General features: G+C 53.8%; 53 protein-coding genes (2 of these 53 running past the window's edge). 31 read left to right on the top strand and 22 right to left on the bottom strand.

The features are described 5' to 3' along the window. On the bottom strand, positions 1-776 hold the 5' portion of the coding sequence (locus F552_RS0117265; RefSeq protein ID WP_018153026.1) for an aldehyde dehydrogenase family protein. Its footprint begins 613 nt before the window's first position; the window shows 776 of its 1,389 coding nt (coding positions 1-776); the start codon lies at positions 774-776; its stop codon lies beyond the left edge, outside the window. Positions 777-849: 73 nt separating this feature from the next. Then, the gene (locus F552_RS0117260; RefSeq protein ID WP_018153025.1) at positions 850-2,232 is read right to left on the bottom strand and encodes a glutamine synthetase family protein; all 1,383 of its coding nucleotides are present in this window, start codon (positions 2,230-2,232) and stop codon (positions 850-852) included. Positions 2,233-3,027: 795 nt separating this feature from the next. On the opposite strand from F552_RS0117260, the gene F552_RS0117255 reads away from it, so the two are divergent. The 4 genes from F552_RS0117255 (at position 3,028) to F552_RS0117240 (ending at position 8,851) form a co-directional block, all read left to right on the top strand. Continuing rightward, positions 3,028-4,449, top strand: a complete 1,422-nt coding sequence (locus tag F552_RS0117255) for an NAD(P)/FAD-dependent oxidoreductase (protein ID WP_018153024.1) — start codon at positions 3,028-3,030, stop codon at positions 4,447-4,449. Then, complete coding sequence (locus F552_RS0117250) at positions 4,446-5,657, top strand: NAD(P)/FAD-dependent oxidoreductase (protein WP_018153023.1); 1,212 nt, start codon at positions 4,446-4,448, stop codon at positions 5,655-5,657. The genes F552_RS0117255 and F552_RS0117250 overlap by 4 nt, the downstream gene beginning before the upstream one ends. 3 nt (positions 5,658-5,660) lie before the next feature. After that, positions 5,661-7,109, top strand: coding sequence for an FGGY family carbohydrate kinase (locus tag F552_RS0117245; RefSeq protein WP_018153022.1), 1,449 nt, complete (start codon positions 5,661-5,663; stop codon positions 7,107-7,109). Between the two features lie 191 nt (positions 7,110-7,300). Then, positions 7,301-8,851 carry an amino acid permease gene (locus tag F552_RS0117240; RefSeq protein WP_018153021.1) on the top strand — a complete coding sequence of 517 codons (1,551 nt, stop codon included), beginning with the start codon at positions 7,301-7,303 and terminating at the stop codon, positions 8,849-8,851. Positions 8,852-9,051: 200 nt separating this feature from the next. Here F552_RS0117240 and F552_RS19755 read toward each other — a convergent pair whose 3' ends face one another. Both F552_RS19755 and F552_RS19750 read right to left on the bottom strand, forming a co-directional pair. Continuing rightward, positions 9,052-11,013 (bottom strand): putative bifunctional diguanylate cyclase/phosphodiesterase, encoded by a 1,962-nt coding sequence (locus F552_RS19755; RefSeq protein WP_018153020.1) that lies wholly within the window; start codon positions 11,011-11,013, stop codon positions 9,052-9,054. A 287-nt stretch (positions 11,014-11,300) separates the two neighbouring features. Continuing rightward, positions 11,301-12,119 (bottom strand): glycosyltransferase family protein, encoded by an 819-nt coding sequence (locus F552_RS19750; protein WP_018153019.1) that lies wholly within the window; start codon positions 12,117-12,119, stop codon positions 11,301-11,303. A gap of 153 nt (positions 12,120-12,272) precedes the next feature. Between F552_RS19750 and F552_RS0117220 the strand changes: the two genes are divergently transcribed. The 3 genes from F552_RS0117220 (at position 12,273) to F552_RS0117210 (ending at position 14,606) form a co-directional block, all read left to right on the top strand. Next, a complete protein-coding gene (locus tag F552_RS0117220; protein ID WP_018153018.1) occupies positions 12,273-12,782 on the top strand; it encodes a cupin domain-containing protein in 510 nt (169 codons plus the stop codon). 2 nt (positions 12,783-12,784) lie between these two features. Beyond that, entirely contained in the window at positions 12,785-13,618 is an 834-nt protein-coding gene (locus tag F552_RS19745; RefSeq protein ID WP_018153017.1) for an aldolase/citrate lyase family protein, read from the top strand. A gap of 76 nt (positions 13,619-13,694) precedes the next feature. After that, entirely contained in the window at positions 13,695-14,606 is a 912-nt protein-coding gene (locus F552_RS0117210) for a LysR substrate-binding domain-containing protein (protein ID WP_018153016.1), read from the top strand. Here the strand turns inward: F552_RS0117210 and F552_RS0117205 are convergent. Then, complete coding sequence (locus F552_RS0117205) at positions 14,595-14,864, bottom strand: CBU_0592 family membrane protein (protein WP_018153015.1); 270 nt, start codon at positions 14,862-14,864, stop codon at positions 14,595-14,597. The two genes, F552_RS0117210 and F552_RS0117205, sit on opposite strands and share 12 nt — an antisense overlap. A 174-nt stretch (positions 14,865-15,038) precedes the next feature. On the opposite strand from F552_RS0117205, the gene F552_RS0117195 reads away from it, so the two are divergent. Continuing rightward, a complete protein-coding gene (locus tag F552_RS0117195) occupies positions 15,039-15,695 on the top strand; it encodes a LysE family translocator (RefSeq protein WP_018153013.1) in 657 nt (218 codons plus the stop codon). A gap of 55 nt (positions 15,696-15,750) precedes the next feature. Further along, complete coding sequence (locus tag F552_RS0117190; RefSeq protein ID WP_018153012.1) at positions 15,751-16,983, top strand: HD-GYP domain-containing protein; 1,233 nt, start codon at positions 15,751-15,753, stop codon at positions 16,981-16,983. A gap of 82 nt (positions 16,984-17,065) precedes the next feature. On the opposite strand, the gene fba is transcribed toward F552_RS0117190, so the two are convergent. Further along, a complete protein-coding gene (gene fba / locus F552_RS0117185; protein ID WP_026182854.1) occupies positions 17,066-18,130 on the bottom strand; it encodes a class II fructose-bisphosphate aldolase in 1,065 nt (354 codons plus the stop codon). 532 nt (positions 18,131-18,662) lie between these two features. Here fba and F552_RS0117175 point away from each other — a divergent pair. After that, the gene (locus tag F552_RS0117175) at positions 18,663-18,872 is read left to right on the top strand and encodes a cold-shock protein (RefSeq protein WP_018153009.1); all 210 of its coding nucleotides are present in this window, start codon (positions 18,663-18,665) and stop codon (positions 18,870-18,872) included. 388 nt (positions 18,873-19,260) lie between these two features. Beyond that, positions 19,261-19,485: a hypothetical protein gene (locus F552_RS0117165; protein ID WP_018153007.1), complete on the top strand. Its 225-nt coding sequence runs from the start codon at positions 19,261-19,263 to the stop codon at positions 19,483-19,485. A 121-nt stretch (positions 19,486-19,606) separates the two neighbouring features. Here F552_RS0117165 and F552_RS0117160 read toward each other — a convergent pair whose 3' ends face one another. Continuing rightward, positions 19,607-20,368 carry a DUF2189 domain-containing protein gene (locus tag F552_RS0117160; protein ID WP_018153006.1) on the bottom strand — a complete coding sequence of 254 codons (762 nt, stop codon included), beginning with the start codon at positions 20,366-20,368 and terminating at the stop codon, positions 19,607-19,609. A gap of 280 nt (positions 20,369-20,648) precedes the next feature. On the opposite strand from F552_RS0117160, the gene coxB reads away from it, so the two are divergent. The 5 genes from coxB (at position 20,649) to F552_RS0117130 (ending at position 25,123) form a co-directional block, all read left to right on the top strand. Then, positions 20,649-21,785: a cytochrome c oxidase subunit II gene (gene coxB, locus F552_RS0117155; protein ID WP_018153005.1), complete on the top strand. Its 1,137-nt coding sequence runs from the start codon at positions 20,649-20,651 to the stop codon at positions 21,783-21,785. Positions 21,786-21,802: 17 nt separating this feature from the next. Then, positions 21,803-23,440: a cytochrome c oxidase subunit I gene (gene ctaD, locus F552_RS0117150; RefSeq protein ID WP_018153004.1), complete on the top strand. Its 1,638-nt coding sequence runs from the start codon at positions 21,803-21,805 to the stop codon at positions 23,438-23,440. 104 nt (positions 23,441-23,544) lie between these two features. Next, entirely contained in the window at positions 23,545-24,063 is a 519-nt protein-coding gene (locus tag F552_RS0117140) for a cytochrome c oxidase assembly protein (RefSeq protein WP_018153002.1), read from the top strand. Beyond that, positions 24,063-24,245: a DUF2970 domain-containing protein gene (locus F552_RS0117135; protein WP_018153001.1), complete on the top strand. Its 183-nt coding sequence runs from the start codon at positions 24,063-24,065 to the stop codon at positions 24,243-24,245. The genes F552_RS0117140 and F552_RS0117135 overlap by 1 nt, the downstream gene beginning before the upstream one ends. Before the next feature lie 11 nt (positions 24,246-24,256). Next, positions 24,257-25,123 carry a cytochrome c oxidase subunit 3 gene (locus tag F552_RS0117130; protein WP_018153000.1) on the top strand — a complete coding sequence of 289 codons (867 nt, stop codon included), beginning with the start codon at positions 24,257-24,259 and terminating at the stop codon, positions 25,121-25,123. Positions 25,124-25,169: 46 nt separating this feature from the next. Here F552_RS0117130 and F552_RS0117125 read toward each other — a convergent pair whose 3' ends face one another. Next, positions 25,170-25,358 carry a DUF2909 domain-containing protein gene (locus F552_RS0117125; protein ID WP_018152999.1) on the bottom strand — a complete coding sequence of 63 codons (189 nt, stop codon included), beginning with the start codon at positions 25,356-25,358 and terminating at the stop codon, positions 25,170-25,172. Here F552_RS0117125 and F552_RS0117120 point away from each other — a divergent pair. The 4 genes from F552_RS0117120 to cyoE are packed head-to-tail and all read left to right on the top strand — an operon-like array spanning position 25,357 to position 28,466. After that, a complete protein-coding gene (locus F552_RS0117120; RefSeq protein ID WP_018152998.1) occupies positions 25,357-26,043 on the top strand; it encodes an SURF1 family protein in 687 nt (228 codons plus the stop codon). The two genes, F552_RS0117125 and F552_RS0117120, sit on opposite strands and share 2 nt — an antisense overlap. Continuing rightward, positions 26,040-26,561 carry a hypothetical protein gene (locus tag F552_RS0117115; protein ID WP_018152997.1) on the top strand — a complete coding sequence of 174 codons (522 nt, stop codon included), beginning with the start codon at positions 26,040-26,042 and terminating at the stop codon, positions 26,559-26,561. The genes F552_RS0117120 and F552_RS0117115 overlap by 4 nt, the downstream gene beginning before the upstream one ends. Before the next feature lie 5 nt (positions 26,562-26,566). Beyond that, positions 26,567-27,556: a COX15/CtaA family protein gene (locus tag F552_RS0117110; protein ID WP_018152996.1), complete on the top strand. Its 990-nt coding sequence runs from the start codon at positions 26,567-26,569 to the stop codon at positions 27,554-27,556. A 16-nt stretch (positions 27,557-27,572) separates the two neighbouring features. Next, positions 27,573-28,466 (top strand): heme o synthase, encoded by an 894-nt coding sequence (gene cyoE / locus F552_RS0117105; RefSeq protein ID WP_018152995.1) that lies wholly within the window; start codon positions 27,573-27,575, stop codon positions 28,464-28,466. A gap of 99 nt (positions 28,467-28,565) precedes the next feature. On the opposite strand, the gene F552_RS0117100 is transcribed toward cyoE, so the two are convergent. From F552_RS0117100 to F552_RS0117035, 14 genes are all read right to left on the bottom strand, one after another. Continuing rightward, positions 28,566-29,120 (bottom strand): hypothetical protein, encoded by a 555-nt coding sequence (locus F552_RS0117100; RefSeq protein ID WP_026182851.1) that lies wholly within the window; start codon positions 29,118-29,120, stop codon positions 28,566-28,568. Continuing rightward, positions 29,098-29,517 (bottom strand): VOC family protein, encoded by a 420-nt coding sequence (locus F552_RS0117095; protein WP_018152993.1) that lies wholly within the window; start codon positions 29,515-29,517, stop codon positions 29,098-29,100. Before F552_RS0117095 ends, F552_RS0117100 begins: the two co-directional genes overlap by 23 nt. Positions 29,518-29,577: 60 nt before the next feature. Next, positions 29,578-29,931: a hypothetical protein gene (locus F552_RS0117090; RefSeq protein ID WP_018152992.1), complete on the bottom strand. Its 354-nt coding sequence runs from the start codon at positions 29,929-29,931 to the stop codon at positions 29,578-29,580. A gap of 169 nt (positions 29,932-30,100) precedes the next feature. Beyond that, entirely contained in the window at positions 30,101-30,805 is a 705-nt protein-coding gene (locus tag F552_RS0117085) for an alanyl-tRNA editing protein (protein WP_018152991.1), read from the bottom strand. An 86-nt stretch (positions 30,806-30,891) separates the two neighbouring features. Then, positions 30,892-31,284 (bottom strand): hypothetical protein, encoded by a 393-nt coding sequence (locus F552_RS0117080; RefSeq protein WP_018152990.1) that lies wholly within the window; start codon positions 31,282-31,284, stop codon positions 30,892-30,894. An 82-nt stretch (positions 31,285-31,366) separates the two neighbouring features. Next, a complete protein-coding gene (locus tag F552_RS19740; protein ID WP_156802361.1) occupies positions 31,367-32,053 on the bottom strand; it encodes a hypothetical protein in 687 nt (228 codons plus the stop codon). A 22-nt stretch (positions 32,054-32,075) separates the two neighbouring features. After that, the gene (locus F552_RS0117070; protein WP_018152988.1) at positions 32,076-32,423 is read right to left on the bottom strand and encodes a GFA family protein; all 348 of its coding nucleotides are present in this window, start codon (positions 32,421-32,423) and stop codon (positions 32,076-32,078) included. 13 nt (positions 32,424-32,436) lie between these two features. Continuing rightward, positions 32,437-32,781, bottom strand: coding sequence for a YbjQ family protein (locus F552_RS0117065; protein WP_018152987.1), 345 nt, complete (start codon positions 32,779-32,781; stop codon positions 32,437-32,439). Between the two features lie 48 nt (positions 32,782-32,829). Next, complete coding sequence (locus F552_RS19735; RefSeq protein ID WP_169333615.1) at positions 32,830-33,411, bottom strand: DUF1294 domain-containing protein; 582 nt, start codon at positions 33,409-33,411, stop codon at positions 32,830-32,832. Between the two features lie 63 nt (positions 33,412-33,474). Further along, positions 33,475-34,251 (bottom strand): SDR family NAD(P)-dependent oxidoreductase, encoded by a 777-nt coding sequence (locus F552_RS0117055; RefSeq protein ID WP_018152985.1) that lies wholly within the window; start codon positions 34,249-34,251, stop codon positions 33,475-33,477. 97 nt (positions 34,252-34,348) lie between these two features. Then, positions 34,349-35,407, bottom strand: a complete 1,059-nt coding sequence (locus F552_RS0117050) for a hypothetical protein (RefSeq protein ID WP_018152984.1) — start codon at positions 35,405-35,407, stop codon at positions 34,349-34,351. A 206-nt stretch (positions 35,408-35,613) separates the two neighbouring features. Further along, complete coding sequence (locus tag F552_RS0117045; RefSeq protein WP_018152983.1) at positions 35,614-36,150, bottom strand: DUF924 family protein; 537 nt, start codon at positions 36,148-36,150, stop codon at positions 35,614-35,616. A 70-nt stretch (positions 36,151-36,220) separates the two neighbouring features. Further along, on the bottom strand, positions 36,221-36,559 hold the full coding sequence (locus F552_RS0117040; protein ID WP_018152982.1) for a zinc ribbon domain-containing protein YjdM: 339 nt from the start codon (positions 36,557-36,559) through the stop codon (positions 36,221-36,223). A 148-nt stretch (positions 36,560-36,707) separates the two neighbouring features. Continuing rightward, complete coding sequence (locus F552_RS0117035) at positions 36,708-37,079, bottom strand: VOC family protein (protein ID WP_018152981.1); 372 nt, start codon at positions 37,077-37,079, stop codon at positions 36,708-36,710. 193 nt (positions 37,080-37,272) lie between these two features. Between F552_RS0117035 and F552_RS0117030 the strand changes: the two genes are divergently transcribed. The 11 genes from F552_RS0117030 to wecC all read left to right on the top strand — a co-directional run. Continuing rightward, positions 37,273-37,887: a class I SAM-dependent methyltransferase gene (locus F552_RS0117030; RefSeq protein WP_018152980.1), complete on the top strand. Its 615-nt coding sequence runs from the start codon at positions 37,273-37,275 to the stop codon at positions 37,885-37,887. 974 nt (positions 37,888-38,861) lie between these two features. Continuing rightward, positions 38,862-46,445: a type I polyketide synthase gene (locus F552_RS0117020; RefSeq protein ID WP_156802360.1), complete on the top strand. Its 7,584-nt coding sequence runs from the start codon at positions 38,862-38,864 to the stop codon at positions 46,443-46,445. Continuing rightward, a complete protein-coding gene (locus F552_RS0117015; RefSeq protein WP_018152978.1) occupies positions 46,442-47,764 on the top strand; it encodes an aminotransferase class I/II-fold pyridoxal phosphate-dependent enzyme in 1,323 nt (440 codons plus the stop codon). Before F552_RS0117020 ends, F552_RS0117015 begins: the two co-directional genes overlap by 4 nt. Before the next feature lie 23 nt (positions 47,765-47,787). Beyond that, positions 47,788-48,975: a polysaccharide biosynthesis/export family protein gene (locus F552_RS0117010; RefSeq protein ID WP_211208307.1), complete on the top strand. Its 1,188-nt coding sequence runs from the start codon at positions 47,788-47,790 to the stop codon at positions 48,973-48,975. A gap of 42 nt (positions 48,976-49,017) precedes the next feature. Continuing rightward, positions 49,018-49,803, top strand: coding sequence for an ABC transporter permease (locus F552_RS0117005; protein ID WP_018152976.1), 786 nt, complete (start codon positions 49,018-49,020; stop codon positions 49,801-49,803). Further along, complete coding sequence (locus F552_RS0117000; protein ID WP_018152975.1) at positions 49,800-50,462, top strand: ABC transporter ATP-binding protein; 663 nt, start codon at positions 49,800-49,802, stop codon at positions 50,460-50,462. The genes F552_RS0117005 and F552_RS0117000 overlap by 4 nt, the downstream gene beginning before the upstream one ends. Positions 50,463-50,503: 41 nt before the next feature. Then, complete coding sequence (locus tag F552_RS0116995) at positions 50,504-51,631, top strand: KpsE/RkpR family capsule polysaccharide export protein (RefSeq protein WP_018152974.1); 1,128 nt, start codon at positions 50,504-50,506, stop codon at positions 51,629-51,631. A gap of 124 nt (positions 51,632-51,755) precedes the next feature. After that, positions 51,756-53,402, top strand: a complete 1,647-nt coding sequence (locus F552_RS0116990) for a coiled-coil domain-containing protein (protein WP_169333614.1) — start codon at positions 51,756-51,758, stop codon at positions 53,400-53,402. After that, on the top strand, positions 53,399-55,192 hold the full coding sequence (locus F552_RS20220) for an O-methyltransferase (RefSeq protein WP_018152972.1): 1,794 nt from the start codon (positions 53,399-53,401) through the stop codon (positions 55,190-55,192). Before F552_RS0116990 ends, F552_RS20220 begins: the two co-directional genes overlap by 4 nt. 1 nt (position 55,193) lies before the next feature. Further along, positions 55,194-56,336, top strand: coding sequence for a non-hydrolyzing UDP-N-acetylglucosamine 2-epimerase (gene wecB / locus F552_RS0116980; RefSeq protein ID WP_018152971.1), 1,143 nt, complete (start codon positions 55,194-55,196; stop codon positions 56,334-56,336). An 83-nt stretch (positions 56,337-56,419) separates the two neighbouring features. After that, positions 56,420-57,671, top strand: the 5' portion of a protein-coding gene (wecC, locus tag F552_RS0116975; RefSeq protein WP_018152970.1) for a UDP-N-acetyl-D-mannosamine dehydrogenase. Its footprint extends 11 nt past the window's final position; 1,252 of the gene's 1,263 nt are visible here — the first part of the coding sequence; its start codon is at positions 56,420-56,422; the stop codon falls past the right edge of the window.

Genomic DNA, 57,671 nt, shown 5'->3' with positions numbered 1-57,671 from the left:
AAGAAGCCGCCGTCCACCAGGGTGTCGACCGCGTGATCCAGATCGGCATCGGCACGCACATAGCCCGGGTCATTGCCGCCCAGTTCCAGACCGACACCGATAAAGCGGCCAGCCGCGGCCTGCTCGACGGCGGCCCCGCCGTTCACCGAGCCGGTAAAGCAGACGGCGTTGATTTCCGGTGCCTGGATCAGTCGCTGGGTGCCGGCATGGTCGGTATGTACAAACTGGAACAACCCGTCTGGCAGGCCGATGCCGCTAAAGGCTTCAACCATGCGCTCGGCGGCCAGCGGGGTTTGCGCAGAGTGTTTCAGGATGACGGCGTTACCGGCCATCAGTGCCGGTACCACGGCGTTCACTGCGGTCAGCAGCGGGTAGTTCCACGGGGCAATTACCAGTACCACCCCGACCGGCTCGCGGCGGATGAAACGGGTAAAGCCTTCAATGGCGGCAGGTACCACGTCGTGCAGCGCGTCGTGGGCGATCGAGATCATGTGTCTTGCGCGTGCCTCAAAACCCGCGACTTCACCGGGGGTGTAGCGGATCGGCCGGCCCATCTGGCGGGTCAGTTCCAGTGCGATCTCGTCTTTCTTGGCAACAAAATTGTCCACCCCCTTGCTGAGGATGCCGGCACGGTCGGCAATGGCGGTGGCTTTCCAGGCGGCTTGTGCCGCCTTGGCTTTTTCCAGCGCGTTGCGGATTGCCGCATCGCCATGGTAAGGGCGGCTGACAACCACGCTACCGTCTACAGGGCTGCGGGTAATGAGTTCTGCGGTCATAGGGGTCTCTCGTCAAAAAACAAATCAGTGATGTGATCAAATGGGTGTCACGTGTTTGCGTGACACCCGTCTATCAGATGATCTCGAAATAGCGCTGCAGTTCCCAGTCAGTCACGTGGCGACGGAACTCGCGCTCTTCCCATTCGCGGGTGGCAGCATAATGATCGACAAACGCATCGCCGAAGAGCGTACGGGCGGCCTCGCTGCCTTTCAGGCGCTGGGCGGCTTCCCACAGGGTATTCGGCAGTTTCAGGTGGTCCGGGAACGTCTGGGTATAGGCATTGCCAACCACCATCGGTTCCGGTTCCAGCTCGCGCTCTACCCCCAGCAGGCCTGCGCCCAGCGCGGCACCCAGGGCGATGTACGGGTTGGCATCGGCAGAACCGATACGGACTTCCATGCGTTGTGATTTGGCCGAGCCCGGGATCAGGCGCAGTGCCGTGGTACGGTTTTCCAGGCCCCAGGTGGCATCCAGCGGCGCCCAGTAACCGGGTACCAGACGCGAGTAGCTGTTGACGGTCTGGGCAAACATCGACATGAATTCCGGCAGGTATTTTTGCACCCCGGCCATGAAGTGGCGCTGGGTCTTGCTCATGTTGTATTTCTGGTCCGGGTCATAGAAGGCGGACTTGCCGGTCTGCTTGTCTTTCAGGGACAGGTGGATGTGGCCGCTTTGTCCCGGGAAGTTATGAGACCATTTGGCCATGAAGGTGGCCATCAGGTTATTCTGCTGCGCCAGTACCTTGGTAAAGGTCTTGAACAGGAAGGCCTTGTCGGCGGCAGCAGCAGCGCCATCTACACCCAGCGCAGCTTCCAGCACGCCCGGGCCGGTTTCGGTATGCAGGCCCTCAATGCCCATGTCCATGGCTTCGCAAAGCCCCAGCAACTGGTGGTAGAAGTCGTTTTCGACCGTGCTGCGCAGGACCGAGTAGCCAAAGTAGCCCGGTGTCCACGGGGTCAGGTTCTGGTAATTCTTTTCTCGTACGGATTCCGGGGTTTCCTTGAACATGAAGAATTCGTATTCCAGTGCGGCGCTGGCATCAAAGCCCAAGCCATCGGCGCGTTTCAGAATCCGGTGCAGCATGTTGCGCGGGCAGATATTGGCGGCGTCTTCGATGAATTCGCACAGGAAGAACAGCATGTCCTGACCGTTGACCTGTTCAAACGGCAGGTCCCGACAGGTCTCGGGCAGAATGCGTACCCAGGCATCCGGGTAGGCGGTATGCCAGCCGGTATATTGCACATTATCGTATAACTGGTCGTTCAGGTCCCAGCCCAGCACGACGTTGCAGAAGCCAAAGCCGGATGTCAGGGCAGAAATGAATTTGTCTTTGGATATGTATTTGCCGCGCATGATACCGTCGATATCGGATAAACCGACCTTGACGTGGGTCAGGCCACGGGCTTCGACTAGGGCAATGGCATCTTCAACTGTTTTTACGTCACGTGCTTGCATGGTTCTCTCTCTCCGATCAACGCCTAATTTCTGGGCTATCTATGCATTCAGGGCGACCCGGCTTTTTGCCGGTGTTTGCCTACCAAAATTCGTGCTGTGTTGAATCAAACCGGTAATACGACACTATGGACGGAATGGGTTCGTTGCTAATAGTGATCAAGTCGGATTCGCTGTGCAATTAGTATCGTTATGGCTAATGACGGATCATTACGGATTGTGATGAATCGGTTTCTGTCTCTTGAAACGCTGCTAAAGATCCGCGATAAAGTGGCCAAATTTTGGTGACATGCGAAGCTGCGCTTTTGGGGTGCTTAATTCAGATGGTATTCAGGCTGTATAGCCTGCCCGGAAATTCCAGGTTTTTATGCATTTGCAACAGGCTTGTATTTGCAAGTCCATGTTAATCATGGATTTTTTGACAGGTATTTCAACAGAAAACTGGCATTGGCATCGCCCGCTTTCTGAATGGATATTCGGACGTCCACGCCTGTATTTTTGTTTGCCAACGCTAACCGGGAAATAGCCAATTCGCGGTATTTAGATCGTTATCGGTTTTACCGAATTCAGCTATTCAAAATACAAGCTGGTTGAATATGCCCCTGTGTCACTACACTAGCGTCATTTGTCAGCGGTGCTTTTGTATGGTGTGCTGCGACAAATATGGACCGTCAGACAATTAAAATCGTTATGCCTAATGAATCAACATTAGTACAAATGATGATTGTTGTCGGCCATTTGCTTTAAACGCAAACTGCGCTCACAAGTCGTACTTGCTATCAGGGGAGATAGTCGGTAATGCAGGCTCACAGTCAGAATGCTCAACGTACAAAAGAAGCCTATGACGTCACGGTGATCGGTGGCGGCGTGGTCGGCTGTGCGGTGTTGCGTGCACTGGCCTGTGCCGGCCTGTCTGCCTGCCTGCTGGAAAAAGGCGGAGACATTCTCTCTGGTGCGTCCAAGGGCAATAGTGCCATCCTTCATACGGCCTTCGATGCGCCGGTGGGCAGCCTGGAATGGCAGTGCATGCAGGCGGGCTATCAGGAATACCTGCAGATCCATGAAGCCCTGAACCTGCCGCTGCTAAAGACCGGCGCCCTGCTGATTGCCTGGTCAGACGAAGAAGCACAGAAACTCCCGGATATCCTCCACAAAGCCCACCAGAACCGTGTCACCGATGTCGCGCCTGTTCCGCTTGAGCAACTGCACGCGCAGGAGCCGCATCTGGCCGCGCATGCCAAGGCGGCCCTGCATGTGCCGGGCGAATACCTGATTGATCCATGGTCAGCGCCGCTGGCCTATACGCTGCAAGCCATCGCCCACGGTGCAGAGGTGATGCGCCGCGCCGAGGTGTTATCCGGCGAACGGGTAGACGGCCACTGGCACTTGCAAACCTCGCAAGGGATGGTCAGAACCCGGCTGGTGGTGAATTGCGCCGGCAATTACGGTGATCTGGTCGAGGCCATCTGCCGGCCCAGTCCGTTTGCCATTACCCCGCGCAAAGGCCAGTTTGTGGTCTATGACAAAACCGCCTCGCGCCTGGCCAGTCATATTTTGCTGCCCGTGCCGAACGACCGTACCAAAGGGGTGGTGATTACCCGTACCATCTTCGGCAACCTGCTGGTAGGCCCCACGGCCGAAGACCAGCAAGACCGGACGACGGCGGCCATCGACGAAGCAGCCTTGCAATCCTTGCATCAGGCGGGCGTGCGCATGCTGCCGGCGCTGGCGCAAGAGCCTGTTACCGCTACCTATGCCGGCTTGCGCCCCGCCAGCCAGTTCAAGGATTACCAGATTGAAGCGTTACCCACGGAACACTGGATTACCGTGGGCGGCATCCGTTCTACCGGCCTGACGGCATCGTTGGGGATTGGCCAGCATGTCTTGGGGCTGGTGAACCAGCATTTCCAGGCCACCGGCGAGACGCGCCCGACACACTGGCCGCACATGCCGGTGCTGAGTGACTACCACCCGCGTGATTTCCAGTGCAAAGGGAGCGGACCACTGGTGTGCCATTGCGAGTCGGTGACCCGGCGCGAGATTGAAGCCGCGCTGGAAGGGCCGTTGCCAGCCGGTGATCTGGGTGGGCTCAAACGTCGTACCCGGGCCGGCATGGGGCGTTGCCAGGGATTTTATTGTCAGGCCAATGTGGTCGAGATGGCCACGCAGGCCGGGCTTCGGGTGGATGGCATCGATGCTATGCCGGGAGGCAATGCATGACCGGCCCTGTCGTCATTATCGGCGCAGGACCGGCAGGCCTGAGCGCGGCCTGGACCCTGCAGCAGCAAGGGCTCAAGAACGTCATTGTTCTGGAACGCGAAGCAGAAGCCGGTGGCTTGCCCCGCCACTGCGGTCATGTCGGATTTGGCGTCTTCGATTTTCACCGTGTCTGGCGCGGCCCCGAGTATGCCCGCCAGCTCAGGGAAAGGCTGGCACCCGGCACCATACGCTGCGGCACGTCTGTGCTGGCCCTCAAACCCGGGGGCGAACTGAGCATTCGGGATGCCGAGGGGGTACATGCATTGCAGGCTAGCCAGGTGTTGCTCACCACCGGCACCCGGGAAACCCCGCGCAGTGCCCGCATGGTTAGCGGGACCCGGCCTTTCGGGGTCATGAATACCGGCAGCCTGCAGCGGTATGCCTATGAAACCGGGCAGCGTCCCTTCCAGCATCCGGTGGTTGTCGGTAGCGAATGGGTGGCTTTTTCCAGCCTGCTGACCCTGCGGCACCTGGGGGTGCGTCCGCTGGCGCTGGTGGAAGCCGGCGATGAAGTCCTGGCCCCTGGCCCCGCGGCGCTGATCAGTGATACGGTATTTGGTGTGCCGGTGCACACCCAGACCCGCTTGCAGTCCATTCATGGCGAGGAACGCGTGGAAGGCGTCACCCTGTTACAACATGGTGAAGAAATTTTTCTGCCATGCGATGGCGTGATCCTGAGCGGGCAGTTTGTGCCGGAAGCTAGTCTGGTCCGGCAAAGCCACCTGCAACTGGATGCGGGTACCGGCGGCCCCGCCATCGACAGTTTCTGGCGTTGTAGCGATCCCAGCTATTTTGCGGCCGGCAATGTCTTGCGTCCGGTGGAGCATAGCGGGGTAGCCGCTGCCGAAGGCGTGGCCGCTGCCCGCGCCATGTTGCAAGCCCGCGACGGTGTGTTGCCCGCGGCAGATGCCGCTATTCCCGTGACGGTCAGCGCCCCGCTGGCGTATCTGTATCCGCAACGTCTGTACGCGCAAAAACCGCTTCATCACAAGCTGCTGCTGCGTGCCCGGGTATCACAACGGACGGAAGGCACCCTGCGCTGGCTGGCCGACGGCGTCACCCTCGGCCGGCAACGGTTATCGGCCCGGCCGTGCCGGCGGGTCCAGCTGCACTGGCCGGCGGGCGACTGGCAAGGTGCCCGGCAACTCGAACTGCGGATGGAGCCTTAAGCCATGACGACCATTCTCGCCATTGACCAAGGCACCACCCTTACCAAAGCTTATCTGCTGGACGACCAGGGACAGTTTACCGAGGTCGGCCGGCTGGCTCACGAGACCTTTCACCCGCACGATGGCTGGGTCGAGCAGGATGCCGAAGCACTGCTGGGCAACATGATCACGCTGATCCGCAAGGCCGGCAAGTTTGATGCCCTGGCCATTGCCCATCAGGGGGAAACCGTGGTGGCGTCAGACGCCATTACCGGCCTGCCCCTCTATAACGCCATCGTCTGGCAAGACCAGCGAACCCAGCCCTGGCTGGATGCGCAACGCCTGCAAGGGCTGGAACAAGACACGCTGCAACGGGCCGGTTTGCCGCTGGATGCGTATTTTTCGGCCAGCAAACTGCGCTGGCTGCTGCAGGAGGTGCCCGCTGCAGCCAAAGCCTACGCAGAAGGACGTCTGCGCCTGTCTACCAGCGACGCATTTTTTGTCTCACGCCTTACCGGCCAGTACCTGACCGATACCAGCAGCGCTTCGCGCACCAGCCTGGCCAATCTACGCTCGGCTGACTGGGACGAACTGCTCTGCGAACGCTTTGGCGTACCTTTCAGTACGCTGCCCAATATCGTGCCGACCACCCATGGCTTTGGCACTTTGCATATCGGTTGCGAGTCCGATGGTGCACCGCTGGTGGTAGACGTAGTTGACCAGCAGGCAGCCCTGTATGGCCATGGCTGCCGCCACGCCGGTGACCTGAAAATCACGTTTGGCACCGGCGCCTTTGCCCTGGCAATCACCGGCACCCAACCGCATCTGCATGCTGGCGACGGCCTGTTGCCCACACTGGCCTGGACCCTGACCGATGCAGCGGGCAACCCGCATACCCAGTATGCCATTGACGGCGGCATGTACACCGCAGGCGCGGCCATCGAGTGGCTGAAGTCGCTGGGGCTGTTTTCCGATTACGACGAGTTATCCCGTTATGAAGGCCCGACCGCACTGGAAACCGGGCTGGTTTTTGTTCCCGCCCTGGCAGGCTTGGCCTGCCCGCACTGGGACCGCCAGGCTGCCGGCCAGTGGATCGGGTTGCGCCAAGGTACTACCCGCGAGGCCTTGTGCCGCGCAGTGGTAGAAGGCATTGCGCTCAGGGCGGCAGAAATCGTCGATACGCTGACTGCCGCCAGTCCGGCGAGCGGCATGCTGTCGGTGGATGGCGGCATTACCCGTAACCCGTATTTCTGCCAGTTTTTTGCCGATGTGTTGCAACGGCCGGTGGCGGTACAACAAAGTGGTGACCTCACCAGTCTGGGTACTGCGCAGCTTGGCATGCTGGCGTTCACTGGTCAGCCGCTATCCATGGCCCTGCAGGCACCCACGGTGTACCAGCCGGGCGCGGCAGGGGTAAATCGGCACCTGTTTACAAAAGCCCTGGACCAGTGCCGGGGATGGTTTTCCAACTAGGGGAGTATCACACGCATGAAAGGAGGCTTGGTTTACCGCTTAATACCTGTTCACCCCGCATAAATAAGGCCGTGGTTTCATGAGCACTTGCAGCACGGGTAAACGCGTATCCGACGCTGGCTTTCCTCGCCAGACGTCACTTTTAGCCGTAACGATCCATGATGTATTAATTCAAGATAAAGAGGGTAGAGATGAGTCAAGATCAGCACACCGGTACGCATGTACCAGATGACGATGAAAAACTCTTGCACAGCATGGGCTACGCCCAGGAGCTGGCAAGACGCATGAGTGGTTTCTCCAACTTTGCGATTTCATTCTCGATTATTTGTATTCTTGCAGGCGGTATTACGGCATTTGCAGGCGGCCTGAGCGCCGGCGGCGGTGCTTCCATCGGCATTGGTTGGCCAATTGGCGCGTTGTTCGCGCTGGTAGTGGCGGCGGCCATGTCACAAATCGCATCCAGCTACCCAACGGCTGGCGGCTTGTATCACTGGGGTTCCATCCTGGGCGGTAAAGGGTTTGGCTGGGCAACGGCCTGGTTTAACCTGCTGGGCCTGATCTTCGTGATCGCCTCGGTCAACTTCGGGGTGTACGATCCGTTCTTCAAAACCCTGATCGCCCCGCTGCTGGGCATTGATCCGGCCTCACTGACCTGGACCCACCAGACGCTGTTCATTGCAGCACTGACCATTAGCCAGGCTTACCTGAACCATATGGGGATCAAGCTCACCAGCAAGCTGACCGACATTTCCGGTTACCTGATCTTCGTGGTGGCAACCGTTCTGACCGTGAGCCTGTGGATCTACTCACCCACCAAGTTTGACTTCTCCCGCCTGGTGACCTTCACCAACTTTACCGGCGCAGAAGGCAGCTGGTGGCCAAAATCCGACAGCATGATCATGGTGTTCATGTCTGGCCTGTTGCTGACCGTATACACCATCACCGGTTTTGATGCGTCAGCCCACACCTCGGAAGAAACCCACAACGCCACTGAAAACGTGCCTAAAGGCATCATGCGCGCCGTGTTCTACTCTGCCGTGTTCGGTTATGTCATGATCGCCACTTTCGTTCTGGTGATGCCAGACCTGAAAGAAGGCGTGAAACAAGGCATGGGCTTCTTTGATGCACTGTTGAATCCGCTGCCACATGGCCTGAAAGTTGCACTGGGCATTGGCATTTTTGTGTCCAACTACCTGTGCGCGCTGGCCGGCATGACCTCTACCTCACGCATGATGTATGCGTTTGCCCGTGATGGCGGCTTGCCGTTCTCGCACCAGCTAAAGCAGGTTAATCACACACATCGTACCCCAGGCTTGTCCATCTGGGTGTGTGCGACCCTGTCTTTCCTGGCCACCCTGTACGGCGATGCGTTTGTGGTGCTGTCTACCGGTTGTGCCGTGTTCCTGTACATCTCTTACGTCATGCCTGTTGCAGCCGGCATTTTTGCCGAAGGCAAAACCTGGACCAAAAAAGGCCCGTTCGACCTGGGTACCTGGTCCAAGCCGATTGCCGTGCTGGCTACCATCGGCGGTTCCCTGCTGGTGTACGTCGGTGTCCAGCCGCCAAACGACAAAGTGTTGTACCTGACACTGGGTCTGGCCGCCGTGATGCTGGTGTTCTGGTGGGTACTGGGCGAGCGTAACCGCTTCCAGGGACCTCCACTGGGTGACCGTATCCAGAAACGCCAGGACCGCATCCACAAAATCGAAGATTCATTCGAAGATGCAGAGGCTGACGCATAACATGTCATGCCTGCCCCCGGGTCTCTGACACCGGGGATGCACGTACAAAAGCCCCGATCATGTCCGCATGATCGGGGCTTTTGTCTGGAGTTATGGTTTCATTCTGTGTCTGCTGCAAGGCAGGATGCGGCAGGTCCTAGGCCGCCCGGAGTATGTGCAGACGCTCGCCGTATCGTCTGCTAACGACGTTCTTTACATGTTTACTTGTTGGCGTACAGGGTCAGCAATTGCAAGGCCTGAGCCGCAGGCAGCGGTCTGGAGAAGTAATAACCTTGCAGGATGTCACAACCCATTTTGCCCAGAATCTCGGCCTGCAATTCGGTCTCCACCCCTTCTGCCACTGTTTGTAGCCCCAGGCTTTTGGCCATGTGGATGGTCGTCACGCAAATCACATTGCTCTGGTTGCCTTCCGTCAGGTCCTTGACGAAGGTACGGTCAATCTTGATCACGTCTACCGGTAGCTGGTTCACGTACCCCAAAGACGAATAACCGGTACCAAAATCATCCACCGCCAGCTTGATGCCAATCTCTTTCAGCAACCCAAGCTGACGAATGCATTTTTCCGGTTCCGACATCACGGCAGATTCGGTGATCTCCAGTTCGATCTGCCCGGGTGTCAGACGATATTTCTCGATGACCTGGGCGACCTCGGTGGTGAAGTGTTCCTGCATCAGCTGCTGGACGGCCATGTTGATCGCCATCCGTATTTCCGGAAATCCTGCCTCATGAAACTCCACCAGTTTTCTGCATGCTTCCTCAATGACCCACTTGCCAATCGGAATGATCAGGTTCATTTCCTCGGCCACCGGAATAAAGCGGTTCGGCGCAATCAGGCCATCGTCGGGACTGTTCCAGCGGATCAGTGCTTCAAAGCAGTCAATCTGGCGAGTAACCGCATTCACCTGGGGCTGGAAATACAGTTCAAACTCGCCCGCCAGCAAGGCGTGCCGCAACTTGTTGCCAATCCTCAGTCGTTCGTTAATGGCCTCATGAAAATCATCATGATAGAGCTCGATCCGGCTATGGCTGGATTTCTTGGCCTCACGGATGGCCAGATCGGCTGCCGTCAGCAGATCAACCGACCGCTCCTGCGAATGACGGGCGATACCGATGCTGAACGTCACATTGACCGGGTGCCCCTGGACTTCATAGGGCTTGCTGAGAAAGCTTTGCAGGCTTTCGGTATAAGACAGAATGCCGAAGGGCAATTCGATATCATTCTTCAGTATCACAAATTCATCGCCACCCAGGCGCGCAGCAAAGTCCCCGGATTGGATTACCTCGGTCAGCCGGGCCGCAATCTGCTTTAGCAGTTCGTTACCGGTGGCATGGCCCAGCGTGTCATTAATCACATCAAACCGGTCTACATTCAGTAACAGCAGATATTCATAAGGTGTGTCCACCAGACTGGCGGCATTGACCCGGTCCAGCTCGTTCATGGTCGCGGTACGGTTGGGCAGGCCGGTCAGCAGGTCATGCTTTAGCATGTATTCCATGTGGTTCAGGGCTTCATAGAAATCCCGGCTGACCATCACCGACATCAGGATATTGAATGCCAGAATGCCATAGCCACCCACGTAGATAAAATCAACCCGGTTCGTTTCAAGCAGGCCAGACAGAAAAACCGCTGTCAGCAGTATCAGGTAGCCGCAACCAAACAAGGCGGCCGTCAGCCTTTGTCCATTTTTGAGCAGCTGGTGGGTGCAGTAAAAACCCCAGGCATATACCACCACGTAGGCCAGCCTGACGATATTGCTGATTCTGGAGGAGGTGCCGCGAAGCTGGTTTAACTGCTCCCCCCACGGAAAATGCATCGGGGTGATGTCGGGCTGACTGGCGAAGCGGATGCCATATGGCATGAGAAAGTTGATCAGGATGAACACCGAGAAGATACTGCCCAGCGCAATGACCAGTTCTTTGGCGTATCGTTGTCGCGAGTACACCGCCGTAAAGGAAAAGACCAGCACAATGGCAACAAAGGCAGCCGTATTTTGGCCACTTTGCCACAGCAGCATGTCGTGGAGGTTGTCTGAATTGTGAAAATTGGCAATGCAAATCTGCAGGGCCATGGTCGCCAGGCACAGCAGGAAATAGATTCCATAGGGCTGACGGTGCTGCCGGATCATTTTCCCCAGAATCACCGCTTGCAATGCGCCGGCCATGGAAATGCCTGCCGAGGCATAACACAGAAAAATGAGGAACCCAGGGTGCGTGCTATTCGGCATAAGTGACCACGATGAGAAAAGGTTGAACCTGGTTAATCAAGTGGCGGCTTACATCTCTGTACGAATCAGACATCCCGTCGGATGACCTTATGATTATAGTAATAAGCAGGGCGGCGAGATGGATAATTTAAATGGTTTATTGTTTTGTGTAAATAAACAAATGAATCACCGGTTTGTCTGGTGACACACCGGCCGTCAGTGGCCATGCCAATGCAAACATCCGGCTAAATGGCAGGTTTCACAAACCGCTGTTGCCACCAGCGACGATAGAAAGGCTGCGCATGATGGTCACGGGGATAATGCTTCCACCATAAGCGTTTGCTAGCTTTCTGCCAGGGCCACCAGCGATGTCTGAGTACGTTGGTGGCTTTGCGATGCAGCAGGTCCCATGTGGCTTTTAATTTGGCATCCGACCATGAATATTGGCCTCCCCAGCCCATGGCCAGATCCTGTGGACGCTGTCGGGTCAGATATTGCTTGTGACGCTCGCACAAGCGGTCAAAGTCGATGTGCTTGAAGTGCAATAATTTGAGTTCGTCTTTGGCGGGTAACAGCACATGCCCTGTCGGGGCAGCCGTATGACGACCGGGTTCATAGCCGGTGGTTTCGATCAGATTCGGCGAGAAGATATTCAGCTTGCTGTAAAATGGTGACGGAACACCACGCACCAGCAGGTCACATAATCGGCCGTCCGTATCTGGAAATGCATCCGCAATCATCTCGTAGCCCAGTGCTGGAATCATGCTGACGCCAGCCTTTACCATGCGCCGTAGATAATTATGGATATCCGGATGGTACAAGTGCTCATCAATATCCGTCACGATGACCCAGTCCGCCTTGCCCCGGCTGGCATGCCAGCAGCTATCCTGCAAAATGCGTCCAGATTCGATACGTGACTCAGGGCAGGCATAACTTGGCATGGGGAGCAGGGTCACTTTGGGGTGCGCGTGCAACAACGCCAGTGACTGATCCGTTGAGCCGTCATCATAGATAAAATATTGGTCGACCAGCGGATCATAGTGCCGGAAAAACCATGGCAACATATCAGCATCGTTCCAGCAACGGGTATAAAGGTGAATGTTCACAAATGGCTTAATGGTCAGTTGAGTAAGTGCGTCATCTATCTTGCCGAATAAAGCCTTCCCGTGCAAACTGTATTGATGACAATTCAATACTACATATAACAAAGGAAACACATGTCCCCGATTGGTATGTCAGACCCGCAAACCGTGGTCGCCGGTGGTAGCCGATTTCATCCGCCCGCGATTACCGGGGTTCAGATTGTGGAGCTGGGCAATGTCATGACCAAAAGCGGTTACATGACCGAGCTTTTTAGGGCCGACTGGTCAGAGATCGGCATCACGGCCAAACAGGTCAACTGGGTGCAGCTTAATGCAAACGCGGTGACCGACTGGCATTGCCATGCGCAGCAGACCGACCACCTGGTAGGGGTTGGCGGCAATATCAAGCTGGCCCTGTGGGATGGCCGGGAGGATTCTGCAACCAAAGGGGCAAGCGAGATTATCCGTTTTGGTGCGGCACGTCCGGTGCTGGTGATTGTGCCGCCGGGCGTGTGGCACGCACTGCGGAACGAAAGCGGCATGGCCGCTGGTTATATCAATGTGTTTAATGAGCCTTATGATTATGCCAAGCCCGATAATTTCCGGTTGGTACCCGGGACACATGAAATCCCGGACATTCTCTGACCATGGGCATGCGAGATTTTGGGCAGGATTTTCGGCTCACGCTGGTGACCAAGGATCCGCTACTGGCAGCGCAGGCCGATCAGTGCGGTGTCAACCGGATCGGCCTGGATCTGGAAAAACTGAATAAAGTACCACGGCAAACCGGGCTGGATACGCGCATGTCCGAGCACGCCTATCAGGACTTCCCCGCTTTGACGTCTGCCGTACGTCGTGCCCAACTGTTTGTCAGGGTGAACCCCCTGAATCCGGATAGTGGTGCTGAGATCGAGCAGGTTTTGCAGCATGGCGCGCAGGTGATCATGCTGCCGTTTTTCCGTACTGCCAGCGAAGTCGATGCGTTTGTCCGGCTGGTGAGGGGCCGTGCGCGTGTGGTCATGCTGGTCGAAACGGCTTCCGCCGTGGTCCGCATTCGAGAAATCCTGGCCGTGCCTGGCATTGCGGAAATCATGATCGGGTTGAACGACTTGCGGCTGGAACTGCAGGTACATAACCATTTTGAATTGTTGGCGTCTCCGCTTATTGACATGCTTGCTGCAGAAGTTCGTGCGGTCGGGCTGGATTTTTCCATCGGTGGCGTGGGGTATCCGGACGATACGTCGCTACCGGTGCCTCCCGATCTGATACTGGCGCAATATCCCAGGCTGGGGGCAACCGGCGCCTGGCTATCACGGTCGTTTCTCCAGCACCCGGCGGTGATCGACGACATGCCGCAGGGTATCGGTACGCTTCGGACGCGTTTAAGCGATTGGTCCCGCCAGCCGGCGGCTGCCTTGGAAGCCGCAAGGCAATCCCTCATGGCGGCTGCGCAATCCATTCGCCACGCCAGTCGTATCTAGCGGGTCTGGCTGCTACACTGTGCGCAAATAGGGATGACCCGCCGCAAGCGGCAATTGCCCTGCCGGACATATTTTGATGATGCAAGCGGAAACCATGCGATCCATCCAGCCCCTGCCACCTCTGAGTACCCTGATCAGTTTTGAGTGTGTCGCCCGCTTGTGCAGTTTTTCGCGGGCGGCAGAAGAACTGAGTCTGACCCAAAGTGCCATCAGCCGGCAGATACAGCAGCTGGAAACCGCCTTGGGCTGCAAGCTGTTTCTCCGGCATACGCACCGCATGTCGCTGACGCCGAGTGGCGAGGCTTTTGCAAGGCAGGTCCGGCAGCATCTGTTAAGCCTGTCGCTGGCCACGGCGGATGTCATGGGCTGGAATGGCAGCCCGCAGGTGACGATTGCCTGCTCCAGTGCGACCGGCACCATGCTGCTGACCGAAAAATTGCCGATGATTCGCCAGTTATTACCCAACCTGCAACTCAAGGTGAAAGTGACCGACAGTTTTACGGGGCTTCGGCCGGCCGAATTCGATCTGGGCATTTTTTATCTGAAGTTTGTCCCGGCAGGCTTCAATGCGGTTCCTCATCACGATGAAGTCTGTTTTCCGGCAGTGTCGCCAGATTATTTTGCCAGCCAGCAGAGGCCGGAAAAGGCCCAGGACCTGCTGTCGCATACCTTGCTGATCCAGGAAGACCCGCAGCATGAATGGACCGGCTGGTCTGACTGGTTCCATGCGCAGGGGGTAGAGAGCTTCCGGCCTGAACGCGTCTGGCGGGCCAACAACTATGATTTTCTGGTGCAGGCGGCGGAAAAGAGCTGTGGGGTATTGCTCGGCTGGGAAAGCCTGATCGACAAACAGATACACAGCGGCACCTTGGTCCCTGCGCTACCCGGCAAGCTGGCCAGCCACTGGAAATGCTATCTGATCACGTCGGCAGAACGCCACGTCAAACCCGAAGTGCAACAGATTATCGACTGTCTGTTAGCGCATTGAGGCTGCCATGGCCATCGACCTGCGCCGCTGGTAGCCGCGGTACATGCCCACCAGCGTAAGCATCAGCCACATGCCTTGCGACAAAAATGACGACAGGTTGAAGTCGTGCGCCAGCGAGAACATGCCACAGCCGCACGCCACAATGTTGATTAGCCCATAACCCGGGTCTTCCAGAGACAATCGTCCCAGCTGTACCATGCCATAGGCAAACAGGTACAAAATCACACCGAAGATACCCACATAGTCATGTAATTGCATCACAACCCTTACAAATTTCATTGAATTCACACGATGGTCAGGATAATGTATCCGCCAGATTGTTGCTTTGCAAAAAATGCATGCCGATATGCAATTTGTGCATGATGAAATCAATCCCCCCCGCCATGTCCCTGCGGTCTGGCGGGTGTTTGGATATCAACCCGGAAGGTTTTTATGTTCAGTACCGCCAGCAACGGATTTTTGCTCTCTCTGTCCTTGTGCATGGATATCGGCATCGTCAATATTGCCATGCTGACCCTGGCCATGCAGCGAGGCTACTGGTCGGGCGTCTGGCTGGGATTCGGCTCATGTGTGGGGGATATCATCTATGCCATGCTGGCCCTGTTCGGCATGACCACGCTACTGCAATTCGAGGCCGTCCGCTGGACCATGTGGGTGGTGGGCAGTCTGGTGATGGTGTTTCTGGCGGGCAAAATGCTGTACCTTGCCATCAAGGTGCCTCCCGCCTCTGGCGAGCGGCTGACAGTGGATGCGCCCGATCACCACAAACAGTTCTTCAAGGGCATTGCCCTGGCCATGTCCTCGCCCTCGGCAATTTTGTGGTTTGCCGTGGTGGGCGGTGCACTGATTGCCAAGTCAGGCAATCATGGCCTGATGAGCCAGCTCGGGTTTCTGGGCGGTTTCCTGAGTGCAGGGCTGATCTGGACGGTTGCCTTGTGCGCGCTGGCCCATAAAGGCGGAGAAGTGCTGGGGCATCGGCTACTGCAGGTATTCCATGTGTTCTCTGCCCTGCTGTTTGCCTGGTTTGCCTGGCAGGTCATGACGGATGGCTACCTGCATCTGATCCTCAAACAACCCGTGCTGGCCTGAGCAACCCGCTCAAGCCAGTGACCACCCGCATGAACCCCTTGTCAGGAGTGTGAAGATGACCATCAATGTAGACCTGAGGCATGCCGTGTATGCCCTGTCCGATGCGCTGGACCTGGTGGGGGTGGACGATGTGGCCCATGGCAAGCGGGTGGGTCTGATGGCCGCCGAATGCGCACGTGCGCTGGGACTGTCCAGTGATGAAGTCGCCTTTTTGTTTGATCTGGGGCTGCTGCATGATATTGGCGTTTCGTCTACCCAGACACACCAGCATCTGGTCAGCGAGTTTGACTGGTCGAGTTCGCAAGTGCATGCCGAAGTCGGCCACAAGCTGCTGGCGGGGTTTGCCCCTTTGGCCGACATGGCGCTGCCGGTCAAGTACCACCATACGCCATGGGACAAGCTGGTCACGCTTTGCAGTGATCCGGACCTGTGCCGTAAAGCCAACCTGATTTTTCTGGTCGACCGGGTTGATGCCCTGACTGCGCCCTACTATGCCAGCAATAGTGTGCTGCTGCACACCGAAGAAATCCGTGCCGCGATTGCCCAGCATGCTGGCAGCTATTTTGATCCGGCGCTGGTCTCGGTGTTCATGGATGTTTCCCGTACCGAAGCATTCTGGTTGCTGCTAGAGCCACGATCGGTACAGGCCTATCAGCAAGACATGCTGGCCACGAGCCGGGCAACCCCGATATCCCGACAGGCATTGCGGCAACTGGCCGAGATATTTTCCCGTATTGTCGATGCCAAAAGCCCGTTTACCGCTACTCATTCCTTGGGCGTGGCGCACCTGGCCCGCTACCTGGCCCGGCAGATGCAGGTCAGCGAAGAACGTTGTGACCAGCTGGAAATAGCTGGTTTGCTGCACGATCTTGGCAAACTGAGGGTGCCGGACGAGATACTGGAAAAACCGGCCAAACTGGATAAAACCGAGCGGGCGATCATCAACGCACATAGCTTTGAAACCTTCCAGATACTGCGGAATATTGAAGGATTCCAAGAGATTGCGCACTGGGCCGCTTACCATCACGAAGAGCCGGACGGGACGGGTTATCCCTTCCACCTGCTGGAAAAAGACATGCCGCTGGAAGCGAGAATCCTGCGGGTAGCCGACATTTTTCAGGCCATGGTCCAGAACCGTCCCTATCGCAAAGGGCTGAACGAGACCGAGGTCATGCAGTTCATGTGGCACCTGGTGTCAGAAGGGCGGATACAGGAGGATATCGTGCAGGTACTGGCACAGCATATCCATGAGGCCATTCGGGTCGCTACCCCGGAGATTCCGGCATAGCGGGAGGCTAAAAACAAATATGGCGCATCACCGGATGCGCCATATTGTTGACTGCCATCATTGCCCCTGGCGGGGCAATGGCTTAACGAACCACCTGGGTCAGTTCGCCCTTGCTGTAACGGACAGACATGTTATCCAGAGAGATAGCCTTGATTTTGCTGGCTTGTCCGGCAGCCCCAAAAGCCTCATAGCGCGCAATGCAGATGTCGCGCATGGCGGTAATGGTTTCTTTCAGGTACTTGCGCGGATCGAATTCAGACTTGTTGTTGGCCAGGAAGCGACGGATCGCCCCGGTAGATGCCAGACGCAAGTCGGTATCGATATTGACCTTGCGCACCCCGTGCTTGATGCCTTCCACGATTTCTTCAACCGGTACGCCGTAGGTTTCAGGGATTTCACCACCAAACTCGTTGATGATCTTCAGCCATTCCTGAGGCACGCTGGAGCTGCCATGCATCACCAGATGGGTGTTAGGGATGCGGGCATGGATTTCCTTGATGCGGTTGATGGCCAGAATGTCACCGGTCGGCGGACGGGAGAACTTGTACGCACCATGGCTGGTGCCGATGGCAATGGCCAGCGCATCCACACCGGTATCACGTACAAAACGGGCCGCTTCTTCCGGGTCGGTCAGCAGCTGGCTATGGTCCAGAATGCCTTCTGCACCCACACCGTCTTCTTCGCCGGCCTGACCGGTTTCCAGCGAGCCCAGACAACCGATTTCGCCTTCTACCGAGACGCCACATGCGTGTGCCAGTTCTACCACGTTCTTGGTGACGCGCACGTTGTAGTCATAGTCGGTAGGGGTTTTGCCGTCTTCACCCAGCGAACCATCCATCATCACGGACGAGAAGCCCAGCTGGATGGAGCGCTGGCAAATGGCCGGGCTGGTACCATGATCCTGGTGCATCACGACCGGAATGTGCGGAAATTCTTCAATGGCGGCCAGAATCAGGTGGCGCAGGAAAGGGGCACCCGCATATTTGCGGGCGCCAGCAGAGGCCTGCACAATGACCGGACTATCGGTCTTGTCAGCGGCTTCCATGATGGCGCGCATCTGTTCCAGGTTATTGACGTTAAATGCTGGCAGGCCGTAGCTGAACTCGGCTGCATGGTCCAGTAGCTGGCGCATTGAAACTAAAGACATGGCTCACTCCGAAAGGGGTCGTGGTCAAACAAGAGATGAAAAACAACAATACATGATGCTGAAAGCGGGCCGGTGGCAGGTCAGAACCACGCCAGGCGATTGTCACAATTGTAACATTGTCCAAGGGGGCTCTGCATTAACGTATTGTCTTTACAACACATTGTATTGAAATTACGTGCAGATCATGCCGGAATCACCGCATATCCCAGCATGGGTGCGGCCTGCGTCGATGATCAAAACCGGGTTGAAATTGCACTACATGGCAGATTCGGCGTCCTGCAGCAGCAGGGGGTAGAAATATACGTTGCTATTTGCAGACTTAGCCGGTATAGTCAGTTCACAAGTCTGTTTGTAGACCGAAATATATATAACGTTAGTTGCAAGTTTCCAAGTTACACCGCACTTCTTACCGAAGCCTCGTTGTTCCTTTTTTGCCTTCATTATTATCTGTTTTGCAATCTAGATCTGACTTATAGCGCATCGGTTTGCGCATGGTTTTTATTACATTTAATAGTGAATTCAAGGAGACATCATGTCTAGCACAACAGGTAAAGTAAAATGGTTCAACGAAACCAAAGGTTTTGGTTTCATTGCCCAGGATAACGGCGGCGACGACGTATTTGTGCATTTCCGCGCTATCGTTAGCACCGGTTTCAAAACACTGGCTGAAGGCCAGCCAGTGACATTTGACGTTGAGCGCGGTGCCAAAGGCCTGCAAGCTGCCAACGTTAAAGTAGCTTAATCGCGTTATAGCGGTGTAATTGTCAGCCGGATGCATGCATCCGGCGGCAATGTCTGTTTTGTTGCAAATCCGGATGTAGACGGATTTGCCAGTAGCAAAGGTTGTGCCCTTCTTTTTCAGGCTGAAAGCCGTATTTCACCAGCCTGTCATTGTCATGATGTTGCCCATCATGCACACCCCCTACTCCAACAGACCATTCTCTGGCCAGCAATGGCGAGCTTCTGCACAGTCACATGTCGTGGCCTTGCAAGACCTCCTGAACACCCACTGCAATACCGTAATGTTTGCCCGAACGGGCTATAAAAAATAGCGACCGGCGACATGTCCATGTTGCGCACTTCTGCGCACGGACGCGTCTGGACGCTGATAATAATGATAAGAGTAAAATATGTTGATCAATATCACCCAGGACATTTGTGTGTCCAAACACAGCAACGCCCATAATGACCAGTGGATCTGTTATTCCCCGGCCAGTGGCAGCGAACTTCGCAAACGCCCAGTCTGGCAGCGTACCAGTGGCCTGATGTCCACCAGTGCCATGCATTCCTGGTTGCGTACCCAATACCCGGAAACCAACACGGCCAGCGTGTTTGGCAAGATTGCCAATGTCTGATGTCCTGACGGATTGTCAGGCATATGCGCATAAAAACATGAAAAACGGATGGTGCAGCATTGTGTGCCAGTCACCATCCGTGAACGCAGAGTAACCGTGTCGCTATGTAATACCGGTCAGCTTATCTGACCAGATCTTTATAAGCGACCCAGGTAGCTTGTGCCAGTAGCGGGAAAATCAGGATCATCCCCAAGAGCTTGGTGGCAAAACCAATCGCAGTCAGTACCACGATGATGCTGCCCCAGATGGCCATGGCCGGAATGTTGTCTGCCACGGTGCGCATGCTCACCATGCAGGCAGTAATCACATCGACCTCCCGGTCTGCCAGCATCGGAATCGAAAACGCGGTCAGCATGAATACCAGTACCGCCAGCATGAACCCGGCAACGAGCCAGATGATGGAAAATGTGGCGTACTCCCCGGTTAATGCAGTCATCATGCTGTCAACCGACAAAACGGATTCCTGATAAAACAATGCAAACAGGATCGCAGAAATCCGCTCCCAGATAATTGCAATTACCCCCAGAAATACCCCCAATAAAGCCAATTGACCAAAATTCTTTCTCAGGCCATCCAAGGATTGCCAGAAAGAGATTTTATTGCCTTTTTCGGTTTCACTGGTCAGCACATACAAGCCTGCTGCACAAATCGGTGCGACCAGCAAAAAGCCGGTAATCATGGTGGTGGTGAGATAAGGGTATGCACTGCCGATGGACAACAGAACCCAGCCGACAATAGAGACCAGGATGCCCCAGGTAATGCTGGGAACGGGGTGCTGGAACATGTCTTTCCAGGCTCGTTTGACCCAGGTGAATGGTCTGGATGCTTCGACCGTGTTGGTCTCAGGCATCGAAAAGTGCGCGTTAAGGTGTTCGAAATGCATGGTGTGTCTCCTTCCTTGTTATAGGGAAAACGACTCTGCCTAGATCATCCTTTTTTTGCTTTGACAATGGTATCTTAGAACAAATTGGTTGAAATTCGTCAAAAGACTTGCAAATAATAACTCAATGTGCGACAAATTGTCGCGCTAATATGCACCTATAATGGGTGCATATGTGTTTTAACCGGAAGTGAGTGAATGGATGTAATTGGGGTGATTTAATCTAACAACAAAAATAAAAAAGCGACGAAGACCACTTCGTCCGTTTCACAGGAGACGTGAAATGCTCAAGATTTGCACAGGCAATGTCCATGTGTCCCGAGGCTTGTTGGCACTGATGCTATTTGGTGCGCCGGGATTAGGGATGGCAGACACAAGAATGACGTTTCAGCCACCCGTCACAGAAATAGCGTCACGCGTATCGGATCTCCACTCATTCCTGATGGGGATCATCATTGTCATCTTTGTGGCGGTTTTTGGCATGATGTTCTGGGCCATATTCCGACACAGAAAAAATCTGGGCCATCAGGCCAAACCGTTTCACGAAAGCACCACGGTCGAGATCATCTGGACCATCATTCCGGCCCTGATCCTGATCGCCATGGCATGGCCGGCTGCAAAACTGGTCATTTCCCAGCGCAATTCCGCGCAACCCGACATCACCATCAAAGTCACCGGTTACCAATGGTACTGGGGGTATGACTATCTGGACCAGTCGTTTGGCTTTAAAAGCAAACTGCTGACACCACAAGACCAGATCCAGAACTACGGTCCGAACGCACCGGCCAAGGATGCCCACTACCTGCTGGAAGTGGACGAGCCGCTGGTGGTGCCGGTAGACAAGAAAGTCCGTTTGCTGGTGACGTCTAACGACGTCATCCACTCTTGGGGTATGCCCGCCTTTGCCGTGAAACAGGATGCCATTCCCGGGTTTATCCGTGATACCTGGTTCAAGGCCAACAAGATCGGTATCTACCGTGGGCAATGCGTTGAATTGTGCGGTCGTAGCCACGGATTCATGCCGACGGTGGTCAAGGTTGTGAGCCAGAAAGACTTTGATACCTGGGTAGCGGCCAAGCAGCTGGCAGCCAAAGCGACGCTGTTTGAGCCTGGCAAGCCGATTACCAAAGAGGCGCTCATTGAGGCCGGTGCCAAGGTGTACGCCAACAACTGTGCCGCGTGTCACCAGCCGGATGGCAAAGGGGCCGGACCGTTCCCTGCATTGGCAGGCTCCAAGATTGCGACGGGTCCAAAAGCCGGTCATATCCATATCGTGCTGAATGGCAAAAACGCCATGCCGTCCTGGAAAGCGGCCTTGTCAGACGCAGAGCTTGCGGCTGTCATTACGTATGAGCGTAATTCGTTTGGTAACCATACTGGCGACTTTGTCATGCCAGATGAAGTCAAAGCTGCCCGATAAGGCCAGGGGGATAAAAGATGACGACACTTGCACACGAAGCACATCACGCCGGGCACGATGGCCATCACGCACCCGCAGGCTGGCGCAGATGGGTATTTGCCACCAACCACAAGGACATCGGAACACTGTACCTGTGGTTCAGTTTCGCCATGTTTCTGACTGGCGGCTTGATGGCATTGGGGATTCGGGCCGAACTGTTCAAGCCTGGCTTGCAGTTCTGGCAACCCGAGTTTTTTAACCAGTTAACGACACTTCACGGCGTGATCATGGTGTTTGGTGCCATCATGCCGGCCTTTACCGGGCTGGCAAACTGGCAACTGCCGCTGATGCTGGGGGCGCCCGACATGGCGTTTGCGCGGATGAACAACTGGAGTTTCTGGTTGTTGCCGCCTGCAGCCCTGTTGCTGCTGATCTCGTTCTTTGTGCCGGGCGGGGCGGCAGCCGGTGGCTGGACGTTGTATCCGCCCTTGTCGGTGAAAGCTGGCATGGGGATGGACCTGGCCATTTTTGCCATTCACTTGCTGGGTCTGTCTTCCATCATGGGGTCAATCAACATTGTGACCACCATCCTCAACATGCGTGCACCTGGCATGACCTTGCTGAAAATGCCGATGTTTGCCTGGACCACGCTGATTACCGCCTATCTGCTGATTGCCGTCGCACCCGTGCTGGCTGGCGCAGTCACCATGCTGCTGACCGACCGTCACTTTGGCACACACTTCTTCAGCGCGGCAGGTGGGGGTGACCCGGTATTGTTCCAGCACATTTTCTGGTTCTTCGGGCATCCGGAAGTGTACATCATGGCCTTGCCGGCCTTTGGAGTGGTAAGCCAGATCATCCCGACCTTCAGCCGCAAGCCGCTGTTTGGCTATGTGTCCATGGTGTATGCCACTTGTTCGATTGCCGTACTGTCGTTCATGGTGTGGGCGCACCACATGTTCATGGTAGGCCTGCCACTGGATGCCCAGCTGATCTTCATGTTCATCACCATGCTGATCTCGGTGCCGACCGGGGTCAAAGTGTTCAACTGGGTGGCCACCATGTGGCAAGGGTCGTTGACGTTCGAGACCCCGATGCTGTTTGCCATCGGCTTTGTGTGCCTGTTTACAGTGGGTGGTTTCTCTGGCCTGGTGTTGTCGATTGCCCCGATTGATACCCAGATGCACGACGGCTATTACGTGGTGGCGCACTTCCACTATGTATTGGTGGCCGGTGCACTGTTCAGCCTGTTTGGCGCGACCTACTACTGGTTGCCCAAATGGACCGGCTACATGTACCACGAAGGTCGCGGCAAGTTCCACTTCTGGTGGTCGATGATTTTCTTTAACGTGACTTTCTTCCCGATGCACTTTCTGGGTTTGGCCGGCATGCCACGCCGGATTCCGGACTATGCGTTGCAGTTTACCGACTTCAACATGATTGCCTCGATCGGGGCCTTCTGCTTCGGGTTTGGCCAGCTGCTGTTCCTGTACAACGTCATCCATACCATCAAGGGTGGCGTGGGCAAGGCACCGGCCAACCCATGGGAAGGCGCGCATACGCTGGAGTGGGAAGTGCCATCACCAGCACCGCACCATACCTGGGAAACACCACCGGATGAGGCACTGGTACGCAAAGGCTTGCGTGCCCAGTATCTGGAAGGCCACGACGACTAAGGGGGCATCATGCAACGCAAACATGTAACCGCACTGGTATTGGCTGCGCTGGCACTCGGGTTTTATGTGGCCATCTTTTTCCGCCAGATGGGCAAGGGGTAAGCATGAGAAGCCTGACGCTGTTTCCGGGCATGGATGCCAACAAGCGGCTGGCCGTGAAGCTGGGGCTGGCCGCTACACTGATGTTCGGGTTTGGTTATGCCTTGTCACCGTTCTATAACGCCTTTTGTGATGCCTTGGGCGTAGACCGGGCTCGCGAAGAAATCGGCACAGGTTCGCATTTTTTGCGGCTGGAGCTGGCGTCCAGTGTGCAGGGGAACCTGCCGGTGACGTTTGAGGCGGATCAGAATGTGCATATGGCAGAACTGGGCAAGTACATCCACTTTACCTATCACCTGAAAAACCTGGGTGACCAGGACTTGCAGCTCAGGGCCATTCCGCAATATGCCCCGATGCGGGCGGCGGCGAGTCTGCAAAAGATCAAGTGTTTTTGCATGGATGTGATCAAGTTGCCGGCCCGGTCACAGAAAGATGTGGAAGTCGTGATTCATGTGGCCAAGGAAATGCCGGACGCACTGGATGCCGCCACCCTGAATTACACCTTGTACAAGGTGGAGGGTTGATGATGTTGTGGCACACGGTCAAAACCGTTGCAGCCGCGTTCTTTGGCGTACGTAGCCGCAGTAACGCAGAAAGTAAAAAACTGAGCCCGATCATGGTGATTGCAACCGGCTTCATGCTGGCGTTTGTGTTGCTGATCGTGGTTTGGGCCGTCGTTAAATTATTGCTTGCACAGCAGGGATAGGAGACGAGGAAATGAACGTCGAAAATGGCATTCATGATGCACATTATTTTGTACCACATCCGTCGCGCTGGCCTATTGTCGGGTCGATCGGACTGTTCTCTCTGGCCATGGGTGCGGCGTTCTCGATGAATGGCTTTGTGGCCGGACAATGGGGATTGCTGTTCGGTGCACTGGTCATCATCTGGATGTTGTTTGGCTGGTTTGGTGATGTGGTGAGGGAATCTGTTGCCGGGTCATATGGCCAGCAGGTGGATCACTCGTTCCGCTGGGGAATGAGCTGGTTCATTTTCTCTGAGGTGATGTTCTTTGCCGCGTTCTTTGGCGCACTGTTTTATACCCGCGTGCTGTCGGTACCGGAAATCGGTGGCACCGGTTTCACCAACCGGCTGCTGTGGGAAGGCTTCTCCGCGCACTGGCCATTTGCCACCGGACCTGAAACCACGGCTTACCACACCATGGAGGCGGATGGCATTCCGGCCATTAACACCATGATTCTGCTGACATCCGGTGCCACCCTGACCCTGGCCCACTGGGGGCTGGTGGCTGGTAACCGGACCAAGCTGACGCTGGGCCTGCTGGCAACAGTCTTGCTGGGGACCTTGTTCCTGTGCTTCCAGGCATATGAATACCACCATGCCTGGACCGAGATGGCCCTGACGCTGAACTCAGGTGCATATGGCGCAACCTTCTACATGCTGACCGGTTTTCACGGCATGCATGTGCTGGTGGGTACCATCATGCTGACGGTCATGCTGGTGCGGGTGTTGCGCGGGCATTTTTCGGCCGAACACCATTTCGGCTTTGAAGCGGCCGCCTGGTACTGGCACTTTGTGGATGTGGTCTGGTTGCTGCTGTTTGTGTTTGTCTACGTGCTGTAAGAGATAGATATGGGCGAAGCTACGGCTTCGCCCATTTTGTTGTCGGTCAGTGGTGCAACCAGCCTAGCGATTGACCCACGATCAGTGACAGAAACAGAAAGATCGACAACCCGACCCGTATCGTCAACCGTTTAACCAGTTTGCCAGAAGCCGATGGCTCTCTGACCAGTGCCAGCATGGCGCTGCCCATGGTAAACAGGATGGCGATGATAAGAATGATGGTGACAAGTTTCATGCATTTATCCTCTGGCAAACGTGGGGAACGCACCCATTGTGGCAGGTTTTTTAAGGGTTTGCTCGGGATATCGCTACTGGCCGCACTGGTGCTGCTGACCCTGCTGCTAGGTATCTGGCAGTTCGGCCGCATGCAGCAAAAAGAGCAGCTGCTGGCGTATCAGGCCAGCCAGCGGGCCTTGCCGGTACAACCCTGGGATGGGTCGGGCCAGCCTGCTGCCGGGCGTCGCGTGGCCTTGCAGGGCACCCCCTTGACCGAGCAGCGTTTCTACCTGGACAAGCGGACCGAGAACGGCCTGCTGGGGGTCGTCGAGGTCATGCCCTGGCGGCTGCAGCGCGGGCAAGTGGTGCTGGTGGAAACCGGTTGGGTGGCGTCTGCCACCCATGCACCACTGGCCGCTAGCCCGTGGGTATTGATGGCACCCTGGCCGCGTTATCTGGAGCTGGGGCCAACCCCGCCGGTCGGGCGCGTATTCCAGAATGTCGACCCGGCCAAGTTTGCCCATTGGGCAGGCCTGCCGCTACCGGTAGCTTATGCGGTTAGCCCGGCGAGGCGCGATGCCCTGCAGGCGACCGCCGTGACGCCGGCCAGGCATCTGGGCTATGCTGTGACCTGGTGGTGCATGAGCGTGATTGGTTGTTTTTTGTGTCTGAAGTTTTATCGGCAATCGAAAGGCAAAGCATGAACCCTACCTTGAATACCCCGCCTGTATTGCCAAGCAAACGCCGCAAACTCGACGGGCGGCACATGTTGCTGATCATGCTGGGGATTTGTCTGTTGCCCTGGCTGGCAGCCGAGCTGGCATTCCGCTTTTTTCCGCCACAGGGCGGCCAGAGCTATGGCGAACTGTTGGCTGAACCCCTGTTAAAACCGGATCCGCAGTGGCGGTTGCTTGCCCATGACCCGGCCGGGTGCAGCCAGGCCTTGGCGGGCTTTGCCCTGGTGGCGCGTCAGGTAAGTCTGGCACAAGGCCGGGAGATGGACCGTATCCGGCCAGAACAAACCGGCGGTTGCGAGAAACCGCTGGTGGCCAGCAAGGATTACACGGCGCTGCAATCCCGCGGGGCAGGGCTGTATCTGATCGATACCCATGGCAATGCCGTGGTGCGCTATTCCGCCAGCCAGCTGGCGGATGATGAAGGCCGCAAGCAGGTCATCAAGGAAGTCGGCCTGTTGCTCAAGAATAATCCAGCGTTGGGGTAAGGCGCATGATGTCGATCCGGAACCCGCAAAACACGCTGAAAACCTTATTGAAAATCCTGATTGGCTGGACTTTGCTGCTGATCATGCTGGGGGCGTACGTACGTCTGTCGGACGCCGGTCTGGGCTGTCCGGACTGGCCAGGCTGCTACGGCAAGCTGACCGTACCGAACGAGGCGCACGAAATCCACGCCGCGACCCAAGCGTATGGCGGCACGGTGGATGGCAGCCGCGCCTGGAAAGAAATGATTCATCGCTATGTGGCCGGCCTGTATGTGCTGACCATCATGGGCATGAGCTGGCTGGCCTGGCGCAGCAAGACATTGCCGCGTCTCCTGGTGCTGGCACCGCCGGTACTGGTGTTGTTGCAGGCGGCATTCGGCATGTGGACGGTGACGCTGAAACTGATGCCGATTGTGGTCACCGGGCACTTGCTGGGCGGGCTGAGCATGCTGGCTACCCTGATGTTCATGCACACCATGCTGAGCCGGGCCGATGCCTCTATCCGGCTGGGAACCAACTGGCGCCGGCTGGGCTGGGGCGTGCTGCTGGCCACTTTGCTGCAGCTGTTTCTGGGCGGGTGGGTATCGACCAATTATGCCGGTCTGGCCTGTAACGGCTTTCCGGCGTGCCAGGGGCAGTTTACGCCGCCTGCCGGCATGGCGGAGGCGATGTATCCGCTACGGCAGCTGGGCGAGACGGCCGCTGGCGTGTCGCTATCGGTGACGCATCTGGCGGCCATTCACTGGTTGCACCGGCTGGGTGCACTGGTATTGCTGCTGACCGGGGTGTGTTGGGTCATCGGTTTGCTGAAACATCGGCTGGCCTTGCCCGCCGGGTTGCTGATCGGCGCCTTGGGCGTGCAGTTGACGCTGGGGATTGCGAATGTAGTGTGGTCCATGCCATTGGCACTGGCGGTGGCCCATACAGGGGGGGCAGCCGTGTTGTTGTCTACGGTGGTTGCCGTATTGGGATGGTCTTACGGAAAACGGTATTAATCAGGAGTTCACCATTATGCTGGCACTAAACCGAATCGATACAGACCATTGGCGAGCCTTGTGGTTGCTGGGCAAGCCCAAAGTAGTCAGCCTGATTGTCTTTTGCGCGGCCGCCGGCATGTTGCTGGCCATGCCGCCGCTGGCGGAGAGCGGCCGTTTGCTGGTGGCCCTGACCGGCATCGGGCTGGTGGCCATGGGGGCCGCGGCAGCCAACTGCCTGTTTGAACGCAAGCGGGACGGCCAGATGCGCCGTACAGCCGGTCGCGGGGTGGCGGACGGGTCCGTCAGCCCGGTAGAGGCAACTGCTTATGCCGCCACACTGACCGTGCTGGGCTTGTGGTTGCTGCTGATCAGCAGCAACCCGCTGACTACAGTCCTTACCCTGGCAACCTTTTTCGGCTACGCTGTGGTCTATACCCGCTGGCTGAAACCGGCGACGCCACAGAATATCGTCATCGGCGGGGCTGCCGGTGCCATGCCGCCGGTACTGGGCTGGGCGGCCGTCAGCAATACCATTTCGCCCGAAGCAGCGGTACTGTTCCTGATTATCTACACCTGGACACCACCGCATTTCTGGGCGCTGGCGCTGTACCACCGGCAAGATTATGCCAAGGCAGGCCTGCCGATGCTGCCGGTGACCCATGGCCCGGCCTACACCTGTCTGAGCATTGTGCTGTATAGCGTCATGCTGCTGGCGGTGAGCCTGATTCCCGTTACCATCAAAATGAGTGGCCTGGTCTATGCGGTAGCGGCGGTAGGGCTGGGGGCGCGCTTTTTGCAACTGGCCTGGCGCCTGTACAGAACACAGGACGACAAAATTGCCCGCCAGCTGTTTTTCTATTCCATCAAATACCTGTTTGCCCTGTTTGCCGCGCTGGCGGTAGATAAAGTGGTGATGTACTTCTGGTAATACGTTGCTTAGCGATACACCACGGGTCTGTAAACGATGGATGACCATTTGGCGCAGACCCGAGGTATATCGGCAGGGTGACAAGACCGGCTAGACGTATCAAGGTCGTGCGCAGCGAGCCCAGGCCGGAACCGGAGCAACCGGTACGTTGTGCTCGTCTTCATCGTATTCAAAGCTGGCCAGCAGTTTGCCATCGCGGATGCGGTTCTTCTGGTAAAACAGGACATTGCTGCCATGCAAGACCCCTTGCCGGTACACCACGGCTGTTCCGCGGTCTGCAAAGCACCAGCCGTAGATCGGCAATCCATTCCCTGAGAACGTGTGATGGGCTTGCCGCCCATTGACGACGACCAGACGCAGCGCGATCGGGTAGGAGGTGCAGCAATTGGGCTCCATCACCAGCCAGCCGGCATAGTAACCACCTGGTGACAAGCGAGGCTGGGAAAAGCCGGTTTGTCCGTCTTGCACTGGCGCGGCAATCCGCTTGCCGACCGAGGTGTATAGCGTCAGCGTCTGATCCTGCCCGGATAATCTGGCCGCGGTGAACCCTTGGGCCATGGCCGATGCAGAGACGACCAGCAGGCCAGTGACCCCCAACCGTACCCCGCACCAGAATACCCGGCCAAACGGATTAGTGTGTCTCCGCTGTGGCATCGCCCGGGGTCCCTTCCATGTACACCAGTTCCCACAAGTGTCCGTCCAGATCCTGATAGCCATGCTGGTACATGAAACCATAGTCTTTGGATGGATTGGGGGTGGTGCCGCCCGCCTGGATCGCCTTGCTGACCAGATCATTGACGTGGTTCCGGCTCTCGCACGACAGACAGATCAGGACTTCGGTGCTTTGCATGGCATCGCTGACCGGTTTTGGCGTGAATCCCTGAAAGAACGGCTCGGTCAGCAGCATAACAAAGATATTCTCGTCGATGATCATGCAAGTACCGCTTTCATTGGTAAATTGCGGATCAAAGCGGTAACCCAGTCGGGTAAAGAAATCAATGGACCGCGGCAGGTCCTTGACGGGCAGATTGACAAAGATTTGCGTGCTCATGATGCCTCCTTGCGAAAAAGGTACATCGGTTGGGAACGTGTGCCGTCTGGCGTGTGTGGGTCAGGTGGCTGGCGGAATGTCTTCCAGTGAGTTGAAAACCGCTTTGCCATGGGTGTGGGCGAGAGCCACCATCTCGTCTGCGCCGGTAGACGGCCCGCCGATGCGCAGAACCGCATCGCACTTGCTAACCAGACGCCTGGCGACAGGGTGAAAAATGTCGTCAAAGATCGGGTCGCCAATACCGGCAGAACCGGCATGCTCGATCAGCGGCAAGGCATACCACTCGCCCATGACCGGCAAATGACCTGCCCGGAAAATCGCCAGGGCAGCCGTTAACATGGCGTCGACATTACGCTGGATCAGTACCGGATCATCATGGGTACCCGAACGGTAAGGACCCGCGACCAGAATCATCAAGACCACTATAACTTACCTTCCTGCAGACAGAGGTGAAGTGTCTATCTTACAAGAAGGTGCATGCCATGGGGATAATTTTACACATCCTGCATCATGCCCACCCGGGATGAGGCGGCCCGGAATATACGGACAGATTTGATCTGACAAAGACTCAACCCGGATTGCCTCAGAAACCGATGGTTACCCGGCGGTTTCTGGCGCCTTTGTTTTCCAGTTTCAGTACCTTGATCGGGCCGATTTCCCGGGTATTGGCAACATGGGTGCCGCCACAGGGTTGCAGGTCGGTGCCGGCAATGTCTACCAGCCTGACTTGCGGCAAGCCCATGGGCGGCTTGACCGACATGGTCTTGATCAGCTCGGGGCGGGCCGCCAGTTCGTCGCCGCTGACCCAGCGAGTCTCAACCGGGATGGCCTGTTCGATCAGCTGGTTAAGCGCGGCTTCGATGGCGTCTTTGTCCAGTACCGCATCGCCGGCATCAAAATCCAGCCGGCCGCTCTGACTGGCCACCGAACCGCCGGTGACGCCGTATGGCAGCACGGCGGTCAGCAAGTGCAGCGCCGTGTGGATGCGCATGTGGGCGTAACGGCGTTCCCAGTCCAGATGTACGGTGATTTCTTCATCGGTGTGCGGCATACGGCCTTCCGGGGCCAGATGATGCTGAATCTCGCGTGTGCCGGCAGCACGACGGGTATCGATAATGGCAGTGCGTTCACCATCGGCAAACTCGATATACCCGGTATCACCAGGCTGGCCGCCGCCCATGGCGTAAAAGACGGTCTCCGCCAGGCTCAGCAGCTGTCCGTCTATCGCCGTGACACGCGTCTGGCAATGAGTCTGGTAGGGCGCAGTGGCAAAACGTTCAATGGTCATGGCTACACGTTCCTTGCGAGGGTTTGTTCACAGGGTGAGTCTAGGGGGATGCGTCAGGCGGCGCTTGTACAATCTTGCGCGTGACGTTAGCTGTGGGTGATGCTACCGATCAGCGTACTGGCAAATTCTGCCTGGTCGGCATCCAGGTACGAGAGGCAGCATGCCAGGGTGACGTACCCTGCATCCAGCCAGCCGGCCAATCGGTATACTTTGCGGCCGGCATCTTCCCCTTCTTGCTGACCGGTCTGGCCTTGCCAGCCACGGCCGCTGGTATTCATCATGCCGGTATAGCCATCCAGCCACTCATGCGCAGCGTCTACCGACTGGGGAACTTCATGAATCTGGACTTCCAGCACCCAGTCTCGCCCCCAGGCGCTCCAGGATTCATCGTCATTTTGCTGGTGACGACAAGGCGGCAGTGCAACTTCCCAGCCAGCCCACAGGGTTACAATGCCGCCCGCAGGCAACGCTTCAGACATATGCAGATTCTCCGAGGATCAAGACAAACACGGGTACAGGGGCGTTACTCTACCGCAGATCACCCCGGCCGCAGAGAAAAACTTAGCCGCGTTCCTGTTCGGCGGTGACCTGCCGGGTCCACAGTTGCCATCCTGACCACAGCATCCAGGCCATCAGTAGCAGGTTGGCCGGCATGTTGATCATCATCACGGTTTCAGAGAAGCCCTGGTGCGCCATGATCCACCCGGCGTAGGCGGTAGCCAGCCCGGCACTAATCGCCAGCAGGCCCAGCCCGCGCGGGCTGCCGGCATGCCGGCTTTGTGCCAGGCCAAACAGGGCGGCCGTGATCCCCAGGGTGATACAGAACAGGCTGGCCAGACCGACCTCGATCTGCCGGACGGCAAAAGTGGCTGTAAACCATGCCGGCTTTTGGGCGACGGGTGCATCGGCCCACACGTGGACCATGCGATGCAGTGCAATGCCGTCTACGGCTTGCAAGGCAGCCGCCAGCGCAAGGCTGGTAATGGCACCGGCTACAGCCGTGCGGATGAGCAAGCGTCCGCCGGCTACTGACAGGTGATGTGCGAGAGCCAGCAGGGCCACCAGCATGCAGCCAACGCCGACAAGCTGCAGCAGGTGACTACCCACCCAGTGGTGGTCTGCCGCGTACTCCGTAAACGCAGCGATGGGCTGGTTCGGGTCGGCAGACATCGGGTGCAGCAGCGTGCCGGTAAACAGCAGCGCTACCCCCAGCCAGGCGCAGAGGGCACCGCTTTGATTGGTATTCAACGCCTTCATGTCATGCCGTGGGTCAGATGCTTTTACCGTCAAAGTGACTCACGGGCAGACTGTCGATATCGACATCGTCCAGGCAGCGTACATTGATGGCCGCCATGTGGCCACCATTCGGGACGGTACCCTCACCGAAGGGGTGGATGCCGCACACCGGGCAAAAATGGTGCGAGATGACATGTTTGTTGAAGGTGTAGGTGGCCATGTCGTGTTCCGGGGTAAGCAGCTTGAGTGATGTCCGGGGGACAAACCACATCAGCGTACCCTTGCGCCGGCAGATGGAGCAATTGCAAGCGGTGACTTTTTCCAGCTCGCCTTCGGCTTCGAATGCAATCCGGCCACAATGACAACTACCTGTATATTTCATGAGCAACTCCTGATCAGGGTTGGGTATCGGTGTCTTTCTGCACAATCACGGCGGTGCCATAGCACAGCACTTCGGTCAGGCCGGCCATCAGTTCGGTGGCATCGTAATGCATGGCAATGATGGCGTTGGCGCCCAGCTCCCGGGCGTGTTCGCACATCAGGTGATAGGTTTCTTCGCGGGCCTGTTCGCACAGGCTGGTATAGATGCTGATATTGCCGCCAAACAGGCTTTGCAGGCCGCCAAAGAAGTTGCCGACAATGGAGCGTGAGCGGACGGTAATGCCGCGCACCACGCCCAGGTTGCGGGTGATGGTATAACCGGGCAGGGTGAGCGCAGTGGTTACCATGGTTTGGTGCATGACAGTCTCCAAAGTGGGGTCCGGCCGAATGCGGCGGTCACCCGCTCATTAGCGATAAAGAAAGTACCAGCCCGTGACGCCGGTATTGACGAACAGGCACAGGTAGAACATCACCAGAAACGCGGTTTTGCGGGTTTTGTGCCGGAACAGCCGCTGCGCGAGCGATGCGCCCGGCCAGCCGCCCAGCAGTGCCAGCAGGTGCAGGGTATTTTCTGGCACCCGGTACATCTGGCGCAGTGCGGCCGACTTGTCTACGCCGTAAACGATAAAGGTCAGCAGGCTGAGCAGTACATCGCCCACCACCAGCCAGAACGGTACATGACCGGTGAAAAACAGTACCGCCAGTGCCACCAGAAAACCGCCCCCGGCAGCGACCGCCAGGGTATTGTGCAACGTGTGTGCAACCTGCGTATCTGCCGCTTCTACAAAGCGAATCTGTGCTGCCCGCAAGCGGTTCTGCTTGTCTCTGGTGACTTCATAGGTGATCAGGTCGCCTTCGACCGGGCGCCTGCCCCGGACGGCAAACGCACTGATATGCACAAATGCCTGTTGTCCGGTGCCGTTCTGTTCCACAAAGCCGTAGCCTTGGTCTTCTTTCCAGCGGGTAATCTTGCCTTGCAGTCTCATCATTGCCCTGCGTGAATACGGTTTATGCAAAGCATGAGTATGCATGACGAGGGCATGGATGTACAGCTACTGGATGGTCCAGCCGCCATCTACCATTAGCGTCTCGCCGGTGATCATCGCCGCAGCTGGCGAGGCCAGAAACACCACCGGGCCGGCCACGTCGATCGGCTCGCCCACACGGCCGAGCGGAATGCGCGCCTTGACCGTCTCCAGAAACGCAGCATCATCCAGCCATTTGCGGGTACCCGGTGTGGCAATAAAGGTAGGTGCCACGGCGTTCACATTGATGTGATACGGCGCCCATTCCAGCGCCAGGCATTTGGTCAGGTGCGAGACGGCCGCCTTGGTCATGCAATAGACCGACTCGGTCGGCAGTGCCACAAACCCCGCCTGGGAACTGATGTTGATGATCCGCCCGCCACCCTGGGTCATCATGATTTTGCCGACGGCCTGCGAGGTAAAGAAAGTCCCTTTGAGGTTCACATTCAGTGTTTCATCAAAATCCTGCTCGGTGACGTGCTCTGCCGGGTTGGGGGCCCCAATACCGGCGTTGTTGACCAGAATGTCGATGCGCTGGAAATGCGCCAGTCCGGCAGCCACCGCAGATTCGATCTCGGCGCGTTTGGCGACATCCATCTGCACCGGGAAGATGTCCCGGCCGGTAGCTTGCCGCAGTTCATTGACCAGCGCATCACTGCCGGCCAGATCCCGCAAACCCAGAATGATGTCGGCACCAGCCTGGGCCAGCGCCAGGGCACAGGCTTTACCGATGCCTTTGCCCGCCGCTGTGACCAGCGCGACCTGGCCGTCGAGAGAAAAAGAAGGAGATGGTGAATGACGCATGAGAAATCGCTCCTGTAATCCACGATGGAGGGTGGGGTGACAAAGCGGGGGGATGCGTCAGTATAGCGCTGCGTTCCATTAATTGCCTACCGCCAAGTTATCTCAAAAGTGTATTCATATAAAATGCATTGTCTTTTTTGGGATCAATCACGGTTTTAAATACCGTTTTTTCTGAATTGACAGGAATGAGAACTTTATCTACAAACATAACATCTGGGATCGGAAGTTTGTTGAGGGGTTTGATGCCTTGATACATCCGTTCTCCGTAATAATATCTAGGACAATCTCCCGCTCCATTTTGCCATCCAACATTACCATCATCCCAGAGCGCACGTCTAAATCCGCGTTTAACTGCTAGGACTTCATTAGTCTTTAGGTCTTTAATGATAATTTCTCCTCCCGCAATCATATAATACCTATCCAATTTGCGATGAATCCCCCGCCATGTAAATCCATATCGGCTTTTGAAAGTGCTTGATTGATCACGTCTTATATAATCAAGGTCTTTATAATTTTTTTCTTTGATTGGAGAATAAATGAAGTAATTGGTTTTTGGATTGATTGGCTCTTTATATGAAATATCCCTTGAGCTTAATGAAGGCTCAGAGAAACTGTCACCAGGCAAAGGTTGCTCAATGTATTGATATTCAGTCTTCCAAACAAAGTGAGATGAATTCACTGTGTTTTGAATGTCATATCCAAATGGGTCTTCTATCTCATAAAGCTTTCCCAATTCTTGGTCCGTCAACATAGGTCTTGTCCGCATTTGCAATAGTCCCTCTACATTCTGAACTTTCTTCAGAATGTATTCATTGGCCTCAGTTTTGCATAAGTGCCTGAAATATTGGGTGGAGACACTGGGCTGGCCTGGTATGGCAGCACGTAGCCGTGCCAGAGCAAAATTGAAGGGGACCGGTTTGGGAATGCTGTCAGGCAGCACAATCGCCTGTGCTTCGTCATACTGTCGCTTGAGACGTGGATCCGTCGGGATGCGCCATTCCTGCCGCTGTTCCAGGTAGGGTGGCAGCAAGCTGCCTGTGTGAAACTGCAGCATGTCAAAAATGCCGCTCATGTCCAGGAGCAGGAAGATGCCCAGGCCAATCAGCTTGCGTTTATGTCGCTCGATAAAACCAGGTTGAGCCGATTCTGTTGTCATTGATCTTCCAGTATTCATACACGGGTGTTTGGATCAGCACTGGGTGTAGTTTGCCCCATGATTAATCAGCACCAACCCGTATGCAATATTCCAATTGAATACTATAGATGCAGGCGTTTATCTTGCAAGGTCTGTTTGCAAACAAGTGTGACCCCAGATAGCCGGCTGGTTATGGGGAAGGATGAATTACCCGAAGAGAGTAGTGCTTAAAACGATGACCCCGGCTGTTTCAGGAAGAGGATTTCTTCCGGTGTGGATTCGCGCCCGAGCAGCGTATTGCGGTGCGGGTAGCGGCCAAAGCGGTCGATGATGGCTTTGTGCTGGTGCTCGAAGTCGAGGTTGAATTCCAGGCCGGGCTGGTCGTAGAGGGTGACGGCGGTCTGGTGGATCAGCGGGGATTCGCTGTGCATGAAGGGCAGGTAGAGGAAGCTGCGTTCTACCGGTGTCAGGGGCTGGTCTGCGCCGGCGGCAATGGCTTCTTGCGCCAGTGCCAAAGCGAGGGGGTCCTGCGCGAAGGCGCGCGGGGAGTCGCGGAACAGGTTTCTGGAGAACTGGTCCAGAATCAGGATTTCGGCCAGGCGGCCTCGGGGTTGGTTGCGCCAGGCAAATAACTCGCAGCGGCAGGCTTGCTGGTGCAGATCGGCAAAGCGGGTGGCAATCAGCTGGTCGAAGGTTTCATTTTTGGCCCACCATAGCGACGGGTCAGTTTCCTTGAACCAGAAATCCAGGACAGACGTAAACATGGGGGGCTCCGGGCGGTCGGGCTAACATGCTGTCAGCTTACGCGCCCGGGGCATGGTCAGACAATGGCTGTCAGGCTTTTTTCACGAATTCGGATTTCAGCTGCATGGCGCCAATGCCGTCGATTTTGCAGTCGATGTCGTGGTCGCCATCTACCAGGCGGATGCTTTTGACCTTGGTACCCATTTTGACTACCAGCGACGAGCCTTTGACCTTCAGGTCTTTGATGACGGTCACGGCATCGCCGTCTTTCAGTTCGTTACCGAATGCATCACGGATCACTTTTTGCTGCTCGGTGCTGTCTGCAGCGTCTTTGGACCATTCGTGGGCACATTCCGGACACACAAACATGTTGCCATCTTCGTAGGTGTATTCAGAACTGCATTGCGGGCACTTCGGTAGACTGCTCATGCTAAACCTTCATCGGGAAATAGAAAGACGCGCAGCGGCAAAAACCAGACTGCGAACAGGGTTAATCAAGTGCAATGATACCGCTTTACCGGGGGGTAATGCACCTTCATCGTGCAAGATACCCGCATATCATGGCTAAAATGAGTGTTTACGCCATGGAGTGCATGCCGAACATGTTGCCTTCGGTATCGATGGCCAGCGCGATAAATCCGTAATTGCCGATGGCCATTTTCTCGCGGTGAATCTGCCCGCCCGCCGGCACCACGCGGGCCGCTTCTACGCCGCAGTCGGCACAGCTGAAATACACCAGCGTGCTGTTGCCGCCAGATGGACAACCGGGAATATGCACCAGCGCCCCGCCTGCACCATAGTGCTCTAACGTCATGGGGAAGGCCCACATGTCCAGATCCGGGTTATCCAGCCGTGTCAGCGGGTTCTGGAAAACAGCTTCATAAAATGCCTTGGCGCGGGGCATGTCTTGTACGTAGATTTCGAACCAGCCAACGGGGTTATTTGCCATGACGATCTCCTGAAAATGGATGGGGTGCGGGGGCGATACAGCAGGGAAAGTGTTAGTGTATGCCGATATGCAAAAGGAATATAGGGGTTTGGGATGACCATTTGTCGGCTGCACCGGGCGGGAAAACTGGCGGGGCCGGCGGTGCTAGAATACAGGTTCAGTGGTTCCATATCTGGCAAGGGAGGAGCGGTTGATGGACACGCAGCAACACTGGGAACAGGTCTATACCACCAAGGCGGCCGACACGGTCAGCTGGTATCAGCCGCAGGCGAGCGAATCGCTGCAACGGATACAGCAGGCACAGCTGGCAAGTACTGCCCGCATCATTGACGTGGGCGGCGGCGCTTCTACCTTGGTCGACGGTTTGCTGGCAGCCGGGTTTACCCGCCTGACGGTGCTGGATATCTCTGACGCTGCGCTTACCGTTGCGCGGCAGCGTTTGGGACCCGCCGCGGCGCAGGTCACCTGGCTGGCCGGGGATGTGACGAGAGTGGCGTTACCTGTTGCCGGATTTGACGTGTGGCACGACCGGGCGGTGTTTCATTTTCTGACCGACGCCGCGGACCGGGCCGCATATGTGAGGCAGATGACGCCCGCTGTTGTAGCGGGCGGGCTGGTGATCATGGCGACATTTGCCGAGGACGGACCGGAGAAGTGCAGCGGGTTGCCGGTGGTGCGTTATACGCCGGCGGGCTTGGCGGCAGAACTGGGGGACGGGTTTGTGTTGACCGCCAGCCAGAAGGTGGCGCACCACACGCCGCTGGGGAACGTACAGTCGTTTGTCTATTGCAGTTTCATCAAGCGTTAAGGCCGGTGGTGATGAAAAACACTTTGGCTAAATCTGGTTATAGCTACACAAGGAAAGTTCCACTGCATCAACCCTGATTATCCAATCAAGCTGATCGTTATTGGCTCTAGATCTAATCTAGATGTGGTCTGTCAATGTAGATGATTTTTTATGACATAAATTGTCATAAAAATTTTTGATGTAAGTCATGTAGTTTGTTTAATGTTACATATTGGAAAAATATTTTCTAAATATGACTGTTTGTTCATAAATATTTTTCGTGCTTTTTCAAATTTTTCATAACGTAAAATATTGATTATTATGATAATCTATTTTTTTTGGCCGTTGTTATTTTATGACAATAGCATTTTTTGTTTGTTTTCAAATGTTGAAAATGTCTACATAGTTGTTTATCCTATAAAAAGTTAGTGTAGTTTGATGTTAAAAATAGTTTAAACACATCCTCAAAGAGACGCATGTGATTTTTGTTTTTTAATTTCAAAATTTTCAAAATTAATTCTGCATTAAATGATAATTTTTTAATTGAAAAAATTATATTTCAATTACCTTGGATGAAATTTCTTTTGATTGGTATGTTCATCTAAAGACGAGAGTCATAAATCCACGGCATGAGCAATAATTAACTCCTTTTTTACAGGGGTGTAGTAAATGTGCTGGTATACCTACTCAAGTTGAAGCGGAGATGAAAAAGGTGTGCGATTTGAAGGTTCTTTCAGAAAGTATTTATATGATCGCCATGAAAGAAAAATTTCAGCTGTTAGGTTAACCAGTTCGAACATGATTATAAATTCAGCTGCTTGATATTCTGTATTTAATTTAATTATCTTAATATTTATCAGAAGACTATGAGTGATTTTTTTAGATTGGCTCCTTCATAATTAAATATATAATGAGAACTGGTTAGTAGTCGAATTTTAAAAAATTTCATATCTTATAAGAGATGCTTTATTTATTGATAGTGGTGATACAGTTAGATGAATCAGATTGAAGTAATAAATAAAAGTGAATCTTCTTCTTACAATTTTTCTATGGAAACGAGTGTGGTTCCCCCATCATCATCTGCTATAGCTATTGTTGGATATGCATATCGTTTTCCTGGTGATTTAGCGGATGATGCAGCTTTTTGGGATGCTCTGAAGCAAAAACGAGACTTGATCACTCAAGTTCCATCTGATCGCTGGGCTGTTGATGAATTGCAACATGTTAAGAGATCCGAGCCAGGGCGCAGTATCACCTTTTCTGCTGGCGTATTATCACGCATAGATGAGTTCGATGCCGGTTTTTTTGGTATTTCGCCGCGTGAAGCGGCTGTGCTTGACCCACAGCAACGTCTTTTGCTCGAATTGGCTTGGGAATCAATGGAACATGCTCGTATCCCCCCTTCTCGCTTAGCCGGTTCGAATTGTGCTGTTTACGTAGGGATTTCCGGATTCGATTATGGGATGAGGGGGTTGGATGACCTTGCCGTCATGACTCCCCATTCAATGACCGGTAATACCCTCAGTATTGCGGCTAACCGAATCTCTTATGTATTCGACTTGCACGGACCTTCATTGGCGGTCGATACCGCTTGTTCATCATCGCTGGTTGCGTTACATCAGGCTTGTAACAGCCTTCGTGCCGAAGAGGTTTCTGCAGCACTGGTTGGTGGGGTAAATCTGCTCTTGCACCCTCATCCCTTTGTCGGTTTTACCAAGGCATCAATGTTGTCTGAAGATGGGCGCTGTAAACCTTTTGACGCATCTGGTAATGGTTATGTCCGCTCAGAAGGTGGTGCAGTCTTGATGCTAAAGACCTTGGATAAGGCTATAGCTGATGGGGATCAAGTTCATGCAGTCATTCTTGCTAGTGGAGTCAATGCAGATGGTGCTCGTAAGACAGGCATTACCATCCCCAGTAGCGAAGGTCAGGCGGAGTTAATGCGAGAAGTATTGGCACGCAGCGGGCTGTCTGCTGCGGATGTCGACTTCATTGAGGCTCATGGTACTGGCACAACCGTCGGAGATCCGATTGAGGCAGCAGCAATTGCGCAAGTCTATGGTCGGCAGCGTAGTAGTCCGCTACCAATTGGGTCAGTAAAGGCCAATCTCGGCCATCTTGAGCCAGCTTCTGGTCTTGCCGGTTTGATCAAAACAATTTTAGCGCTCAAAAACCGTGCTTTACCGTCAGCACTACACCTTGAGACACCCAACCCACGGATCGACTTTGCTGCACTTAACCTTGAGTTGATCACAGAATACAAGATGCTAGACCCACACGGAGATAAGCCCTTGGTTGCCGGGCTTAACTCGTTTGGTTTCGGTGGTGCGAATGCGCATGTTTTGTTACAGGAGTTTCGTAGCCAACCAGCGGTCACCATATCTAGTAATAAAATCTCACTACCGCCACTCTTTCTCTCGGCTAGAACAGACGCCGCTTTACGAGATTTATCGCAACGCTATGCCGATTTTCTAAAGTGCAAGTCGGAGGAGGATTTCTATCACATCGCATGTGCGACAGCTTTTGGGCGAGAAAGGATGGAGAAGCGGCTAGCACTTCGGGCTGATTCGGTCGAATTGGCCATCAATCAGCTGGAGAAACATGCCAAAGGTGATGCCTCAGATGTCTATATTGAAGACTCTTTGCCAGAGGGTGGTGGGGTCGCATTCGTTTACTCAGGAAATGGTGCTCAATGGGTAGGAATGGGGCAGTCTTTGTTGTCTGCTTCAGCAAGGTTTGCCGAGATTCTGGCGGATCTAGATACTGTTATGTATCCGTATGTCAAATTCTCTTTGTTAGAGGAGCTTCGAGTTTCTGAGGAGTTTGCTCGGTTGGATGATACAACCGTTGCCCAGCCGTTGTTATTTGCTATCCAGGTCGCTATAACAATGATGTTGCGTGAGCAAGGTGTTATCCCTGTGGCCGTAACTGGTCATAGTGTCGGAGAGATTGCTGCTGCATGGGCAGCAGGTGCTTTTGATCTTAAACAGGCAGTTCGAATTATCTCTGCCAGAAGCCAGGCACAAGGATTAATGCGTGGAAAAGGGAGGATGGCTGCCGTTAGCATGTCAGCCCAAGCTGTAGCTGCATTGATCGATAGCATGGGGGATGTGCTCGATGTGGAAATTGCTGGAATCAATAGCCCGGGAAATGTAACTTTATCAGGCAGTTTGGAGAGTCTGTCTCGAATAAAGACGTTGGTCGAAGCCAAGGGCATTTTCTTCCGTTTGCTAGAACTGGATTATGCCTTCCATAGTCGCCAGATGGACCCTGTGGAGTCTGAGCTAGCGAGTCTCCTTGGTGTATTACATCCAGAAACGACTTATCAGGCACAGTTTGTTTCTACAGTGACCGGGGATGTGCTGGAAGGCGCTAGTCTTGATGCAGACTACTGGTGGAAAAATGTTCGTGAACCGGTATGCTTCGCAGCTGCGATTGACACACTGGTGGCCAAAGGTTGTCGCATATTTGTTGAAATTGGCCCGCATGCTATTTTGCAACGCTACATCAGTGAATGCCTCACATTTGCTGAGGTGAAGGGGCGCGTTATTCCGACCTTGCGTCGTTATGACGATGGTGTTGCCAAACTGAACGAGGCCGTGCTGCGCGTGCAATTGTGTGAAAAGCAACCAGATTTTCACAATCATTTTCCTGTGCCTGGTATACCAGTCAGTTTGCCTTTGTATCCTTGGCAACGTGAACGGCACTGGATGCCTTGGACCAGCGAAGGCTTGCGTTCCATTGCTCGTCATCGCGTACACCCATTGTTGGGGTGGCGTCTGATGGATGCAGAGTTGGCCTGGGAAAACACGCTTGATCCTATACTTTTGCCTTGGTTGGCAGACCACAAGGTGGGGGGGGCTATTGTTTATCCAGGTTCAGCTTATGCTGAAATGGCTATGGCGGCCGCTCGCGAGCATAAAGGTGGTTCGCATTTCATTGTCGAGCCACTTGATATTGTTGCTCCTATGGTGTTTGATGGCCAACATGCACGCACCCTGCGTTTTGTCTTTAACCTGCGAGACAATACTTTTCAAATCAAGAGTCGCCAGCGCTTGAGCGAGGACGAGTGGACCTTGCATGCAGCCGGCAGGCTGCTAGATGCGACGGGCAGGCTACCAGCAGTGCATATTACTGGCCCGGCAGAGACTGCGACAACGCACGACAGAAACACTCATTATGCACTAGCCACTGCGCTAGGACTGGATTACGGGCCTGCCTTCCAGAGACTGCGACAGGTCCGTTTTGAAGAGGACCGGCTTGAAGCGGACTTGGTGTCGTCCACCCAGTTGGAGCTAAATGGATTCTTGTTGCATCCTGCAGTGTTGGATGTATGTTTCCAGGCGCTGGTCAACATGGTTGGTAATGAGGCTCGTGAAGCGCAAGGAATAGCTTTGTTACCCGTTAAGATGGGGCGCATTGAGTTGTGTCGTCAGACAGAGGTGGTTCGGTTCCGTGCTTTGCTTCGCAGGCGTTCAACCCGCTCGGCGTTGGTTGACTTTGAACTGTTTGATGCAAGTGATGCTTTAGTCGCGAGCATCACCGGGTGCCGTTTTCGTGCGGCTCATCTAAAGTTTCAAGTTCATCAGAAAATTGCCAATTGGCATGTTGTACCGTGGTTGACTCCGCACCCCAAGGATGGGCATGTCACGCAGATTTCCATAGCCCATTCCGCAGCACGTGCACGTGAGGTGTTCAGTGATCTCGCTAGCGAACGTCAAGTCTGGTTTAAACAGATACTGCCCCTTAGCGAGGTGCTTACACTATCGTTCGCCCTTGAAGCATTTCATCGGCTGGCAAAAGATAACCCACAAGGTTGGCCACAGGTATTTAACAGCCCATTGGCAACGCCTTATGTGCGCTGGCTTGCTGAGTTGCTTCGTAATGAGGGGGTTCTTCAGCAGGAGGGTGACGAGTGGTATCTGGTGACTGATACCGATTTACCTCCTGCAAAAGTACTTTGGCAGAGTCTGTTGCGGGATATGCCTGATTATCTGCCACACTTAACCCTGCTCGGCCGGATAGGGCTGCGGTTACCTGCTTTGCTGGCAGGCACGAATGATGTTGGTTCTCTACTAAGTGAGTTACAGAGTTCGCCGGTAGCTGAAGTGCTATATAACGATGATCCTGCCTATCTGGGGGTATGTCGTGCACTGGAGAGTGTGTTGGCAAATCTAGCTACAGAACTACCTAGCTCACGCCGACTGCGCGTGTTGGAGTTCACCAACGGCTGTAGCGAACTTCCAAAAGGTCTAATCAGAACTCTGAGGGAAGATCAGTTCGATTATGTCCTGGCCCATGCCAACGATACGCTATATGCTCGGCAACTAAGTGAGTATCACGAACACCCTAATGTGATTGTTACGTCATTCGATGCTGATACGCTGAGTCTTAGTAACGAACAGTCACTGCCTGATTGCTATGATGTCATTATTGTGCGACATGCTTTACATCGCAGTCATGATGCGCGGGCGGTTCTGCAACAGCTGGGGTCTTTGCTTGCTATCGGGGGGATGTTGGTATTGGCTGAGCGTTACCCCGATTGGTGTGCAAACCTTCTCGAAGGGCTGAATCCTGCGTGGTGGCATGTGGCGGACGGGCAAGCTCCCCGCTCATCGCTCCATGCTCCCGAGGCTTGGTCACAGGTGATGGCAGACGCTGGTTATGATGATATTGACATCGTCATTGAGCCAGCCTCTGAACAACTGACTGAAGGTGCCTATCTTTTATTAGCTCAACGCGCTCAGACCGATCAGGTAGATCCCGCACCATTGCCGCCAGAGCGATGGTTGCTGCTGAATGACTCGTCTTCTTCTAAGTTGACTGAACAATTATACCTTCAACTCGAAGAGAGTGGCCAACAGATAATAGTTCGTACCGAGGCAATACAGGAGGAACTGGGATTCGACCATATTGTCCACTTGCAGGCTTGGGAAGAGACACCTGAATATGCAAGTAGCGCAGTGTCAAACTTATTGTCATTGGTTCGACAGATTGTAGCTATGCCCGGCAAAATACCTCGGTTGTGGCTGGTGTCTCGTGGGGGGGCGCTCTTAGCAGGACTGCCTGCAGGGGAAACGCCAAATCCCGTGCAATCCGCATTGTGGGGCTTTGCCCGGGTGGTCATGAATGAATACCCGCAACTGCGTTGTACGGTTATTGATCTGGATGGTGAGGTATCAGCAGACACACCTTCTCGACTGGCTCGTGAGTTGTTATACCCGGATGGCTGCGATGAAATCGTGTTAACCGGTTCAGCCCGCTACTGCCCTGTGATGCAAGAGGCTCAGTATCCAACAACCATGAGTTCGGACAGCTCACATTATCGTCTGGATTTCTTTGTACCCGGGCAGTTACGTAATCTGGTCTGGCTGCCAGAAATTGAACATAGATTACAAGACAATGAGGTGGAAGTTGAGACTCGTGCAACCGGGCTGAACTTCCGTGATGTTATGTATCTAATGGGTCTATTACCGGATGAGGCTGTGGAAAAGGGGTTTGCTGGCGCAAGTCTTGGACTTGAGTTTTCAGGGGTAGTACGCAGGATAGGAGCTAATGTGACGACATTGTCTCCTGGCGATGCTGTGATGGGCTTTGGTTCTTCATGTTTTGCGAGTCATGTAGTAACTCACGTTCAAGCTATAGAGCGTCTTCCAGATGGCTGGACCTTTGAAGCTGCTGCAACAACACCAACGGTTTTTCTTACAGTCTATTATGCACTCAAGCAGCTAGCCTGTTTGCAGGCAGGTGAACGGGTGTTGATCCATGGGGGGGCTGGTGGTGTTGGTATTGCAGCCATCCAACTTGCCCGCCAGTTGGGTGCAGAGATATTTGTGACCGCCGGCAGTGATGAAAAGCGGGACTTTGTTGCTTTGCTAGGTGCCGACCATGTCTTTGATTCCAGAAGTCTATCGTTTGCCGATGATGTACTCGCGGCAACAGCCGGAGAAGGCGTGGATGTGGTGCTCAACTCGTTGGCCGGAGAGGCCATGCGACGCAGTCTCGATGTGCTTAAGCCTTTCGGACGTTTTCTTGAACTTGGCAAGCGTGACTTTTTCGAGAATACCCCTGTTGGTTTACGTGTCTTCAAAGATAATATCAGCTATTTTGGTATTGATGCTGACCAGTTGCTGACTGGGCGTCCCGCCTTTGCGGCCCAAATGTTTCGGGAGGTAATGGCACTGTTCCATGAGCAAGCACTTGCCCCTCTACCGTATAGGACCTTCCCGGCAGATCGAATTGTGGACGCCTTCCGGGTTATGCAGCAGGCCAGGCATATCGGCAAAATCGTGGTTTCTCAGTCGGCGCAGCGACCAGCGCTTTCCATGACTACTGTATCCCCAATGGAATGTCACTTTGACAAACGCAGTAGTTGGTTAGTGACTGGGGGGCTCGCAGGGTTTGGCCTAGAGTCCGCACGATGGCTGGCTGAGCGTGGGGTAGGTACACTGATGCTGGTGGGACGTCGTGGACTTGACACACCCGGTGCATGCGAAGCAATCGCTGAACTGGAGGCCATGGGAGTGAGGGTTGTTGCCCGTGCATGTGATCTGACCGATACATTAGCTGTTGCCTCGCTGTTTAATGAAATTGAGCATACCTTGCCTCCGCTGGAAGGTATTTTGCATGCGGCAGCCGTATTTGATGACAAGCTAATTGGCAATATGGATGCACAAAGCATCCAGTCGGTATTGAACGCCAAGCTGCAGAGTGCTTGGCATCTGCATCAGGCAAGTGCTGCACTACCACTCAAATATTTCGTGCTTTATTCATCTGTGACTACCGCTATCGGGAATCCTGGGCAAGCCAATTATGTGGCGGCCAACGCTGCTTTGGAGGGCTTGGTTGCGTTACGTCGCCACTTAGGTCTGCCTGCGGTGAGTGTAGCTTGGGGTCCAATCGGCGATGCCGGATATCTAAATCGCCATCAGGCGGTAAAAGATGGTCTTGAACAACGTTTGGGTCGCGCAGCGCTATCAACGAAGGCGGCACTGTCACAACTTGATCATGCGCTGGTGACTGCTACCGGCCGCTTCATGCCAGCAAATTTCGACTGGAACGTACTAGCCAATTTGTTACCTTCTTCCAAAGGCAGTCGTTTTGCCATTCTCAACCGAAGCCGGCAGGATGCCGGCGCCAGTGGGGACTTGCTAGATATCCGCGCGATGATAGATGGCAAGTCTTCCCAAGAGATTGTCATGATAGTTCGTGAGCTTGTCGCGCAGGAGGTTGCCAAAATATTATGTATTAGCCCTGACCGGATCGAACACAATCACTCGCTACATGATTTAGGAATGGACTCCTTGATGGCTGTCGAACTGGCCATGGGCTTGGAGCAACGTTTTGGCATTCAGTTGCCGGTAATGATGCTGAACGATGCACCAACTGTTAGCAATGTTACAGCACGTATTGTAGATAAACTCTGCGGTGGTGATAGTGTCCAGCAGACTGCATCTGAGCCAGATCTGGTTACAGGGCTGGCAGGCAGACACGGTGAGGGTCTTAGCCAAGACGATGTGCATCAGTTGAATGAAGATGCGCGCAAACTCGCGCAAACTGGAACCAGATTGATCTTATGAGTAAAGATTTAGTACAAAAAACCAAAAACCAACTGATTGATCGTATTCTGGGAAAGAAAACAGGCACTAGCAGCAAGGAACTACCACCGGAACGAAAATCTGTTCTTGCTGCCATCCCAGAGGCCTACACTCGCTTTGATCGTCTTCCTGGGTATGAGCAGATGCTGGTGCCAAAGGCTGCAGCTGACCGACTGGGATTGGATAATCCTTTTTTTAAAGTACACGAGGCAGTAGCTGGTGCAACTTCACGTATAGACGGGGCAGAGTACGTCAACTTTTCTAGTTACAACTATTTGGGACTGGCAGGTCACCCCGATGTGAATGGAGCCGCCAAAGCCGCAATTGACCGCTATGGCACCTCTGCATCAGCAAGTAGGCTTGTGGCCGGTGAGAGGCCGATACAGCGGGAGCTTGAGCATGAGCTGGCACAATTATATGGCGTTGAGGATTGTGTAGCCTTTGTGAGTGGACATGCTACTAATGTCAATACGATCGGGTATTTGTTCGGACCAAAAGACCTGATTATTCATGACAGCCTGATCCATAACAGTGTATTGCAAGGTATTCAGCTTTCTGGTGCAGCCCGTCGTTCGTTTGCACATAATGACATGGTTGTGCTTGACCAGATATTGACAGACATTCGACCGCAATTTGAACGGGTTTTGATAGTGGTTGAAGGGCTGTACAGCATGGATGGCGACATTCCTGACTTGCCCACGCTAATTGAAATCAAGCGTAGACATAAAGCCTTCCTGATGGTGGATGAAGCACATGCATTGGGTGTTCTTGGCAAAACTGGTAAGGGCATACATGAGCATTTTGGCGTGCAGGGCAAGGATGTTGATATCTGGATGGGTACGCTCAGTAAAACCTTGGCCAGCTGTGGTGGCTATATTGCAGGCGAGCGGGCGCTGGTTGAGCACCTTAAATATGCTGCACCAGGTTTTGTTTATAGTGTTGGTTTGTCACCGGTATTAGCAGCAGCATCGCTTGAAGCGTTATATGTCATGCAGCGCGAACCCGAACGTGTTACTTCATTACGAACGCGAGGGCAGCAATTACTTGCAAAGCTTAAAGAACAAGGGATCAATACAGGTTTTGCGGAAGGCTATGCCATTGTTCCTATCATTGTTGGCAGTTCAATCAAGTCGGTTCGTTTTTCCAATCAACTATTTGCCAAGGGCATTAATGTCCAGCCCATTGTGTATCCTGCCGTAGAAGAAAAGGCGGCAAGATTGAGATTTTTTCTGTCTACATCGCACAGTGAACAAAATATTGAATTCGCTTGCCAGACCATCATGACATTGATGCGTAATTAACTGTTTATTGAAATGAAGCATAAATGATGAATAAAATTAATCCATGTTTTCATCGGCCAGCCTTATTGGTTAGTGTTGTAGTTGCTTGCTTGATGAGTGGATGTGCCACATACCCTGGTTGGGTATCTTCAAGTGGCCCCAGCAGGGAGCAAGTGCAGACCAAACGAGATGCTAAGCGCATAGATGGTGTCAAACTAATTGATGTTGATGATGCTTTGGCCAAAAAACTGGCGACGGCCAAACAACTGGGGCGATTTTCTGATGTTTTTCCAAGCAAGACATCAAATAACTACCTAATAGGCCCAGGCGATATTATTGAAGTGTCTATCTGGGAGGCCCAGCCTCCCATGTTGTTTAGCGGAGTATCGCTAGATGGCAAGGCTGTGGCATCAACGTCACAGGCCGTTAGCCTGCCAGATCAGATGGTTTCCACTGAAGGAACGATCAGTATACCCTTTGCTGGCAAAGTGTTGGTGAAGGGACGTACAACCGATCAAATTGGTGAAGAGATAACCAAGCGCCTGTACGGCAAGGCCAATCGGCCCCAAGTCCTTGTGCGGGTAGCCAAGAACAACACTTCAAATGTCACTGTTGTAGGTGATGTCAACTCAAGCGTAGTCTTGGGGCTGACGCCCAGAGGTGAGCGCCTGATTGATGCGCTGGCACTGGCTGGTGGTGTCAAACAGCCGATTAACCGTACGGCCATTCAGTTATCACGTGGTGATGTTACTTCTACGATGGCACTGGATTCCATCATTCGTGATCCCAAACAAAATATCATGCTCAAGCCCGGAGACGTGGTGACGGCACTCTTTCAGCCTTTAAGCTTTTCAGTGCTTGGCGCCACCGGAAAGAACGATGAAATTCCTTTTGAAGCCCAAGGCATCTCGCTAGCACAGGCGCTAGCCCGCTCGGGCGGGTTAAACGATACCCGGGCAGATGCAAGAGGTGTATTTATTTTTCGGTTTGAAGATCCGAAACTGGTTGCCAGTGAGCCAGCATCTGGCTCCATAGTCAATGGCATGGTTCCTATTGTTTATCAAGTTGATCTGCGAGATCCATCATCCTTTTTCGTAACCCAGAATTTCCCCGTCCAGAACCATGACGTTATTTATGTTGCCAATTCCCCAGCAGCCGAGTTCCAGAAGTTTCTAACCATGGTTCTTTCGGTGACCATGCCAAGCGTGACACTTAACCAGGCATTCAAGTGAGTTGCATGATGTTTTCAAGGCAATATCTTACCGAGTACCGTTATGACTAAAACAAGAAATCCGCTGGCGATTACGTTTGATGTCTGGCGTGCCATTTTCTTGCGAGAAGCATTGGACCGTCTGTTTGACATGCGGGCGGCCTGGTTTTGGTTGCTGATGGAGCCGGTTATGCACATTGGCTTTATCACTGCACTATTTACCGTGGTCCGGTTGCATAAGATTGCCGGAGCAGATACCGCTGTATGGATTATCGTTGGCATGTTGGCATTTTTCCTGTTTCGTCGTACCGGTATCCAGGTGATGTATGCAGTAGATTGTAACAGTCCAATGTTTGCCTACCGGCAAGTGCGGCCATTTGATACCGCTATAGTGCGTGGCGGTCTGGAAGGTTTTTTGATGGTACTCGTTTCTGCCATCATTTTGCTGACAGCCGCGTTTCTTGGGCATGACGTGATCCCAGACGATTTGATTCAGACCGGTATTGCCTTGCTGGGACTCTGGCTGTTTGGATTGGGCTATGGACTTGTGTCATCGGTTTTGATGGCGCTGGTACCGGAAACCGAGCATATCCTCAAGATATTGATGATGCCGCTATACCTGATTTCCGGTGTCATTATGCCGATGGGGTCTGTGCCGCTACCATATCGAGATTGGTTATTGCTTAATCCAATTGCAAACGGTCTTGAACTGGTGAGACAGGGGTATTCGCAGTACTACCATATGGCGCCTGGCGCCAGCATGAGTTATTTGTATCTTTGGGCTCTGGTCAGCATCATGCTGGGCCTGATGCTGTATCGGCGTTTTGACTTGAAGCTGGTGACGCAATGATTATCGTCAATGACGTACACAAACGTTACAAAACAGAACACGGAGCAGGTAAATGGGTGCTGCAAGGTGTTAACTTCACGATACCACAAAACCTAAGTGTTGGACTGATCGGCAAGAATGGTGCAGGCAAGTCCACGTTACTACGAATGATTGGCGGTGCTGACCACCCTACCAAAGGCAGTATTGAACGCCGCTGCAAGGTTTCTTGGCCAATGGGTCAAGGCGGACTGGAAGGGACCCTAACTGGCCGTCAAAATGCCAAATTTGTGTGCCGCGTGCATGGACATCAAGCCAACTTAGCCGACCGACTGGCGTTTATCCAAGATTTTTCAGAGTTAGGCGAAGCTTTCGATGAGCCGATCAGTACTTACTCCTCAGGCATGCGTTCTCGCTTACAGTTCGGTTTGTCTTTGGCGTTTGACTTTGATGTTTATATTTCAGATGAAGTCACTGCTGCAGGTGATGCTGCATTCAGAAAGAAAGCGGCAGAAGCATTCAAAACAACGACCTCTCGGGCTGGTTTGATTATGGTCGCGCATGACGAAGGAACACTCAGGGATTTTTGCCAGGCTGGCGTATGGATTGATAACGGTAAAGCCCATTGGTTCGATGATATCGAGGATGCGCTAAAAGCCTACAAGGACACATTGCCAAAATGATGGGCCAAACTAATTCTAGCAATAACAAGAAACAGACGGGTATGGAAAAGCTATTTAATCGTATTTTCGGTGATTTGATATCAATAAAAATATTCAGCATCATGATTAAGCTGTTATTTGTGCTGACAGTATTTACTTGCGTGTATTGGCTGTTTATGGCGTCAGACCGTTATGAATCGAGTGCGAGCCTGATTATACGGAAGACTGACTCTTTGACTCAGCAAAGTGTGGATTTGCCTTTACTGATTTCGGGCGTTTCCTCGGCTAGCCGGCCGGATCAGCTGCTGTTAAGGGAGTATCTGCTATCAGGCGATATGCTCAGGAAACTGGATAATAAACTGAAGTTACGTCGTCATTATAGTGATAGCCGACACGATATATTTTCCAGGCTATGGCATGAAGATACCCCAATGGAGTTGTTTCAGCGCTATTTTGAAAAACGGGTAAGCGTAGACTACGACGAGTTTGTCGGGGTGCTACGCATCAAGGTGCAAGCCTATGATGCACAAACTGCACGCGCAATTGCTGCCACCTTGGTGGCTGAAGGTGAGCGCTATATGAATCAGCTCGGTCATGAGATGGCCGAGACCCAGGTGAGTTATCTGGTCAACCAGGTACAAGTGGCACAGCAACGTTCCCAGCAAGCAACCCAATTGTTGGTGGACTACCAAAACAAGAAGGGCTTGCTGTCACCACAGGCTACTGCAGAGAGTATTAGCAGCATTATTTCCGGGCTAGAGAGCCAGCGCGCACAACTGCAAACACAACTGGCTTCCTTGCCAAAATCATTGGATGCAGATCATCCTAATCTGGTGATGCTCAAGCAAGCACTGAACTCTGTGGACAGTCAGATTGCCAAGGAAAAAGCCCGCTTGGCAAATCCGTCTGGTAACACACTCAATGTATCCATGGAAGAATTTCAGCGTTTGCAGATGGATGCAGGTTTTAAGCTGGATGTTTATAAATCGTCACTGGCTGCGCTGGAAAAGGGGCGCTTTGATGCTGCACGCATGTTAGACAAAGTCTCCGTATTACAAGCGCCTAGTCTGCCGGATTTTCCGCTTGAACCACGCCGGCTCTATAACATTCTTGCTACCTTGATTCTTGCTTGCATGTTTGCGGGCACACTCAAGCTACTGGAAGGTATTGTGCTGGATCACCTCGATTGATGACATCCTGAGACCTCGCATGCAAATAATTGAACATTTTAACAAGACAGAATCAGTATCCACAGATGCCCGGTCTCTGGCCTTGGAAGACGAAAACAAAATGCTGATTGAACAGCTGCATCTGGTGCAGGAAGAGCTGGAACGGCTGCATTTGGAGAATAATCGCCACACAGGAGAAGGTGTGGCTGGCCAACGCTTGCTATGGGTGGATGATGAGTTGCCAGAGGCCCTTGCAGAAAATGCACGTTTGAAGGCAAGACTGGGGGCAGAGGTACAACTGCGTCAACTGAGCAATACTGGCTCCCTGGATAGCAAGCTGGGGCAACTGTTAATCCAGAGTGTAGATCGCCCAGCCAGCCTGTGGGAGTTACCAGTCAAATTGTGGCGTACATGGCGGGATTATCGAAAAGCACCGCCGTCAGCACTTGGAGGCAAAAATTTTGACAAGGTGCTAGCTGCCTGGCAGACACAAGGTATGAGCGCAGTAGAAGCTTTGCTTGAGAATGCAGCGGTTACTCCGCATATTCAGGCGAATGCCTACACAGCTTTGGCACGTAGTCTGATGGACAAAGATACCCATCATGCAGCAGAAGCATCGCGTCGGGCTTTTGCACTGGACCCTAAGCCATATCGGCAAAAGTGGCTGGTCTTACGCTTGCATGAAGCAGGGGTGCTGGACGAGGCAGAGGCGATGCTGGATGCGCTGCCGGCAGGTATACAAATTAGTGAATCCGAATCCAAACAGATTCGGCAGTTGCGGCACGAGGCTGAGTACAAGCGAAAGCTAGAGGCAAAGCAGCAAATCGGCTATGCAGAAAAACGGGCTGAGATAGATGCTAGCATCAAACAGCTAACTCGGCAGTGCGAGGAGCAAGCACAACAGCTGGTTAACTCTAAACGCGATATGGATCGTTTGCAACAGGAGAAGACTCAGCTGGAGCAAAGCGCCACTGATCGGGAAAGCCTTCTGCAGCAACAACAATCACAGCTTGCTGAATATCAGAACCAGATTTTGGCCCTTGGTCAGACGGGATTGATGCTGGAGCGGGAAATGGCCGAGCTACAGTTACAGACTACCCGACAACGTGAAGAAAACAGTCTGTTATTAGAGCAAGTACATCAGCTGCAAGAGGTTGTAGAGAGCCATTTCCAGCAAATGGCTACTGCTGAGCAGGAAAAGATGCAGTTATTGGCCCAAGCCGAAAAACAAAACCTGATTATTCAGGAACTGGAGCAGGAGAGAAAGGCGCTGGCACAACAACTGGCCAATGCAGAACTGAAGATAACGGATCAAGAAACGCAACTGGAGAAAAGTCAGAGTGCACTGGTTGCCGCACAAACCGAGCATGTGGCATTTGTAGCGCAGCATCGCAATGTCTTAGAAGCATTGCAACAAGCGAAGACTTTGCTGGAACAGGATAAGGACGTGCTGACAGAACAAGTCGCTGCAGGTCAGCACACACTGGTCGCAGTACAAGCCGAGCATGAGAAGCTTGTTACACATCAGCGGGGTGTGATTGAAGCATTGCAACAAGCAAAGATTTTGCTTGAAAAAGACCAAACCAGGCTGGCGCTTCGAGATGAGGAACAGGCCAAACAGCTGTTGGAATGTAGCCGACGGGTCAGTGATCTTGAAGCGCAATTGCAACAACGGCAGCTAGAAAAAACCGAACTGACAGTACGTCAGCAGCAAATGCATGAAGAGTTGGTACGGGCAGAGGCTCAGCTTGACCTGATAAAAGTGATGGTCCTCAAGGATGAAGGGCTATGACCGTGATGGGTAACAAGGAGCAAGAAGTGCAAGCAACTTCTGGTGAAGCGTTGGCGATGGTAGAAGATACCACGCAAATGCTCATGCCCTTTGATGAGCACCTGATTGAGCGGGCACGTAGCCAGTGGCAGTTTGGTGATTGGGGCACTCTGACCGACATACCGTTTGAAATTATTCAGCATCATCCAGACAGGGCAACGCTTGCTTTGTTTGTGGCGGCTGGGCACTTACAGAGTGGCAATGTGCACGAGGCCCAACAATTACTGCGATTAGCTACCCGTTGGGGGGCTAGCAAGGCCAGTCTGGCACGTATATTGATTGCGGGGGTGCATAACAGTCTTGGGCGAGCATCAGCACTGAGTGGCCAACAAATACGCATGCTCAAGCATTTTGAGTCTTCTCTAGGCGTAGGCACACCTGGAACGGATATCCGTTTGTTGACCAAGGCCCGGCAGAATGAACAGTTGTTGCAAATAAATGCTGGCGTAGATTCCCTGCTCGCAGAACCTGTTGGCGTGCCAGAGGGCTATAGCGTGCAAAATACCCGCCAAAAAACTGCAGCATGCAGCTATTGTATGCGTGTGACATTCAGACGGGAGAATGTCCCATCGACATCGCTGGGTTTTAATAGCAATAAACCGGAATGGGTGATGGCGCAGTCCATGCTGCTTGAGTACAAGACAGAAAATAATGCGCCACTGTATATGGTTAGCAATGAAGGTGGCAATTTTGAAAAGCCGCCTGCTGAACCTCAACTGATACTGAACCCTGATACAGCCTATATATTGAGCGGTGTGATTGAGCAGCAGGGAAGTTCTAAACCTGTTGTCTGGTCATTTCAGTATGCAGGGGGAAAAAGAGCAGAATCTCACAATATCACTGTCAATAATGGACGTTTCCGTCTTGCTTTTCGCACGCTGCCCAATCTTGAGGCTATGGCAATAGGCATTCGTCTGGCAGGCGAAGGCCATATTGATTTGCAAAAAACGGTGTTCACACTCAAAGAGCAGAATAACGAAGAACTGATTGCCTATTTCGAAGAGAAAATCAACAAGCTGGAAGACGCCAATAAGCGCAGCGTCGAAAACTCCATGCGACAACTAGAAGCCTGTATCCGGCTGCAGCACTATCTGGGTGATGACACTATTTTGCCTGACATGCACAAATGGCCAATCAGCCCTGACTTTGGCGTGCTGCTGATTAATTTGATTGAACAAAATGGTTATGACGGCATTATTGAATTCGGATCAGGCACTTCTTCCCTGATTGTTGCCAAGGCATTAGAGCGTGCAGCGCGACGACCGGATAGCAAACCAGTGACCTTGTTGACCTTTGACCATCTGGAAGAATATGCCGGCAAAACAAGCAAACTAATCACGCAATCAGGTCTTGAGACCTATGCCACGGTGGCTCTGGCGCCGCTACAAGCTTGGCAGGCCAGTAATGGTGAGCAATTCTCCTATTATGCCTGTAGCGAGGCCATTCGACAGTATCGCCAAGAGATGGGGGGTAATGCCTGCAAAATCCTGGTGATTGTAGATGGTCCACCGTCTACCACTGGTAAACATGCACGCTACCCTGCTATGCAACAGGTACTGGATGCATGTAATGGCAAGGATGAGGTGGCCTTCCTGATGGATGACTACCTGCGTAAGGAAGAGCAGGAAATTGTCATGCGATGGATAGGGTTATTGGATGAGAAAAACATTAAATACGAGAAAATCGAATTCAATAACCTGGAAAAAAAGGCATGTTTGCTCAGATTAAACTTTGGAAAAGCAGAGAAATAAAATGACCCCCAAAAAACTAAAGGTATTGGCCGTATTTGGGACACGGCCGGAAGCTATCAAGATGGCGCCTGTGATCAAGGCGCTGGCTGCAGATGCTTTTTTTGAAATCAAGGTTTGTGTCACGGCCCAGCACAGACAGATGCTGGACCAGGTGCTGGAGATATTTTCTATTACCCCGGACTACGACCTTAACCTGATGAAACCTGGGCAAGACCTGAGTGATATTACCTGTAATGTGCTGCTGGGTATGCGCACTATCTATCAGCAATGGATGCCGGACATTATCTTGGTGCATGGTGATACTACCACCACACTGGCTGCCAGTTTGTCTGCCTACTACGCCAAGATACCTGTAGCCCATGTAGAAGCCGGGTTACGCACCCACAACAAATACTCGCCATGGCCAGAAGAAATGAACCGCTGCATAGCCGGTGCCGTGGCGGATATCCATTTTGCCCCTACACCGCAGGCGCATGCGAATTTGCTGAAAGAAGGGGTGGACGGCGACAGCATTCATGTGACCGGTAATACGGTGATTGATTCCTTACTGGAGGTTGCAGAATGCGTCAAAAGTGATGCAAAGGTCAATGCAGCTCTGGCTGCACGGTTTGACTTTCTTCGGCCTGACAAGAGCGTCATTCTGGTAACGGGCCACAGGCGCGAGAATTTTGGGAGTGGTTTTGAGAATATCTGCGTGGCCTTGCGAGAAATTGCAGGGAGAGGAGATGTACAGGTTGTGTTTCCGGTACATCTTAACCCGAATGTCCAGCAGCCCGTACAACGGCTGTTGGCCGATGTACCGGGCATGCACCTTATAGAACCACTAGACTATGTACCCTTTGTCTATCTGATGCAGCGCAGCCGGCTGGTGATTACAGATTCTGGTGGTGTCCAGGAAGAAGCACCGTCTCTGGGCAAGCCGGTATTGGTAATGCGTGATACCACTGAGCGCCCAGAGGCGGTAGAGGCAGGTACTGTCAAACTGGTGGGGACATGCGCAGACACGATTATCCGCGAGGCATGCCATTTGCTGGATAACCAGGATGCCTATCAGCAAATGTCACGGGCCCACAACCCGTATGGTGATGGTCTGGCTGCGACACGTATCAGAGAAGCCCTGAAGTCATTTACCGTTGCTGCCTGAATGATCAGGACAGCTGGCCTGGCCCAAGTTTATTGCCGCACCAACACTTACACGTCTAGATAATCATTTTTGAGAAAAATGCGATGTTCAATACTATCTCTATGATCGGCCTTGGTTATATCGGCCTGCCCACAGCAACCCTGTTTGCCTCCAGAAAGAAACACGTAATTGGAGTAGACATTAACCAGCATGCCGTTGATACCATCAACCGGGGCAAGATTCATATTGTAGAACCAGAGCTAGACATGCTGGTACACGCCGCAGTTACCGAAGGATATTTGAGAGCAACTACTCAGCCAGAACCTGCAGATGCTTTTTTGATTGCCGTGCCAACCCCCTTCATGGATGGTCATAAAGCTGACTTGCGCTATATAGAGGCAGCTGCCTTGGCCATTGCACCAGTATTGCAAAAAGGGAATTTGGTGATTCTGGAATCCACCTCTCCAGTAGGGGCCACAGAAAAGTTAGCCGCTTGGCTGGCAGCAGCCCGAAGCGACCTTAGCTTCCCCCAGCAAGCAGGTGAGGAGGCAGATATCCAGATTGCTTATTGTCCGGAGCGTGTATTGCCAGGGCGTGTGGTGCACGAGCTTGTGAGCAATGACCGGGTGATTGGTGGCATGACCCAGGCTGCCACAAGCAAGGCGACGGCGCTGTACAAGATATTTGTAGAAGGGGCACTGGTGCCAACCAATGCCCGAACCGCAGAAATGTGCAAGCTCACAGAAAACAGCTTCCGTGATGTGAACATTGCCTTTGCCAATGAACTATCACTGATATGCGACAAACTGGGTATCAATGTATGGGAGCTTATCCAGCTTGCTAACCGCCACCCGCGTGTCAATATCCTTCAACCAGGTGCCGGCGTTGGTGGCCACTGCATTGCAGTTGACCCATGGTTTATCGTAGAGACAACGCCAGAACAGGCACACATTATCCGTACTGCCCGTGAGGTAAATGACGGAAAACCAGAATGGGTCATAGAAAAGATAAAGACAGAAATTGCCGATGTATTGAAACAAAAACCGGGCATGACCAAGGGCGATATAAAAGTTGCATGTCTGGGTCTGGCATTCAAGCCGGATATTGATGATTTACGAGAGAGCCCGGCTGTAGACATTACCCGAGAACTTGGCCTGCTTGGCAGCCAAGTTCTCGCTGTTGAGCCCAATATCGACACCTTGCCTGCTGCCTTAGAAATGCCAAACATTAAGCTGCTTACGCTAGATGCTGTGCTGGCAACGGCAGATATTGTCTGCGTGTTGGTAAAGCATAAAGAGTTTACCGAGGCGAAAGTGCAGATTGGCAAGCAAGCCCGGTTGCTGGATGTTGTTGGTC

This window comes from Leeia oryzae DSM 17879, from assembly GCF_000376945.1.
GTDB lineage: Bacteria > Pseudomonadota > Gammaproteobacteria > Burkholderiales > Leeiaceae > Leeia > Leeia oryzae.
Note: the sequence above shows the minus strand (reverse complement) of the source record. Positions and strands in the feature narration are given on the sequence as shown.

What these genes read in the sequence shown, in the direction of transcription:
- F552_RS0117260 (WP_018153025.1), bottom strand. Translation starts at nt 2,232, where the DNA reads ATGCAAGCACGTGACGTAAAAACAGTTGAAGATGCCATTGCCCTAGTC.
- F552_RS0117255 (WP_018153024.1), top strand. Translation starts at nt 3,028, where the DNA reads ATGCAGGCTCACAGTCAGAATGCTCAACGTACAAAAGAAGCCTATGAC.
- F552_RS0117250 (WP_018153023.1), top strand. Translation starts at nt 4,446, where the DNA reads ATGACCGGCCCTGTCGTCATTATCGGCGCAGGACCGGCAGGCCTGAGC.
- F552_RS0117245 (WP_018153022.1), top strand. Translation starts at nt 5,661, where the DNA reads ATGACGACCATTCTCGCCATTGACCAAGGCACCACCCTTACCAAAGCT.
- F552_RS0117240 (WP_018153021.1), top strand. Translation starts at nt 7,301, where the DNA reads ATGAGTCAAGATCAGCACACCGGTACGCATGTACCAGATGACGATGAA.
- F552_RS19755 (WP_018153020.1), bottom strand. Translation starts at nt 11,013, where the DNA reads ATGGCCGGCGCATTGCAAGCGGTGATTCTGGGGAAAATGATCCGGCAG.
- F552_RS19750 (WP_018153019.1), bottom strand. Translation starts at nt 12,119, where the DNA reads ATGTTGCCATGGTTTTTCCGGCACTATGATCCGCTGGTCGACCAATAT.
- F552_RS0117220 (WP_018153018.1), top strand. Translation starts at nt 12,273, where the DNA reads ATGTCCCCGATTGGTATGTCAGACCCGCAAACCGTGGTCGCCGGTGGT.
- F552_RS19745 (WP_018153017.1), top strand. Translation starts at nt 12,785, where the DNA reads ATGGGCATGCGAGATTTTGGGCAGGATTTTCGGCTCACGCTGGTGACC.
- F552_RS0117210 (WP_018153016.1), top strand. Translation starts at nt 13,695, where the DNA reads ATGATGCAAGCGGAAACCATGCGATCCATCCAGCCCCTGCCACCTCTG.
- F552_RS0117205 (WP_018153015.1), bottom strand. Translation starts at nt 14,864, where the DNA reads ATGCAATTACATGACTATGTGGGTATCTTCGGTGTGATTTTGTACCTG.
- F552_RS0117195 (WP_018153013.1), top strand. Translation starts at nt 15,039, where the DNA reads ATGTTCAGTACCGCCAGCAACGGATTTTTGCTCTCTCTGTCCTTGTGC.
- F552_RS0117190 (WP_018153012.1), top strand. Translation starts at nt 15,751, where the DNA reads ATGACCATCAATGTAGACCTGAGGCATGCCGTGTATGCCCTGTCCGAT.
- fba (WP_026182854.1), bottom strand. Translation starts at nt 18,130, where the DNA reads ATGTCTTTAGTTTCAATGCGCCAGCTACTGGACCATGCAGCCGAGTTC.
- F552_RS0117175 (WP_018153009.1), top strand. Translation starts at nt 18,663, where the DNA reads ATGTCTAGCACAACAGGTAAAGTAAAATGGTTCAACGAAACCAAAGGT.
- F552_RS0117165 (WP_018153007.1), top strand. Translation starts at nt 19,261, where the DNA reads ATGTTGATCAATATCACCCAGGACATTTGTGTGTCCAAACACAGCAAC.
- F552_RS0117160 (WP_018153006.1), bottom strand. Translation starts at nt 20,368, where the DNA reads ATGCATTTCGAACACCTTAACGCGCACTTTTCGATGCCTGAGACCAAC.
- coxB (WP_018153005.1), top strand. Translation starts at nt 20,649, where the DNA reads ATGCTCAAGATTTGCACAGGCAATGTCCATGTGTCCCGAGGCTTGTTG.
- ctaD (WP_018153004.1), top strand. Translation starts at nt 21,803, where the DNA reads ATGACGACACTTGCACACGAAGCACATCACGCCGGGCACGATGGCCAT.
- F552_RS0117140 (WP_018153002.1), top strand. Translation starts at nt 23,545, where the DNA reads ATGAGAAGCCTGACGCTGTTTCCGGGCATGGATGCCAACAAGCGGCTG.
- F552_RS0117135 (WP_018153001.1), top strand. Translation starts at nt 24,063, where the DNA reads ATGATGTTGTGGCACACGGTCAAAACCGTTGCAGCCGCGTTCTTTGGC.
- F552_RS0117130 (WP_018153000.1), top strand. Translation starts at nt 24,257, where the DNA reads ATGAACGTCGAAAATGGCATTCATGATGCACATTATTTTGTACCACAT.
- F552_RS0117120 (WP_018152998.1), top strand. Translation starts at nt 25,357, where the DNA reads ATGCATTTATCCTCTGGCAAACGTGGGGAACGCACCCATTGTGGCAGG.
- F552_RS0117125 (WP_018152999.1), bottom strand. Translation starts at nt 25,358, where the DNA reads ATGAAACTTGTCACCATCATTCTTATCATCGCCATCCTGTTTACCATG.
- F552_RS0117115 (WP_018152997.1), top strand. Translation starts at nt 26,040, where the DNA reads ATGAACCCTACCTTGAATACCCCGCCTGTATTGCCAAGCAAACGCCGC.
- F552_RS0117110 (WP_018152996.1), top strand. Translation starts at nt 26,567, where the DNA reads ATGATGTCGATCCGGAACCCGCAAAACACGCTGAAAACCTTATTGAAA.
- cyoE (WP_018152995.1), top strand. Translation starts at nt 27,573, where the DNA reads ATGCTGGCACTAAACCGAATCGATACAGACCATTGGCGAGCCTTGTGG.
- F552_RS0117100 (WP_026182851.1), bottom strand. Translation starts at nt 29,120, where the DNA reads ATGCCACAGCGGAGACACACTAATCCGTTTGGCCGGGTATTCTGGTGC.
- F552_RS0117095 (WP_018152993.1), bottom strand. Translation starts at nt 29,517, where the DNA reads ATGAGCACGCAAATCTTTGTCAATCTGCCCGTCAAGGACCTGCCGCGG.
- F552_RS0117090 (WP_018152992.1), bottom strand. Translation starts at nt 29,931, where the DNA reads ATGATTCTGGTCGCGGGTCCTTACCGTTCGGGTACCCATGATGATCCG.
- F552_RS0117085 (WP_018152991.1), bottom strand. Translation starts at nt 30,805, where the DNA reads ATGACCATTGAACGTTTTGCCACTGCGCCCTACCAGACTCATTGCCAG.
- F552_RS0117080 (WP_018152990.1), bottom strand. Translation starts at nt 31,284, where the DNA reads ATGTCTGAAGCGTTGCCTGCGGGCGGCATTGTAACCCTGTGGGCTGGC.
- F552_RS0117070 (WP_018152988.1), bottom strand. Translation starts at nt 32,423, where the DNA reads ATGAAATATACAGGTAGTTGTCATTGTGGCCGGATTGCATTCGAAGCC.
- F552_RS0117065 (WP_018152987.1), bottom strand. Translation starts at nt 32,781, where the DNA reads ATGCACCAAACCATGGTAACCACTGCGCTCACCCTGCCCGGTTATACC.
- F552_RS19735 (WP_169333615.1), bottom strand. Translation starts at nt 33,411, where the DNA reads ATGATGAGACTGCAAGGCAAGATTACCCGCTGGAAAGAAGACCAAGGC.
- F552_RS0117055 (WP_018152985.1), bottom strand. Translation starts at nt 34,251, where the DNA reads ATGCGTCATTCACCATCTCCTTCTTTTTCTCTCGACGGCCAGGTCGCG.
- F552_RS0117050 (WP_018152984.1), bottom strand. Translation starts at nt 35,407, where the DNA reads ATGACAACAGAATCGGCTCAACCTGGTTTTATCGAGCGACATAAACGC.
- F552_RS0117045 (WP_018152983.1), bottom strand. Translation starts at nt 36,150, where the DNA reads ATGTTTACGTCTGTCCTGGATTTCTGGTTCAAGGAAACTGACCCGTCG.
- F552_RS0117040 (WP_018152982.1), bottom strand. Translation starts at nt 36,559, where the DNA reads ATGAGCAGTCTACCGAAGTGCCCGCAATGCAGTTCTGAATACACCTAC.
- F552_RS0117035 (WP_018152981.1), bottom strand. Translation starts at nt 37,079, where the DNA reads ATGGCAAATAACCCCGTTGGCTGGTTCGAAATCTACGTACAAGACATG.
- F552_RS0117030 (WP_018152980.1), top strand. Translation starts at nt 37,273, where the DNA reads ATGGACACGCAGCAACACTGGGAACAGGTCTATACCACCAAGGCGGCC.
- F552_RS0117020 (WP_156802360.1), top strand. Translation starts at nt 38,862, where the DNA reads ATGAATCAGATTGAAGTAATAAATAAAAGTGAATCTTCTTCTTACAAT.
- F552_RS0117015 (WP_018152978.1), top strand. Translation starts at nt 46,442, where the DNA reads ATGAGTAAAGATTTAGTACAAAAAACCAAAAACCAACTGATTGATCGT.
- F552_RS0117010 (WP_211208307.1), top strand. Translation starts at nt 47,788, where the DNA reads ATGATGAATAAAATTAATCCATGTTTTCATCGGCCAGCCTTATTGGTT.
- F552_RS0117005 (WP_018152976.1), top strand. Translation starts at nt 49,018, where the DNA reads ATGACTAAAACAAGAAATCCGCTGGCGATTACGTTTGATGTCTGGCGT.
- F552_RS0117000 (WP_018152975.1), top strand. Translation starts at nt 49,800, where the DNA reads ATGATTATCGTCAATGACGTACACAAACGTTACAAAACAGAACACGGA.
- F552_RS0116995 (WP_018152974.1), top strand. Translation starts at nt 50,504, where the DNA reads ATGGAAAAGCTATTTAATCGTATTTTCGGTGATTTGATATCAATAAAA.
- F552_RS20220 (WP_018152972.1), top strand. Translation starts at nt 53,399, where the DNA reads ATGACCGTGATGGGTAACAAGGAGCAAGAAGTGCAAGCAACTTCTGGT.
- wecB (WP_018152971.1), top strand. Translation starts at nt 55,194, where the DNA reads ATGACCCCCAAAAAACTAAAGGTATTGGCCGTATTTGGGACACGGCCG.